Raw genomic sequence first — 57671 nt, 5'->3', positions numbered from 1 at the left:
CGGCAGGAGGAGGGAATCACGCTGACCGTGGATCTTCCAGGGCTGGAGGCGGATGAGCGCAACCTCGCCCATCGTGCGGCAGCTCTCGTTATGAGGGAGTGCGGTCTGCGCGGCGGGGTTCACATAGCGATCACGAAGCGCATCCCTGTTGCTGCAGGGCTTGCGGGAGGGAGTGCCGATGCGGCGGCTGCGCTGCGCGGCATGAACGAACTCTATGCACTCGGACTTTCCGATGACCGGCTCTGCGCGCTCGGTGCGCAGCTTGGCTCGGACATCCCATTTGCCCTGATGGGCGGCACGGTGCTTGCGACGGGGCGCGGCGAGGTCATGCAGACACTTCCGGATTTTCCTATGACTCATGTTGTGCTCGCAAAGCCGCCCGTCGCTGTGTCGACACCGTGGGCGTACCGCAGTTACGACGCGCATCCGCCCGAATTTCATCCGGACAATGCGTCATTTTTGGAGGCACTCGAACGCGGCGATCGCATGCGCTGCGCAGAGCTTGTCTGCAATGTGCTTGAGCCTGTGACCGAGACGGCACATCCCGTGATTGCCGACTATCGTGCGCGGATGCGTGAACACGGTGCACTATGTGCGATGATGTCGGGCAGCGGACCGACCGTGTTCGGACTCTTTGCAGAGGAACGTGCGGCTGCGGAGGCGGCCGAGGCGTTCCGCCTTGAGACGGATGCAGCGGTACACCTGACGTGCACGGCCGGAAAATACGGGGAATAGACAGAGGGAGTCATCATGCAGGGAAAATTATCGCCAGTTGTTGTCAACAGCTACCAGCCGCTTCGTGAAATTGTCTGTGAGGTGCTGCGTGATGCGATTCGCAGCGGGATCTTAAAGCCCGGCGAATGGCTCAAGGAGAACGATCTCGCGGACGAACTGCTCGTCAGCCGTACGCCCGTGCGTGAGGCGATACGCAAGCTCGAGCAGGAGGGCTATGTCGTCACCGTGCCGCGGCGCGGTGCGTATGTAGCGAGCGTATCCATTCGCGACATCAATGAGATCTTTGAGATTCGCGCTGCACTCGAGGCACTTGCCTGTGAACTTGCGGCGGAGCGGATCACCGATGAGGAGCAGGAGCGTTTGGAGCGACTCCTCGTCGGTATCGGACGCGCCATCGAGGAGCACGATATGGAGCGTATTGTGCGCACGGATATCGAGTTCCACGAGCTTCTGTATCAGGCAGCGCGCAACGAGCGTCTGCTTGCGATCATTGGGAATCTGCGCGAGCAGCTCACGCGGTTCCGTACGATTTCGATGTCGTACCCGGGGCGACTCAAGGCAACCCTTGAGGAACATCGTGCGATCGTGGATGCGATCGGCTCGGGCGACGCGCGCCATGCACGCAAGGTCGGTGCGAGACACATGGAAAATTCGGAGAAGACCCTGCTTTACGCCATTGAGGAGCAGGAAAAAAAGACAGGTACCACCTTGGTGAGACGCAAGGGGAAAAAGAGTCAGGAAGACGCCGAGTAGGTGCTTCCGGAGAACGGGAGGAGCATAATGTTGGATTTTATAACGGTTATCCTGGCAGCGGGTAAGGGGACGCGCATGAAGTCAAAGCTGCCGAAAGTCCTGCACCGTGCGGCAGGAAAATCCATGCTGCAGCACGTCATTGACGCGGCGGATGCAGCGGGGGCACGGCGCAATATCGTGGTCACGGGCTTTGGCGGCGATGTGGTGCGCGAGAGCATCGGTGACAGTGTGGAGTATGTGGAGCAGCGCGAACAGCTGGGGACGGGGCATGCCGTTCTGCAGACGAAGGATCTGCTTGCGGGCGAGCATGGGACGATCATGGTGCTCTGCGGCGATACCCCGCTTTTGACGGCGGAGCTTTTGGCGCGCTTCCATGAGGAACATGTGCAGGCGGGCGCGAAGGCGACCGTACTCACGGCAATCATGCCGAATGCAAAGGGGTATGGACGCATCGTCCGCCGCGATAATGGTGAGGTGCTGAAGATTGTCGAGCACAAGGATGCAACGCCGGAGGAACGTGAGATTCACGAGGTTAATGCGGGGATTTACTGCTTTGACGGCCAGGCGCTCTTTGCAGCGCTTTCAAAGGTGACGAATGACAATGCACAGGGTGAGTACTATCTCCCCGATGTCCTCAGCATTCTGCGTGATGCGGGGGAGAAGATCTGGGCGGTTGTCGCGGACAACTACGAGAGCACGCTCGGCATCAATTCGCGCAGTCAGCTCGCCGTGGCGGAGCGCATCCTGCGCCGCCGGAAGGTCGAGGAGCTGATGGCGGACGGCGTCACGATCGTCGACCCGCATACGACGTTCATCGACGCGGAGGTGCGCGTCGGCATGGACACGGTCATCTATCCGTTCACCTTCCTCGAGGGGCTCACGGTGATCGGTGAGGACTGCGTGATCGGGCCGAATGTGCGCTTCCAGAACACGGTCGTTGGAGACAATGTCAAGGCACACTATGTCTATGCGCATGATGCTGAGATTGAGAGCGGCGTGGATCTTGGTCAGTTCAACCACATTCGTCCGGACAGCCACATCGGCGCGGGCGTGAAGATTGGCAATTTCGTCGAGGTCAAGAACTCGAACATCGGCGAGGGCTCGAAGCTGCCCCATCTTTCCTACATCGGCGACTGCGACATGGGCGCGCACGTCAACATGGGGTGCGGCACGATTACGGTCAACTACGACGGGAAGCAGAAGTTCCGTACCAATATCGGCGACAATGCCTTTGTTGGCTGCAACTCGAACCTTGTTGCACCGGTCACGGTCGGTGAGGGCGCCTATGTTGCCGCCGGCTCGACCATCACGCGCGACGTACCCACAGGTACACTCTCCGTGGCGCGCGCGCGTCAGAAGGAGATCGAGGGCTGGATTGACAAACGAAAATGAGACTCGTATATGATTCCCCCGAATGGCTCACAGCACTGTGAAAAAGACAGGGGACGCTCTTCCAAAAAACTAGCGTGCGTGTTATACTATAGATAGTTATTGTGTATTTTATTTATAGTGACGCATCTGGTTTTTAGGAGGAACATAGAGATGAGTTTTCCGACCGACAACGTGTGCATCCTGACGGGGAATGCCAATCCACAGTTGGCAAAGGATATTGCGGAACGTATCGGCATACCGCTCTGCGAGGCTTTCGTCGGGCAGTTCAACAACGGCGAGATCCAGGTGATGATCGAGGAGAGCATTCGCGGCAAGGATATCTTCATCATCCAGTCGACGAGCTTTCCCGTCAACGACAACCTCATGGAGCTGCTGATTCTCACAGATGCGTGCAAGCGTGCATCTGCACACAGCATTACGGCGGTTGTCCCGTACTATGCCTATGCGCGTCAGGATCGCAAGACGCGCGGGCGTGAGCCAATCTCGGCAAAGCTCGTTGCAAATCTCATGACGACAGCGGGGGTGACCCGTGTTGTGACGGTCGACCTCCATGCGGGGCAGATTCAGGGGTTCTTTGATATTCCCGTGGATCATCTTGCTGCAGCACCTGTGCTGGCGAGCTACTTCCGTGAGCAGGCAATCGAGGATCTGGTTGTCGTCTCGCCAGACCTTGGCGGTGTCACGCGTGCGCGCATCATGGCGGACTTCCTCCATGCGCCGATCGCCATCATCGAGAAGCGCCGCCCCTGTCCGGGCTGTGCAGAGGTCATGAACCTCATCGGTGAGGTCGAGGGGAAGACAGCACTCCTCATCGACGATATTGTCGATACGGCAGGTTCTCTCTGCGAGGGAGCAAAGGCACTCAAGGAGCGCGGTGCAAAGCGCGTGCTGGCGGCCTGCTCCCATGCGATCCTCAGCGATCCTGCGGTTGAGCGGCTCAATGCCTCTGTGATTGACCAGCTTGTCATCACGGATTCGATCCCGCTTCCGCCGGAGAAGCAGTCCGATAAACTCGTCACACTTTCGCTCGCACAGTCCCTTGCGGATGTCATTGTGCGTATCCAAAGCCATCGTTCGGTGAGCCTGCTCTTCAATCATCACTAAGCAAGTTCCCACAGACAGAGAAAGAGACGTCTAAGGAGCGTCTCTTTTTTCATAGGAGTAAGTCATGCACGTCATCATCATCGGTTCCGGTCCTGCGGGTATATCTGCCGCCCTCTATGCGCGGCGCGGCGGTGCGGATGTGACCGTCATCACGAAGGGGACGGGCGGGCTCGCTGCTGCGGAGTGGGTTGAGAACTACTACGGCTTTGCTGAGCCGATCTCCGGCGCAGAGCTAGAGCAGCGTGGAATTGCGGGAGCAAAGCGTCTTGGTGTCCGCTTTGAGACGGATGAGGTGCTTGCGATCCTGCCTGCGGACGGGGGGAAGGGCTTTTGCCTTGAGACGGTTCGCGCTGCGTACGACGCGGATGCTGTGATCCTTGCAGCAGGTGTTCCGCGCAAGACACTCTCCATCCTGGGACTCAGAGAGTTCGAGGGTCGCGGTGTCAGCTACTGCGCGATCTGTGATGCCTTCTTTTATCGCGGCAAACGCGTTGCTGTGATCGGCGCGGGGGACTATGCCCTACATGAGGCGGAGATCCTGCGACCTCATGCTGCACAGCTTTCCCTGCTGACCAATGGGGAGGAACCATCCGTTGTGGTTCCGGACGGAATTTCCGTACGTACGCAGAAGATTGTACGCATCGAGGGGGTACGCCGCGTGCAGCGCATCGTCTTCGATGATGATACGGACATGGATGTGGATGGCATTTTCATGGCGATTGGGACGGCGGGGAGCATGGAGCTGGCGCGCAAACTTGGCGTCGTGCTCAGTGACGGGAAAATTGTTGTGGGCGAGCATATGGAGACGAATGTCCCCGGCGTCTATGCGGCGGGAGATTGTACGGGCGGCCTCCTGCAAATTGCAAAGGCGGTCTATGAGGGCGCTGAGGCGGGGCTTGCCGCCGTGCGGTATCTGCGTAAGGGATAGAGGCTTACTGGGAGAGAAGAAAAAAGGGGGGACGGATATGAAGGCGCATATTGTGGAAGACCGTCATTTTCGGGATTATATCGATCAATTTGATCTCTGGAATGGGCTTACTGCTGCGCAGCGGGATAAGCTGATCTCGGATACGCGTTTCGTCCGCTATAAAAAGGGGGCGTCTGTTCATCGCGGCGCGCTTGAACGCGCGGGAACCCTGCATATCATATCCGGTACGCTGCGCGTCTACATCCTCTCGGAGGAGGGGCGCGAGTTCACGCTCTACTTTCTGCGTGACGGAGATGTTGCCCTTCTTGCAAGTACGTCCTTTCTGGGAACCATTTCTTACGACATCGCTATTGATGCGACCAAGAATACGGAGCTCTTTGTCTCGGATACAGAGACCGTGCGGGAAATTCTCTGTGCAAATGTCGAAGTGCGTGCGCATGCCTATGAGCGCGCCGTTGTGCGCCTGTCCGAAATGCTGTGGAAATTCCGGCAGATGCTCTTCACTTCGGCTGAGCGGCGGCTTGCTAAATTCCTGCTCACAGAGTCGGCGCGTACGGCGGGCGATGAGATCCGCCTGACCCATGAGGAGACGGCGCAGTATCTCGGTACGGCTCGTGAGGTCGTCAGTCGCCTCATGCGCGATTTCAGTCAGGAGGGCTTGGTGCAGACCTCCAGAGGCTGCATCCACATCTTGAACCGTGCGGCACTTAAGGAGCGTGCAGGCGCCTGACTCATGTTTGATCGGAGGAGTTCATGCTGATCTATATCTTGGTGATCCTTGTCATCCTGCTGCTCATCATTCTGTTTCGCTATCTGCCGCGGAGGGTCTTTCTGATCTTTGTTACCCTGCTCATCGTACTGGGCGGCATTGTCTTTCGCATACAGACAGCAGAGCGTACACCGGAGCCGCTGACGCTCGAGGAACGCGCTGCCATTGCGCGGGAGCAGGAGCTTTTCACGCCATGGTGGGGTACATATCAGAAACAGATCGCAGAACTTGACCGCAACTGGATGCGCTATCATCAGATCCTCTCCGATGCGAAGGAGGGAGAGACGGATCTCGAGATTACCTACGTGCGCCTTGTGGATCTCGAGCGGGACACGCAGGAGCTGCGCGCGCGCATCGAGCAGAATGCGCCGCCGACGGAGCTCTCGAACCGCGTCTATGATCCTCTTGCCGTTATTCTGGCAAAGACGAATGACTATGCCGCAGCCGAGCAGAAGGCGATTACGCTCACACGAGCTGCAGCCGATCCTGCGGCGATGAAGGAGCGGAATCCCGCCGAGCAGGCGCGCCTTTTGGAGTTGGTCATGCTCCGTGAGTCTCCTGTCGCTCTCTTTATCAGCGATGAGGTTGGGCTCATCCGCCGCTACTTTGCCCCTGTTTCTTCGTCACATGAGGAGGCAGGAGAGCGCGGCGGAGAGCAGGAGGACGATGAAAAACTGCTCGACAAATAATTTGTTTTCAGTTATAATGCAAAGTGCCTTGCGCTCGTAGTCCAGTGGATAGGACGTTAGCCTCCGGAGCTGAAAGCGTGGGTTCGACTCCCGCCGAGCGCACCATATGTAAATCTGTCCTGTGGAATTTCCGCAGGACTTTTTTATTAGGAAAAACTGAAAAAGGATTTTGATGGACTGTGAAGAATATTTACAGGAAGGGAATTTTATTTTTTCGTTAGGAGATGAATGAATGGCGCGAAAAGAGGTGCAGGCAGCGGTACGCCCGGTGCTCATGCGCAGCTTACATTTGAAAAAAGATGCGTTCCGGCAGTTTTTCTATGAGAGTTCGCTTCGTTTCGGGCAGCAGATCGGTAGGGATATTGCGGAGCTGAAGGATGAGACGGCATCCATCGTCAACAAGAAGTATATGTTCTCGCTCGCGACAGAGAAGAGCGGCGCACAGAGTTTCCTGAAGTGGATTGCAGATGAATTCAACGCAGAGGATGTCTCGCATGAGCAGGAGGAGCGCCTGCGCCGCCTCGTTGCGGAGTATCCGAAGATTCGCTCCTACATCCGCATTGAGGAGGATCAGCTCCTCTTCGATCATAATCGCTTTGCCGAGGATGTTGTGGCCGGTCGGTTCAAAGAGACGATCTTCGGCATCACCTTCGATATTCAGAGTGTGATCGAAACGGCGATCAATACGGGTTCGGTGGCACTTGACTTCTCCATTGAGCCGTTTAAAAAGGCACTCCTGTATACGGATCATGTGCGCGCAAACATTCAGCCCTATGCGGAGCGTCTCCTGACGGATATGAGCCTCGGGCATTGGGATCTCTATGAAGAACTGACGGAAGAGGGGCGTGAGGACAGTGTCTGCCTGCGTCTGCCGTCGACGGATTTCCTCGTGGCGCGCCCGCCGCAGATGGATGTCATCATGAACGGCACCTGCGCTATTGACTTCGGTACGCGCAGCACAGTTGTCGTCTGTCGTGACCGCGAGGCACGCCTTCTGCGCATTGGCAAGGGTGACTACGAGAACGAGCCGACGATTCAGGACTATGAGAACCCGACGGCAATCGAGCTGATCGATATCGAGAAGTTTAAGCAGCTCTATCGCGCGCGCGAGGGACGTCCCTATACGGAGTGGGCACAGGTGACGGCGTCCCATCAGGCGGCGGATGCAATCTTTGAGCGCCAGTCCACGGAAGGCATCGCCGTCTACTACTCCGTGTTCAGCGAACTCAAGCGCTGGACGCGTGACACGGCGAACTCACCGATCCTCAAGGACAGGCGCGGCTACATCCAGGAGGTCAAGCCGTATGCGGAGACGCAGCCGCTCGATGCGGGCGGGTTTGACCCGATTGAGATCTATGCCTACTATCTTGGTCTCTATATCAACAATATGCACCGCAACATCTATCTCGACTACATCCTCTCCTTCCCTGTGGGGTATGAGAAGAGCGTACGTGAGCATATCCGCATGAGCTTCGAGCGCGGTCTCAGAAAGACACTGCCGAAGGCTCTGCTGGACGATCCCGAGATGATGCGGCGCTTCCGTGTCTACGACGGCGCGAATGAGCCGGCGGCATATGCGATCAGCGCACTCGAGGCATACGGGCTCGAGCCGAAGCGCGTGGGAGAGGAAGTCGCGTACGGCGTCTTCGACTTCGGTGGCGGCACAACCGACTTTGACTTTGGCGTGGAGTATGTGCCCGAGAACGGGCGGCGCAAATTCGTCATCGAGCAGTTTGGTTTCGGCAGCGACATGTATCTCGGCGGCGAGAACATCCTCGAGCTGCTCGCCTACGAGGTGTTCAAGGACAATCTCGCGGAGATGCGTCAGCACAAGATCACCTTTGCCCTGCCGCCCGAGAGCGAGACTTTTGCAGGGGCGGAGGCGCTCGTGCGTGAGACCCGTGACGCGGCCTCGCATCTCAACAACAAGATCCTCGCCGAGCGCCTGCGTCCCTTCTGGGAGCGGCGTGAGGGCTATGAGGAGTTTGCAGCGGGGGACAGCTTCGATACGAAGATCACGCTGTTCTCCTCAGAGAAGACGGGAAACGCGGGGAACCGCGCAGAGATCAGTCTGCATATTGACGTGCGCAAACTGGAGCGGACACTTGAGGATCGCATTCGCCGTGGTGTTGAGAATTTCTTCCAGGCGATGGCGGCGGCCTTCAAGGGGCGCGATGTGCGCCAGATCCACATCTTCCTCGCTGGCAACTCCTGCAAGGCGCCGATGGTGCGCAAGCTCTTCGATGAGTACATCGCACGTCAGATTAAGGCACTGCATCAACTGACGCCCGATCATCCCGCCGACAAGACGGATGCGGCGGGCAAGAAGCCGGAGGCAAATGCCAAGGCGTTTCCCACACAGAGCAAGGATGCACCCTTCCGTCTCTATCTGCCGCTTGGCATGGAGGATGAGGAGAAGGAGAAAAAGCTTCTTCACGACGGCTTTGACCGTCTACGCACGGGCAAGACGGGTGTTGCGTTTGGACTCCTGCGCTGCCGCAAGGGCGGAAAGGATGTCAAGATCATCAACAAGAATGTGGACGAGCACGATGAACTCCTCTTCCCGTATTTCCTCGGCAGCCTGAACGAGCGCGGCTGCTTCAAGGTGGACATCGATGCGCGCGTCGACTACGGCGTGTGGACGTACTTCACCTACGCGGATGAGGATGAATTCGAGCTCTACTATACGCAGGAGCCACGCGCACTGAAGGGGCATATGAAGGCTGCAGAGGTGCGCATGGTGCGCTGCATGATCGACGATGCGGACGTGAGTGACGATGATGAGGTCGGCGTCTACATCCGCAAGAAGTCTCCGAATACGATCGAATACACCGTTGCCACGGAGAAATCTCTGGCGGCAAAGACCTACAAGGGTACGATCTACACAGTCCGTCTTGGTTGACCCTCTTCTCAACGGAAAGGAGATCCGTGATGCAGCACTTGCCGTTTAAGAACTATATGGAGGATGCCGTTGCATATATGCTGAATCGCCTGGCACCACAGTATCCCGAAATCTGCATGTGTGATCGCTGTCGTACGGATATGATGATGATTGCGCTGAACAACCTCCCGCCGCGCTACGTCTCCACCCATAAGGGCGATGTCCTGCAGCGCGTTGAGGGCATGGAACTCCAGTATGAGGTGGAGGTGCTGACCGAGACCATGCGCGCAATGCAGATTGTCGGCGGTCAGCCGCATCACGGACGAAACGAAGAGGGACTGCGGCAATAGCAGTTCCTATATGAAAAAACACGCGCAGATAAAATTTGTCAAGCGCGTGTTTTTTTGCTAAAATAAGGAAGAAATCAAAGGCGATCTGCGCGTCGGCGTCTCTGAAGAGGCGCGGGCGCATTTCTTTTGCTGTGTGTCTGTTGTTTCGGGAGTGAGGAAGCTGTTATGTTCGCGAGGATAAAGCGTGATATCCGCGTTGTCTTTGAGCGCGACCCTGCGGCGCGCAGTACGATTGAGGTGCTGCTCTGTTACGGCGGGCTGCACGCCATCTGGCTGCACCGCATTGCGCATGCGCTCTATAAACGCGGCTGGGTGCTCATCCCTCGACTGATCTCCAATTTCGGTCGTCTCCTGACGGGCATTGAGATCCATCCGGGCGCGACGATTGGCGAAGGCCTCTTCATCGACCACGGTACGGGCATCGTTATCGGCGAGACGGCGGAGCTCGGCAGGAATGTCACGCTCTATCAAGGCGTGACGCTTGGCGGTACGGGCAAGGAGAAGGGCAAGCGTCACCCGACGCTCGGCAATAATGTCGTCGTCGCCTCGGGCGCAAAGGTGCTCGGCTCGTTCACCGTCGGCGATCATGCGAAGATCGGCGCCGGCTCCGTTGTGCTGAGACCCGTGCCCGCGCACGCAACCGTCGTCGGCATTCCGGGGCGCATCGTTGTCATGAATGGGCAGCGCGTGCGCACGGAGGCGGAGTTCCACCGTGCGCGCGAACTATCACTCGAATGTGAGGAGAGTGCGGAGGAGCTTGCGAGCGAGCTGGATGTCGACCTCGATCACGATATGCTGCCCGATCCAGAGGCAGAGATGATCGAGCAGATGCGGCAGGAGATTGAGGCGCTGAAGTCACGCCTCTCGGAACTGGAACAACGGAAATAGGGGGAGTATCATGCTTACCGTTTACAATACAATGACGCGAAAAAAGGAAGAATTTCACCCACTGCGTGCGAGCGAGGTCAGCATCTACTGCTGCGGCGTGACGCCATACAACGATCCGCATATCGGGAACGCACGTCCCTTCGTCACATGGGATGTCATCCGCCGCTATCTGGTGCGCAAAGGCTATGCGGTGCGCTACATCCAGAACTTCACGGATGTGGACGATAAGATCATCAATGCCGCGAACCGCGAGGGCGTGACGTGGAAGGAGATCTCCGACCGCTATATTGCCGCCTATTTCAAGGCGATGGATGCGCTCAACGTGCGCCGCGCCGATGTGTTCCCACGCGTCTCCGAGACGATGGAGGACATCATCCGCATGATCGAGACGCTGATTGCGCGCGGCTATGCGTACGTGACAGAGGCGGGCGATGTCTACTACCGCGTGGAGGCGTTCGCGCACTATGGCCGCCTCAGCGGGCGCAGCCTCGACGATATGGAGGCGGGTGCACGCGTCGAGGTCAACGAGACGAAGGAGCACCCGATGGACTTTGCGCTCTGGAAGGCGGCAAAGCCGGGCGAGCCCTCGTGGGAGAGTCCGTGGGGCGCGGGGCGTCCCGGCTGGCACATCGAGTGCTCGGCGATGTCCGTGAAATACCTCGGCGAGGTGTTTGACTTCCACGGCGGCGGTAACGACCTCATCTTCCCGCATCACGAGAACGAGATTGCACAGGCGGAGCCGTGCATTGACGGCGACGAGAAGTTTGCACGCTACTGGCTGCACAACGGCTTTATCACGATTGACAACGAGAAGATGTCAAAGTCGAAGAACAATTTCTTCACGGTCAAGGACATCCTCAAGGAGTTCCCAGGCGAGGTCATCCGCTTCTTCATCTTGCAGACGCATTACCGCAGCCCGCTCGATTTCAGTGACGAGCGCCTGCGTGAGGCGCAGACGGCGCTCGAGCGTCTGCGCAATGCAAATGCAGTGATTGCGGATCTCTCCGCTCGCGAGGGCGCATCGGATACGGCGGCGGAGCTTGCGGCACAGGCGGAGACATTCCTGCGCGACTTCGATGCGGCGATGGACGACGACTTCAATACAGCGCTTGCCATCAGTCAGATGTTCGGCCTTGCAAAGGAGATCAACCGCTACCATCAGGAGGTGGAGCGCGGTGCAGCATACGATGCGGCAAACTTCAAGAAGGCAGCGGACGCCTATCATGCGATGGCGGAGATCATCGGGATCTTCGAGCAGGAGGAGGCGGCTGCGGACGATGGGCTTGCCGACGCACTGATGGAGCTCATCATTGGCATTCGACAGGAGGCGCGCGCAGCAAAGAATTGGGCAGTTGCGGACAAAATCCGCGATGGGCTCAAGGAGGCGGGTGTTGTACTTGAGGATACGCCGACGGGCGTGCGCTGGAAGAGAGCGTAGTGCGTGAAGTTTGAACGGTTTCAGCATCTTGTGCGCATGATGTTCCTGCCCGATGAGGCGGGGAATATCCGCACACGCTACGAGGATGTGGATGCCGCGAGCGTGCATCCACTCGTCCTCGCCTATGTGGGCGATGCCTATTTTCACCTCTACGTGCGTATGCGGCTCCTCTCGTACGAACAGGCACAGGTGCAGGCACTCCACGCGTTCAGCGCCCAGATTGTCTCTGCACTCTGGCAGGCACGCGCCTATCGCGGCATTTCGGAGATGCTCACGGAGGAGGAGCAGACGATCTACCGTCGCGCGCGCAACACGAAGAGCCACGCACCGCGCAGTGCGTCCGTAGCCGATTATCACACGAGCACGGGCTTTGAGGCGCTGCTCGGCAGCCTCTACATTCGCGGAGAGCGGGAGAGGCTCGAGGAGATTACGGAGGCGGCATTTCAGATCATCGCAAAAGAGATGATGGAGAATATTCAGCGGGAGCAACATGATGGAAATTAAACTGATCTCAAAGACACCGAACTACCTCAAAACCTGCTGGACGGCGGCGCGGACGTGCTATAGCGCGGATTCGCCGATCGAACTGCTCGCCGAGGAGAAGACCGAGGAGGAGATGCTGCGCCTCCTTGAACGCATCATGACGAGCAAGCATCTCTCGGTTGTGGAACACTGCTCCATGACGTTTGCCGTCAAGGACGTGTCACGCACCCTGCTCGCGCAGTACAGCCGCCATCGCATCGGCGTGTCTCTCAGCGTGCAGAGTCAGCGCTATGTCTCCGAGCAGTCCGCAAAGCAGGCGGACGGGCTGTTTGGTCATGTCATCCCGGAGACCATCGCCGCAAATGAGGAGGCATATGCGCGCTATATGGCGTGTATGCGCGAGATTCAGACGGCGTACGACGATCTGCTCGCGCTTGGCGTTGCAAAGCAGGATGCGCGCTTCGTTTTGCCGGGCGGGGCGTGCACGAATTTCGTCACGACGCTTAACCTGCGCTCCTTTATGGACGTGTATGAAAAGCGTGTGCTGACGCCTGGCGCACAGTGGGAGATCAAGGAGATGATGCTCTGTATGCGCGATCTGATCGTTGCAGAGGAGCCGTGGCTCACGCGATTCATCCCGCGCGGCTGAGAGTGAGGGAGCACATATGAAACGGACAGAGCATCGCGCTGAGGAGCACGTGGACGAGCGCCCCTCGAACATCCTTGCCGGTCGCCACGCCATCACAGAGGCGATCAAGGCGGGGCGCGGCATCAACCGCATCCTGCTCGCAGATGGGCTGCATGGAAACTCTGTGCGCGAGCTGCGCGATCTCGCGCGTGAGCACGGCATCACACTGGACATCGTGAACCGCTCCAAGTTGGATGCTGCCGTGCCCGAAGGTGTGCGCCATCAGGGGGCACTCGCCTACGTCGCACCCGTTGCCTACGTCGCAGTCGAGGAGATCATCGCATCGGCGCGAGAGAGAGGAGAGGATCCGCTCCTGCTCCTGCTCGATGGTATCGAGGATCCGCAGAACCTCGGTGCACTCCTGCGCACAGCGGATGCAGCGGGGGTGCACGGCATCCTCCTGCCGCGCCGTCACAGCGTCCCGCTCACGGAGACGGTAGCGCGCGTTTCGGCGGGCGCACTCGAGTATGTCCCCGTTGCGCGCATCGGCAACATCGCGCAGACCATGCGCGCACTGAAGGAGCAGGGTTTCTGGATTGCGGGCGCGGATATGTCAGGTGAGGAGACCTATGACCGCGCGAACCTCACGGGCGCGCTCGTACTTGTCATCGGCAGCGAGGGGCGGGGGATGAGCCGCCTCACGCGTGATCTCTGCGACTTTACCGTGCGTCTGCCGATGTGCGGCAAGATCAACTCGCTCAACGCTTCGGTTGCGGGCGCGATCCTGATGTACGAAGCATTGCGTCAGCGCATGGCGAAGGCGGCACAGCATGGCTAGGCAGCGGGAGTCCGAGTACTACCTCATCGACGGCTACAACGTCATCAACGCATGGCCGGAGCTGATCCGTCTGCGCGGCAACCTCGATGAGGCGCGCGATGTCCTCGTGCACATCCTCACGGAGTACGGTGCGTTTGAAAACTACGAGATGACCATTGTCTTCGACGCCTTCTTTACCGAGGACGAGGAACACGAGCTGCAGGTCACCGATCGCATGAAGGTGATCTATACGGGGGCAGGTGAGACAGCGGACAGTTGCATCGAGCGCCTTGCCTACACGGCGGTGCGCGCGGGACGCGAGGTACACGTCGTCACCTCGGACGGCGCGGAGCAGAGCGTCATCCTCGGTGCGGGCGCCTACCGCATCACCTCACCGGAGCTGCGCCGCTCTGTGAAGAAGGCAAAGAAGCTGATGAAAACGGAATACATCGGCGCGCATATGCAGCCCCTCGGGCGGATTGAAGTTCATGAGCGGCTTGACCGTGATACACTCGCACGGCTCGAAGAAATGAGACGAAAAAAATAACGGGATTGCTGCACGAAGTCGCTTTGACTCGTGGAACAGTCCCGTTTTTGTGTGCGCCGATCTCACCACCGCTTCGTTTTGCGCCAGAAGGAAGGGCGCAGGAGGATGAGCAGGGTGAAGATTTCGAGGCGGCCGAGGAGCATGGAGAGGCAGAGAATCGCCTTTACGAAGTCCGAGAGTGGTGCATAGGTCGAGGTCGCACTCACGATGCCAAAGGCGGGGCCGATGTTGCCGAGCGTTGTGATGGCGACGGCGACCGCGTCGAACGGCAGCAGCCCATCCATCGTGAGGAGGAATGCCGTGACGAAGATGATTGCGAGGTAGAGAAAGAAGAATGTTCCCACGCGCAGGAGCATGGCGCTGTCCACGTGCGTGCCGCCCAGTGAGATGTCGATGACGCGGTGCGGGTTCAGCTTTTGCAGGATGACGGCGCGCGCATTCCGTACGAGGAGGATGATGCGCGCGACCTTGATGCCGCTCGCAGTCGAGCCGGCGCAGCCGCCGATGAGCATGAGGAGGAGCAGCAGGAGCTTCGAGAACGTCGGCCACGTTTCAAAATCTGCCGAGACAAAGCCTGTCGTCGAGAGCGATGTCGACTGAAAGACAGCGGCGCGCGCAGCCATGTCCGTATCCATTCCCATCTCGATGATGAGGTTGAGGGCGATGAGCAGGATCGCGATGAGAATCATCGAGAGATAGGTGCGAAACTCCGTATTGCGCAGGATGACGGACGGCCCTTTGACCCACGCACGATAGTAGAGCGAAAAGCTGCCGCCTGCGAGGAACATGAAGAGGGCAGTCCACAGCTCGAATGCGAGGCTGTGAAAGTGCATCGTGCTGTCGTCATAGGTCGAGAAGCCGCAGGTTCCTATGGTAGACATTGCGTGCGTGATTGCAACGGAGAAATCCACGCCGCAAAGCATGAAGATGCCCGTCGTCACCGCCGTAAACACGAGGTAGATCTTGAAAAGTGCCATCGTCATATCGCGCAGGCGCGGCATCACGCGGTCTGTCGTCGGCCCCGCGCCCTCGGCGTTGTACATATAAATCGTGCTCGCACCCGACTGCGGCAGGAGCGCGATGAAGATGACGATGATGCCGAGACCGCCGATCCACGCCGTCATCATGCGCCAGAAGAGGATGCTGTACGGGAGACTGCCGAGCGAAGCAAATACGGTTGCGCCTGTCCCTGTAAAGCCCGAGATGCATTCAAATAGCGCGTCAAGAAAGCCAAGATAATTGCCGAGCAGATAGGGGAGCATTCCGAGAAATGTGCCCGTGAACCATCCAAATGCCGTGATGGCAATGCCCTCGCGTGCCGTCAGCTCCTCGGCACGACGTCCGTAGCGGCGGAAGCCGACGCCTGCGAATGCGCTGACGAGGACGGAGAGCATGAACGCCTCTCGGCTCGGCTCATCACCTGCAATGGCAAGGACGAGCGGGATTACGAGCGCACCCGCCATCGCAAACGAGAGGCGCGAGAGTATATAGTTGACCGTATAGATGTTCATCGTTTTCTACCACCTGTGCCCTTTGTCCTCGAATAGTCCGCCGAGGAGGAGGAAAAACGCAAAGATCTCGATGCGTCCGAGGATCATGAGCAGGGCGCAGACAACCTTTGTCCAGACGGGCAGCGCGGCGAGTGTGTCGAGATGTGCGAGCGAGGCGACGCCGCCTGTCGTCGTCAGGCAGGCGACCGTCAGCGTGATCGTCTCGATGGGACTCAGTCCCGCAAGTGCAATGAGGAGACTGCTGACGGAGAAGACGGCGGCAAAGAAGAAGGCAAGCACGAGAATCCGTCCCGCAGAGTGCAGGGGCACGACCTCGCCGCCCTGCCGGACGGCGAGCACCATGCGCGGGTGCAGGGTGCGCAGCAGCTCCGACCACGCAAGCGAGATGAGGACGAGAACGCGCGATATGCGAAAGCCGCCCGCTGCAGAGCCCATGCAGCCGCCGATGATGGCGAGCAGGATGAGCAGCAGTGCTGCACTCGTGTGAAAGGGGGCTGCCTCCTGCAACATGAGTCCGTTCGTCGAGAGAAAGGAAATCGCGTAGAAAAAGCTGTAGCCGAGCGCCTCTGCGATCGGTCGCGCGCCGTGCAGCACAGAGGGGATGGAGAGCAGCACGCCCGCAGCGAGAAAGAGCAGGAAGAACGCGCGCAGCTCCATATGCCGTGTGAGTATCGTGCCGGATCTGCGATGGATGAGCTGCCAAAGCGTGAGGAGTGGCAGTGCCGAGAGCAGCGCGACGAGTCCCGCGCCGAGCATGAGATCGGGACTCGGAGGGACACCTCCCGTCATAGGACCTGCGCCCGAGGCAATCGTAAAGAGTGCGAGAATCAGTGCGGTGAAAATATCATCGCCCGCCATCAGATAGATGCCGACCGAAAGAGCGGTGATGGCGATGTAGAGCAGCGTCATCTCGCGCATGGGGCGCGTCATGCGGTTCCAGAGCGGGCTGAACAAGCGCGCCTGCCGCACGTTGAAATCCACGCCGAAACATCCGCTGACGACGGGAAGCACCGTCACGAGAATCACGATAAAGAGCAGCCCGCCGAACCAGCTCATAAGAGCTCTCCATAGCAGGAGGGAGGGCGGCAGAGCGTCGCCGAACGCTGTCATGCCAGTCGTTGTGAGCGCCGAGATGCACTCGAAGAATGTATCTGCGGGCGAGAGATGCAGCCCCGCGAGATGAAACGGCAGCATCCCAAGCACGGCGAGCAGGAACCAGACGGCAAGGAGGAAGAGTGTGCCCTCCTGCACTGAGAGCTGGCGCATATGGCTGCGCCCCATATTGCCGAATACCATGCCGAGGATCGCCGCGAGCACGCCGAGCGCGAGAAATGATCCCGCCAATGAATCGCCGTAGGCAAAGCCGTAGGCGAACGGGATGAGGTACAGCGGAGCAAAGACGTATGCCGTGCGCCCCATGAGCACCCAGAACAGATCGAAACGCATCAGTCATCTCCAAAATAGGCGAGTGCTTTTTTCGCAAAGCTTTTGAGCACAAAGAGAATCACGCGGTCGCCCGGCAGCAGCTCCGTCATGCCGTTCGGGATCGCCGCCTCCTCGTTGCGCACATAGGCGCAGACGAGGCATTCGCGCGGGAGATTTGCGTTCATCAGCTTCTTTCCCACAACCGGCGCGCCGCTGCTGACGATCACCTCGAGCGCCTCCGCACGCGCGCCCTCGAGCAGGGTCACGCGCGTCACGTCGCCGCCGCGCGCGTAGGCAAGCACCTCGCTCGCCGAGAGCAGGCGCGCCGAGAGGGCGATGTTGACACCAACCTTCTCCATGAGGTCGATGTATTCGTTGCGGTCGACGCGCACGACCGTCTTGATTTTATTGTTTGACAGGTGTCGTGCGAGGAGTGCGAGCATCAGGTTCAGCTTGTCGTCCTCCGTCAGGCAGACGATGACATCCGCCTCCGCGACGCCCTCCTCCGTCAGCAGGTCGATGTCCGTTCCGTCGCCGCAGATCGCAAGCCCCGCCGTCAGCTTTTCTGCGAGCATCTCACAGCGCTCGCGGTCTCGGTCGATCACCTTTACCTGCACGCCCTGCCGTTCGAGCATGAGCGCGAGCGCACGCCCTGTGCGTCCCGCGCCGATGATCGCCGCACGCGTCAGTTTGTGCGTGTCGCTCTGCATGAGGCTCTGGCTGAACTCCTCAATGCGGTCGGGCAGCCCGATGAAGTAGGCGTTGTCGCCCGGCAGGAATACGTCGTCGCCGTGCGGGATAACCATGCGGTGATCGCGGAAGATCAGCCCTGCGAGGACGCCGTGCGGCAGCTTCAGACTTTTCAGCGGCGTGCGCGCAATGGCGGAGCGGCGGCGGATGCGCGTCTCGAAAAGGCGCACCTTGCCCTGTGCGAAATCCTCCACATTGAGCGCGGCGGGCGTCATGAGGATGCGATTGATTTCGTTTGCCGTAATGAGTTCGGGATTGAGCACGAGGTCAATGTCAAAATTTTCCTTGAGATAGCGCCCCGCCTCTACGGTGAAATTCATGTCACGGATGCGTGCGATCGTGTGCGTAATGCCGTGCTTCTTTGCGAGTACGCAGGCGACAATGTTCACCTCGTCGCTCTCCGTCACAGCGATGAGGATGTCCGCACTCTTGATGTCGGGGTCGTTCATCGTGAGCGGGCTTGCGATATTCGCCTCGATCGTCAGCACGTCGAGCGTCGTCTTTGCCGCCTCAAGCTGGCTCTCCTCGCCGTCCACCACGACGACATCCATGCCCTCCTCCGAGAGCAGCGCCGCAATACTGTAGCCCAGCCTCCCCGCACCTGCGATTACGATCCGCACAATGAGTCCCTCCTGCGTATACTGAATGAAATATAAAGAAGTATACCATAGATTCGCGGTAAGTTAAACTTATACGTGAGGAACAATGCGCTTTCTTTTGTCGCAGCGGCAATTTTGTGTTAGACTATCCCTATGGAAAATTATGAAGGGGGAGATCACTTGCTGTGCTTTTCGGGGGTGTCCGTGGATTACGGGACAGGGACGGATGCTGTGCACGCGATTGCGGACACGAGCCTCTGCGTGGAGCGGGGGACAGTGCTCGCGCTGATCGGTGCGTCCGGCTGCGGCAAGTCCACGCTCCTGCGCGTGGGGGCGGGACTTGTGCGCCCGACTGCGGGGACAATCACGTCAGATGGCGTGCCCATTGACCCGCGCACGCTGCGCATTGGCTTCCTGCCGCAGAACTACGGTCTGCTCGCATGGAAGACAGTGCGCGAGAATATCCTGCTCGGCGCACAGATCAAGGGGGAGTGGAGCACCGAGCGGGTGTCGGCATTTGATGAACTCGTCGCAGATCTTGGACTCTCCGACCTCTTGGAGCGCTATCCGCGTGAACTCTCGGGGGGACAGCAACAGCGCGTGGGGCTTGCGCGCGTCTTTCTGCTCGCCCCCGATCTCCTGCTGATGGATGAGCCGTTCTCCGCGCTCGATGCGATTACGCGCGAGTCCATGCAGGAGGTATTCCTCTCGCTGTGGAAAAAGCAAGCTGTGACGACCCTGCTCGTGACGCATTATGTCGAGGAGGCACTGACGCTCGCAGGGCGGATTGCAGTCATGCGCGGGACGCCGGGGCGCGTTGCCGAGATCATGGACAATCCCTATGCGGGCGACCTCGCGCACCGTTCCTCTCAGACGTTCTTTGCGATGGGGCAGGAGCTGCGCGCAAAGATCGAGGGAGGCGTATGATGGCGAAGATTTCACTGCGGATGTTCGTGCTTGGCATCATCTTCTCGCTTGCTCTTTGGGCGGTTGTTGCACATCTTCTCGCGATGCCCGTGATCCCGCCGCCAGAGCAAGTGCTACTGCGTCTCGCACAGAAATTTACAGACGTGATTGCCGTTCATGCGGGCTACAGCCTGATGCGCATTGTGCTCGGTCTCGCTGCTGCCGTTGCCGTGGGCTATCCCGTCGGCGTTCTGATGGGATATTTCCCGCGCGTGAACCGTCTGCTCGCACCGCTCCTCTACCTGACCTATCCCGTGCCGAAGATTGCGCTGCTGCCCGTGGTCATGCTGCTCTTCGGAGTGGGGGAGACAAGCAAGCTGCTGCTTGTCTTCCTCATCATCGTCTTTCAGGTTGTCGTTGCCGTGCGCGACGCCGTTGCCGTGATTCCCGCCGAGACCTATGCGCCGCTGCGCGTGCTCGGTGCGTCCTTTGCGCAGATTGTACGGCACATCATCGTGCCCGCCTCACTGCCGAAGTTCATCACGGCTGTGCGCGTGGCGATGGCAACGGCGATCTCCGTGCTGTTCTTCACGGAGACGTTCGGCACGCAGTACGGCATTGGCTACTATATTATGGACGCGTGGCTGCGTGTGAACTACCTTGATATGTATGCGGGCATCGTTGTTCTCAGTACGATGGGGCTGCTGCTCTTTGCCCTGCTCGACTGGGCGGAGCGGCGCCTATGTGCGTGGAATCGATCGTAAATGAAAAGAGCGGCTGATCGTGCAGTCGCTCTTTTCGTGTCTAGCGCATCAATGCGAATCCATTTGTATCGAAGTAATTGATCCCGCCGTCCGCCGCGCGGGTGAAATAGATCGCATCAAAGTGGAGGCGATAGTCTCCTGCCTCGTACTCCTGCAATTCCTTTGGAAGAGAGAAGGTATTGTGCTCCTCCGCGTACGCTGTCACTCGGTCGATATAGGGGGCGAGGTCGATGAGCTCCTCGGTTCCGTCTGCCCGCCTGATGGTAAGCAAGCCTTCGGGGGTTATATCTTCTCTGCTGAATCGGCGGAGCGTTTGATATCCCGAAATATCCATTGCTTCGCGGGCGTCAAATGAAATATCATAGATCTTTGTTTGTCTGAGCCCTTTGACGCCGTAACTTTCGCTGATAATATTGGCGGCGAGCGGGGAGCTCTCCTCTCCAATGTAGAAGGCGATGTCCCTGATCTCCTCGATCAGTTCGGGCGGCGTATCATCTCTTATGATGAACTGCCCGTTCTGCACAAGATCGTTCTCCGTGAGGATGCGGCTCAGCCGCACCTCCTGACTGTGCTGCGGCACGTCGATAATGTTGAGCGGGGTGAGGGTAAAGATGAGCGCGAGGATGGCGGCGCACAGGTAGATCTGCTGCGGTTTCTTCCTCAAAAATGCGACGATAAGAGCATAGATACCGCAGATGGTGCAGATCATCGAGGCGTAGCGTGCCGTCGTCAGCCCATACGCCTCATAGCGCAGATACACGCCGTAGAGCTGGATGGCGAGGATGGGGAGGAAGAGGAGAAGCCCCCATTTCAGAAAGCGTGTGAAAAGCGAGAGACGATTTTGCTCCGCGAGCGTGCCGAAGAAGAATGTGAAGGCAAGGAGAGCGAACGAGGCGTACCAGTTCATTGTGCCGACGGGCATCTCACCTGCCAGAATAATTTTGCCCACGTAGAGGTAGAGCACGAGGAGGAGCAGGGCGTAGACGGGGAAGAGGAGATAGAGCAGGACTTTTTGCGCGGCGGCAGGGAAGGAATAGCGAGCGCCCGCTTGTGGCAGTGTGCCGAGAAATGCGCCCGCGCCCCACAGCCCATACGCTGTCAACCCGATGAAGAGATAGACCGTCTCTGCCGTCCATGAGGCGGCGTCGGTTACAACGAGTGCCCAGAATGCGGCGGCGCAGGTCATGAGTCCGAGGAAGAGCAGGATGCTCGTCCCAAGTGAAAAGGCAGCTGCAAAGGTGAGGGCGGGCAGTCCCGTCGCATTGTTTGCGCGTTCAAGGAAAAAGAGCGCGAGGAAGGAGAGTGCGAGCAAAACGCCGCCCGTTCCGATCAGCAAATGCCTGCTCGGTGTTTCCACGCCATACCACAGGGCGGCAAGCACGATGAACAGCGCGATGGAAACCGCTGCGCCGATCAGGATCGGCCGTTTCTGCGGAAAGGCATCTGTGAGCAGCTGACATGCAGCCGCTGCCAGCCATGCGGCAAAGAGCGCGGGCATGAGGCGGATGAGATGATCGAACAGCTCAGTACCCGCAGTGCCGAACGGCGATGTGCTCTCAGGGCGCAGCAGGATGATCGCTGCGGCGACAAGAAATCCGACGACCTGCCAGCAGACGGCGACGGGAAAGCGGCGGACAAGCGCGTGCGCCTGCCCCTTCAGATGCAGAATCCTCATGGAAATATTCAATGTGCTCCCCTCCTTAAGAAATTGCTGATAAAATGAAGTCCATGCCGACATTCTATCGTTCTGGTAATTTTCCGTCAATGCACATAGGATTAACCTCGTGAATACATCCCATAGATACCTTTACAATCCCCTCCGAAAAATGGTAAGATGGGCGCGTGGATTTTTCCGTGCGGACAGGGAATCTGTTCGGCTTTCTTTTAGGAAAAGGATGGTACGCAATATGAACGAGCTTCTCTATAAAATTCCTGCCAATACGCCGCGCGAGGAGGTCATTCGTCAGCTCAAGGCACATCCCGAGGTGCGCTTCGTCTCGCTCGTGGGGATCGATATGGCGGGCAACGATACAGATGAGAAGATCCCCGTGCGGATTTTTATTGAGGACATTGAGAAATTCTACAACGGAACAGCCGTGCAGACGGACGGCTCCTCTGTCGTCCTGCCGAAGATTGCAACGATCAATAACGCGAAGGTGGATCTTCCGATCGATCCTGCGGTCAACTGGTTCGTGGACTACGATCCCGAGAGTTCGGACGAGGAGATGGGGCTGCCCATCGGGACGCTGCGGATCCCATCCTTTATCATTCACGAGGAAAAGCGCGTCGACTCGCGTGCCGCGCTTGTGGATACACTCGCCTATGTCAAGCAGGAGCTGCTCGATTTCTTCCACGCAAATCCGGAGATCTCGGGATCGCCGAGCCTGAACGGGAAGGACATCGTGGACATTGCGTTCACGTCGGCGACGGAGCTCGAGTTCTGGGTCAAGACGCCGCTTGATGACAATGCGTCCATCGAGGAGATGTCCGCCTCGCAGGTGATGAACGAGCAGTATTGGGAGCGCACGCATGGCGCTGTGCGCACGGCGCTCGAGGACTGCCTCATCCAGCTCGATAAATATGGCTTCCACATGGAGATGGGGCACAAGGAGGTCGGCGGACTCAAGGCGCAGATCGACGAGAATGGCCGCATGACGCACGTCTGCGAGCAGATCGAGATCGACTGGCAGTTTGACAACGCCGTGCAGGCGGCGGACAACGAGCTCTTTGTCCGCACCTTCGTCCGCGAGATCTTCCGCCTCTACGGGCTCGAGGTCAACTTCAAGGCGAAGCCGCTCATCGGGCTTGCGGGCAACGGTGAGCACACGCATCTCAGCCTCGCGGCGATCACGAAGGACGGTAAGCGGCACAGCCTCTTTGCCGCCGATGATCAGAACGCGGACTATATGAATGCCGTCGGCTACGGTGCGCTTATGGGGCTCCTCAAGAACTACGAGGCGATCAATCCGTTCGTCTCTGCGACGAATGATGCATTCAACCGTCTGAAGCCGGGCTTTGAGGCGCCTGTCTGCGTCGTCACCTCGTTCGGCACGACGCCCGCAATCCCGTCGCGCAACCGCACGGTGCTCGTGAGCCTCATCCGCGACCTCAAGAACCCGCTCGCAACGCGCTTCGAGCTGCGCGCAACGAATCCGTACTCCAACACCTATCTCGTCATCGCCGCAGCCTACCTTGCGATTCTCGACGGCATTCGCCATACGGCGGGACACACGACGGCACAGCTTCTCGGTGAGCTCTCGAAGCAGCCGGGCGAGAAGGGCTTCTACCTCGAGACCGACCGCGCCTATCGGAGCGAGGAGGATGTCTTCGAGTACTATACGGCGGAAGAGCGAGACGCACGCTTTGGCAAGCCGCCCGCGACCGTCTGGGAGAACATGCTCGGCTTCGACCTCTACCCCGAGAAGGTGGCGGTGCTCACGGCGGGCAATACGCTCCGCCCGCAGATCATCGACTCGTTCCGCACGGGCGCGCTCCTGCGCTGGAAGATCGAGCTCATCAGCCGCATCATCCCCGAGAACCGCAAGCTCGTGCGCCGCATGACGGAGATCAAGAGCGATTTCGTCACCGATCAGGATGCCTATATGTGGAACAAGATCCACGATCTTCGTATCTACCTCGCAAAGGACACGATCGACGACAAGGCACTCTTCACCCTGCTCATCAAGGCACTGAATGAGGGCGACTACCCAACGGCATCCGCGCTGCAGCTTGAGATGTATGCGAAGATGGAGGAGCTCAAGGGGCTCTACGAATGCTATAAAAAGAATATGATCTGACCGTAAGAGGCTCTGTCGAAAATTCGGCGGAGCTTCTTTTGAAAAATAAAAGTCAAAAAATCAAAAATTATATTTGACTTTTTGACCTTATCTGTTATAATGGAGACATAAACATGAAATAAATTGTGGAGGACATGGATATGGAACAGGATAAATACACAGCGCGGACGCTTGCTGCGCTGCAATCGGCACAGCAGATTGCTGCAATGCGCTATCATCAGGAAATCACGTCGGCGCACGTGCTGCTCGCGCTCGCAAAGGAGCCGGAGGGGCTGCTCGCAACGATCTTCGAGGTCTGCAACGTCGACCTGCCGATGCTCAAGGCACGGCTTGAGAAGGAGCTTGCAACTATCCCGAGTGTGCGCGGTACGAACCGTCTCGGCATGGGGATGGATATGGTGCGCGTGCTTGGCCGAGCCGAGGAACTGGCGAAGTCGATGAAGGACGAGTATGTCTCGACGGAGCATCTCCTGCTCGCACTCGTCACGGACGGGAGCGACGAGGTGCAGGCGATTGCGCGTGAGTTCCGGCTGACGAAGAGTGCGGTGCAGGATGCGATCCAGAAACATCGCAAGCAGAATGTCACGAGCGACAACCCCGAGGAGGGGTATCAGTCGCTCGAGAAATACGGGCGCGATCTGACAGCGGCGGCACGTGCGAACAAGCTCGACCCCGTGATCGGACGCGACGAGGAGATCCGCCGCTCGATCGAGATTCTCTCGCGCCGTACGAAGAACAACCCGGTGCTCATCGGTGAGCCGGGCGTCGGCAAGACAGCGATTGTCGAGGGGCTTGCCCGCCGCATCGTGGCGGGGGATGTGCCAGAGTCGCTGAAGAACAAGACACTCTACTCGCTCGACATGGGCGCACTGGTCGCGGGTGCGAAGTTCCGCGGCGAGTTCGAGGAACGTCTCAAGGCGGTACTCAATGAGATTGCAAAGTCTGAGGGGCAGATCCTGCTCTTCATCGACGAGGTACATACGGTCGTCGGCGCGGGCGCGGCCGAGGGTGCGATGGATGCGGGCAATCTGCTGAAACCGCTCCTCGCGCGCGGTGAGCTGCGCTGCATTGGTGCGACGACGCTGAACGAGTACCGCAAGTATATCGAGAAGGACACGGCGCTCGAGCGCCGCTTCCAGCCCGTCATGGTCGGCGAGCCGAGCGTGGAGGACACGATCTCGATTCTGCGCGGACTCAAGGATCGCTACGAGGTGCATCACGGCGTCCGCATCCGCGACGCGGCACTCGTTGCAGCGGCAACGCTCTCGGATCGCTACATCTCCGACCGATTCCTGCCGGATAAGGCAATCGACCTCGTCGATGAGGCCGCGGCAAAGCTGCGCACGGAGATCGAGTCCATGCCCGCACCGCTTGACGAGATTCGGCGCAAGATCCTCCAACTCGACATCGAGGAGGAGGCTCTGAAAAAGGAGACGGACGAGGCATCGAAAGAAAAGCTCGCCGCTCTTGTTGCCGAGAAGGAAGAACTTCACACCGAGGAGCAGAAGCTCCAGGAGAAGTGGGAAGGCGAGACGCAGGCGATCCTGCGCGTGCGCGCCATCAAGAAGGAGATGGACGAACTGCGCGGCGAGATGGAGGCTGCGGAGCGCGCCCAAAACCTTGCGCGTGCCTCGGAGCTGAAATACGGCAAGATGCCCGAGCTCGAGAAGAAGCTCGCGGACGAGGAGGCGGCGATTGCCGCGCAGTCCGAGGGCGAGCGTATGCTCAAGGAGGAGGTCGGCGAGGAGGACATCGCGCGCGTTGTCAGCCGTTGGACGGGCATACCCGTCACGAAGATGATGACGGGCGAGCGCGAGAAGCTGCTCCACCTCGAAGAGGTGCTACATGAGCGCGTCGTCGGTCAGGACGAGGCGGTAACGGCAGTCAGCGAGGCAATCCTGCGCGCACGTGCGGGCATCAAGGATCCGAACCGTCCGATTGGCTCCTTCATCTTCCTCGGCCCCACGGGCGTGGGCAAGACCGAGCTTGCAAAGACGCTCGCCGAGTCCCTCTTTGACGACGAGCGGAGCATGATCCGCATCGACATGAGCGAGTATATGGAGAAGCACAGCGTCTCGCGTCTCATCGGTGCGCCTCCGGGCTATGTCGGCTACGATGAGGGCGGCCAGCTGACGGAGGCGGTGCGCCGCCGTCCGTACAGCGTCATCCTGCTCGACGAGATCGAGAAGGCGCATCGCGACGTGTTCAACGTGCTGCTGCAGATTCTCGACGACGGGCGTCTGACGGACGGCAAGGGGCGCGTCGTGAACTTCAAGAACACCGTCATCATCATGACGAGCAACCTCGGCTCGCATGAGATCCTGAGCAAGGACTACGCAGAGGCGGAGACGGCGGTGCGCGCCCTGCTGCGGGAGTATTTCCGCCCCGAGTTCCTGAACCGCGTGGACGATACGATTGTGTTCAAGGCTCTTACAAAGGACGATGTGAAGCGCATCGCGGCAATCATGCTTGCGGCACTCAGCAAGCGTCTTGAGCGTCAGGCGGACATCCAGCTCACATGGGATGATGCGGCGCTTGCGGCACTCGCGGAGGAAGGCTTCGACCCCGACTTCGGTGCGCGTCCGCTCCGTCGTCTGCTCACGCACACGGTCGAGACCGCCCTCTCGAAGAAGATCATCGCGGGTGATGTGCGCGGCGGTGATGTCGTGGAGCTTGGCTATGACGGGACGGAGTTTACGTTTAAGACCCTCTGAATATCTTGAGACTGCTCTTTTCGGGGCAGTCTTTTTCTTTGTTTCGTACCAAAGGTTACAGCCTTTCTTCACCGACCTGCGTTATAATCATCACACAGAGATGACAAAGAGCATTTGATATATAAAGGAGCTTTGACGATGGAGAAGATACTGGATCTGAAAAAGACGGTCGCCGAATTGGTGGAGGAGAATCCCGAAGTCAGTGAGATTATGGCGGAGATCGGCTTTAAGGAGATTACAAACCCCGTTGCGCTGAACGTGATGGGGCGCATCATGACGATTCCGCGCGGCGCGGCGGTGAAGGGCATCGACCTCGCGAAGGTGATTGCGGCATTTGAGGAGCGCGGATATCAGGTGATCAGCGATGATGCACAGTCGCGGCAGGGACGCATTCGGAACTTCATCGAACGCCTGTCGAGCGGCGAGGATCTCGACTCCGTTCGTGCGGACTTCGTACAGGAGTTCAGCCACGTTGACGCGCAGGAAATCATGACGGCAGAGCAGACCCTCATCAAGGAAGGAATGCCCGTCAGTGAGGTGCAGCGCCTCTGTGACGTGCATTCGGCGCTCTTTCACGGCGTGGCGAGCGAGCCGCCGCCGGGTGCGCTCTCACATGATGAGATACATGCGCAGGCAGCATCGGTGAACCCTGATGATATTGACGCACTGCCCGAGGCACATCCGCTTACGATCCTGCGCGCGGAGAATGCGGCACTCGAGACTCTGCTCGACACGATTGAGGCTGAGCTGGACGGCGCAAAGCGGACGGATGTCATGTTCCAACACATTCTTGCGCTCGGCGATGTGCGCTCCCACTACATCAAGAAGGAAGAGCTGCTGATGCCGCTTCTCTACGATTACGGTGTCACAGGACCCTCGCAGGTCATGTGGGGCATCGACGATGAGATGAAGCGCGAGCTCGCCATGATTATCAAGGCGCTCAAGGCGGATGAAGAGACGCTGCCCATGTATGAGGCGCGGATCCGTGCACTCACGCAGCGCATCCGCGAGATGATCTTCAAGGAAGAGAAGATTCTCTTCCCACTCAGCCTGCGCTATTTCACGCAGATGGAATGGTATCGCTGCTATCACGATCTGCCGGACATGGGTATCTCGTTCGGCGTTCCCATCCCTGCGTGGGCAGAGGCGCAGCCGTGGCTCGATCAGGAGGCAGCGCGTCTCGCACAGTCTCAGGTGGGAGGGAAGCTCCAGTTCCCGACGGGCGAGCTGTCGATGGAGCAGCTGACGACGATCCTTCAGCTGCTGCCCGTGGACATCACGTTCATCGACAAGGATGATGTCGTCCGCTTCTTCACAAACGAGGGGCAGGTGTTCACACGTCCGCTGTCCGCACTCGGGCGCGACGTGATGAACTGCCACCCGCCCGAGATCATCCCCGTCGTGCGGAATCTAATTGCGGACTTCAAGGCGAAGAAGCGCACGCAGATGATCGTGCACCGCTACATCCGCGAGCGTCCGATTCGCGTGCACTATCAGGCAATGTACGATAAGTCGGGCGAGTATATCGGCACAGTCGAGTTTGTGACCGACCACGCAGAGCCGCTGGAAAAATTCCGTCGCTAAGAGATAAAACGAAAAGCCTGTCAAGAAAAATACTTGACAGGCTTTTCGTTTGCCGTTATAATCGCAGAAGTGTTTAGAAACAGGTGATGTGCATGGAGCGACTTTACGAGCTCGCACGGCTGTATGACCTCTATGGAGGACTTCTTACGGGAAAGCAGCGTGAGTGTCTGCGTCTGCACATTGCAGAGGACTTTTCCCTCGCTGAGATCGGCGAGGAGCTGGGCATCACGCGGCAGGCGGCGCATGACAATATCCGCCGCGCAGAGCGTGCGCTCACGGAGATGGAGGAGACACTCGGACTCCTCGCGCGTCAACAGGCGCAGGAGCACGCACTTACTGCGATCTGTGCGGAGCTGCGTGCACTCAGAGAACCGATTGCGTGCGTTGATGTGCGGCGCATCGCGGACGAACTGGAACAATACACATCACAGGATGATACGAGGGAGGTGGGAGAATGATCTTTGAAAATCTGTCCGATCGTTTGCAGGGGATCTTCAAGAAGCTGCGCGGACATGGCAAGCTGACCGAGGACGATGTGAGCGATGCCATGCGCGAGGTGCGGATGGCGCTCCTCGAAGCAGACGTGAACTTCAAGGTCGTCAAGGACTTCGTCAAACGCGTGAAGGAGCGTGCCGTCGGGCAGGAGGTGCTCGACACACTCACGGCGGCACAGGCGGTCATCAAGATCGTTGACGAGGAACTGACCGCGCTGATGGGCGGGACGGAGAGCCGTCTCAACATCAGTCCGAACCCGCCGACCGTCATCATGCTCGTCGGCCTCCAAGGCTCGGGTAAGACCACATCGGCAGGCAAGCTCGCGCTCATGCTCAAGAAGCAGGGCAAGCGCCCGCTGCTCGTCGCGGACGACATCTATCGTCCCGCTGCGATCAAGCAGCTCGAAGTCATCGGTGAAAAGGTCGAAGTGTCCGTGTTCTCGCAGGGGCAGGAGGATGCCGTCGCCATTGCACGCGCCGCGATCGGTCATTCGGCATCGCACGCGAACGATGTCGTCATCATCGACACTGCGGGACGTTTGCAGATCGACGAAACGCTCATGCAGGAGCTGCGCGATATCAAGGCTGCGGTAAAGCCGCATGAGATCCTGCTCGTTGTGGATGCCATGACGGGACAGGAAGCCGTCAACGTCGCGCAGTCTTTTGACGAGTCGCTCGGGCTGGATGGCGTCATCATGACGAAGCTCGACGGCGACGCACGCGGCGGTGCCGCACTTTCGATCAAGGCGGTCACGGGCTGTCCCGTGAAGTTCGTCGGCATGGGCGAGAAGCTCGAACCGCTCGAGGTGTTCCACCCCGACCGCATGGCATCGCGCATCCTCGGCATGGGCGATGTGCTCTCCCTCGTGGAGAAGGCACAGGAGAACTTCGACCTCGAAAACGCGAAGAAGATGGAGGCGAAGCTCCGCAAGAACGACTTCACGCTCGACGACTTCCTCGATCAGCTGCAGCAGGTGAAGAAGCTCGGATCGCTGAATAGCATCCTCGGCATGATTCCGGGGATGGGCAACCTCAAGAAGAAGCTCGGCGATCAGGAGTTTGACCTCGACGGCAAGGAGATGCGTCAGCTTGAGGCAATCATCCGTGCGATGACACCGAAGGAGCGTGCGGACATCACAATCATCAACGGCAGCCGTCGCAAGCGCATCGCTGCGGGCAGCGGAACACGCGTGCAGGATGTCAATAAGCTGCTCAAGCAGTTTGGCGAGATGCGCAAGATGATGAAGAAAATGAAGAAGATGAAGGGCAAGGGCGGAATGCCCTCCATGCCGTCACTCGGCGGCATGGGGCTTCCGAAGATGCCATTCTTCAAATAAATACACAGTAAATAACACACAACGAAAGGTGGTGAAATTATGGCAGTCAAGATTCGTTTGAACCGCATGGGTGCGAAGAAGAATCCCTTTTATCGCATTGTGGTCGCCGACTCGCGTGCACCGCGTGACGGTCGATTCATCGAGATCCTTGGAAACTACGATCCGTCGAAGCAGCCCGCTGTCGTCAGCATTGACGAGGAGAAGGCAATCGACTGGATGAAGAAGGGCGCACAGCCGACCGACACGGTCAGGAACCTCCTGAGCAAGAACGGTACGATGGCGAAATTCGCCGAGGCAAAGCGTCAGAAGGACTGACAAATACAGTGCGTGCGCGGGGGACTTCACCATCTCGGTGAACTCTCGCGGCGTGCGTATTGCGATGAGGAGAGACGACCGGCGTGAAAGAGATAGTCGAGGTTATCGCAAAATCCTTGGTCGATCATCCGGAAGCTGTCGTCGTTGACGAAACGCAGGATGATCAGGAGATCATATTGAGACTTCGTGTGGCAGAGGATGACATGGGTAAGGTCATCGGCAAGCAGGGGCGCATCGCAAAAGCGCTGCGCAGTGTTGTCAAGGCTGCCGCGACGAAGGAGAATAAGAGGGCAACGGTCGAGATCGGCTGATGTGCAAACGGCGTGCGTCTCGGACGGTCGCCGTTTTTGCATATTTGTTGCAATAGGAGAAATACAGAGTGGATACAATCACAATGAAGGTGCCTGTCACCGTCAAGGCAAAGCTGACGGAGAAGCTACGTGCGAAGATGCTCAAGGAGATGGAGGAAGGTCTCAGCCGTGCGGAGCTCGAGGTGCAGCAGCTTGGCATCCAGGAGAAGCGCGTCATGCAGGAGGCGGAGCAGGGCGAGCTGACGCCGCAGGCGATTCAGCACATCAACGCGATCCGTCAGGAGCGTCAGCGTCGTCTCGACTACATCGAGGAGACGACGGCACATCGCGAAGAGCTGCAAAAGTTCGTCGAGGGTGCGGAAATCGTGCAGGGGACGCTTGAGCGTCTGGTCAAGGCGAAGGTCGGCGACGATATGCGCGAGCTGATGAACGTCGAGATTCTGGTGGAGGATGACAAGATTGTCGCCATCCGTTCCTGATACGAACAATGAGCGCATCGTCATCGGGCGCGTCGGCGCACCGCACGGCATTCGCGGCGATCTGCGCATCATTCCGCTCACGGATTTTCCAGAGCGGTTCGCTGCGCTGCGCGAGGTTATGGTCGGCGATGAGCTGCTGCACATCGAGAGCGTCAAGCCGCAGGGGAAGAACTTTCTCATGCGGTTCCGTGAGTACGCTGTCCGCGAGGACGCGCAGAAACTTACGGGGCGGCTGCTCACGGTTGCGCGAGCAGAGGCGGCACCGCTCGATGAGGGCGAGTATTACGTCTTTGATATCGTGGGGCTGACGGTGTACGATGAGGAAGGGCGTGTTCTCGGCACGGTCGAGAATGTTCTCCGTACGGGCAGCAACGATGTCTATGCCGTGCGCAGTGAGGACGGGCGCGAAATTCTCATCCCTGCACTGCGTTCGGTTGTACGAGAGATCGATGTGCCGGGTGGACGCATGACAGTACGATTTCCACAGTAAGCGGACGGGGAGAACATCTCTCCGCTCCGCTTTTTCTTTGCGGAAAATCGCGTCTCATGTTATAATGTATCAAAAGTTTCTATTTCTTTTATTCATAAGGGGTCAGAATATGCTCACCTGTATCACGCACTCTCCCGAAGAGACTGCGCATTTAGCGGGAACAATCGGTAAAATCATCCGCGAGGGGACGGTGATCTGCCTCGATGGAGAACTTGGGGTGGGCAAGACGCTCTTTGTGCGTGCGCTTGCGCGGACGCTCGGGGTGGAGAGCGACGTGACGAGCCCGACGTTCAACCTCATGAACATCTATGAGGCGGCATGTCCCATTGTGCATTTTGACCTCTATCGAATCGAATCCGAGGAGGAACTGGAAGGCATCGGCTTCTATGAGTACGTTGAGGCGACGGAGGGCATTGTTCTGATCGAGTGGGCGGAGAAATTTCCCGATGCGATGCCTGAGGATCGCGTGCAGGTAAACATCGCGGCACTGGACGGGGAGGAGCGGCAGTTCACCTTTGCCGCCGAAGGGGAGCTGAGCACGGCTCTCTTGGAGGAGTTGAGCGATATTGTCAATCCTGAGCATTGATACCTCCTCGCAGGTCTCGAGCGTTGCCGTTCTGTCGGCGGAGCGCGTTGCGGCAGAGATCAGCATGCAGGGAGCACTGACGCACTCGGAGACGTTGATGCCGCACATCGAGACGGCACTCCGTATGGCGCGTGTGGAAAAATCTGAACTCGAGGGAATCGCCGTCAGCATCGGTCCCGGCTCGTTCACGGGGCTGCGCATCGGACTTGCGTCGGCAAAGATGATGGCGTATGCCCTGCACATTCCCCTCATCGCAGTACCGACACTCGAGGCGCTTGCCCATCACTATATCTGTGAGGGTGTGCGCCTCGTTCCCATGATGGACGCGCAGAAAGGAAATGTCTATGCGCAGGAATTCATGTGGGAGGCGGGGCTGGATGGATTACACCTAAGGGAAAAGCATGCACTCTCCATCCTTCCTCTGACGGAGGTCATCGTGGGATTGGAGAACGCAGAGCAGCCTGTGATTCTGCTCGGCGATGCCATGCAGAAGAAAACGACGCTCGCACTTCCGGCAAATGTGCGCCTTGCTCCGATTCATGCGCGGATGCCGCGTGCGGCATGTGTGGGTCTCGCGGCACTCACGCGGCTTGCACGCGGGGAGATGGACGATCCCGTGACTGCTGCACCGCTCTACCTGCGCCGCAGTGAGGCGGAGGTGCTGTGGGAGAAGCGGCACGGTACGGAGGCAGCACAGTGATTCACTTTCGTACACTGTTGCCGGAGGACGCAGAGGCCGTGGCTGCCATCGAGCGTGAGAGCTTCCCGACACCGTGGTCGCGTGAGGATTTCTGGCGCGAAGCATCGAATGACTTTGCCTGCTATATCGTTGTGCTCGAGGATGCGGAGATCATCGGCTTTTGCGGCTGCTGGATCTCGTTCGAGGAGGCGCAGGTGACGAATATCGCGCTGACCTCCGCGCAGCGGGGCAGAGGGGTTGGTAAAGATCTCATGACGCGGCTGATGTGTGCGGCGGCAGCACGCGGCGCAGAGCGCATGACACTCGAGGTGCGCCCGTCGAATATGCCCGCGCTGCGTCTCTATGAGGGGCTCGGCTTTGCAGCAATCGGCGTGCGCAAGAAATACTATCAGGACAATGACGAGGACGCGATCCTGATGTGGCATACGAAATTGAAGGAATTTGCAAATGAAAGATGTGCAGGAGAAACTGACGCTCGGGATTGAGACGAGCTGCGACGAGACCTCGGCGGCGGTGCTGCGCGGGACGCGTGAACTCCTCTCGTGTGTGATCGCGACGCAGATTCCGATTCATCAGAAATACGGCGGTGTCGTGCCCGAGATCGCGTCGCGCAACCACATTTTGAGCATCCTGCCCGTCATCGAGCAGGCACTGGCGGAGGCGGGGACGGAGCTCGCAGAGATCGACCAGATCTCCGTCACCTATGGACCGGGGCTGGTCGGTGCTCTTCTCGTCGGTGTATCGGCGGCGAAATCGCTCGCGTTCTCCCTCGGTGTGCCGCTCATTGGGGTCAATCATCTCGAAGGGCACATTTTTGCGAACTTCCTTGCGTCCGAGGATCTCAGACCGCCCTTTATGTCGCTCGTCGTCTCGGGTGGGCATACGGCACTCGTCGATGTCGCGGACTACGAGACGTTCCGCCAGATGGGCAGGACGCGCGACGATGCGGCGGGCGAGGCATTTGACAAGGTGGCGCGTGTGATGGGGCTGCCGTATCCGGGCGGCCCCGAGATCGACAAGCTCGCTCGTGAGGGTGATCCCACCGCGATCGACTTCCCGCGTGCACTTGCACGGGAGGGAAACTACGAATTTAGCTTCAGCGGGCTGAAATCCGCCGTGTTGAACTACATCAACAGCGAGCAGATGAAGGGGCATGAACTGAACAAGGCGGACATCGCCGCCTCGTTCCAGTCCGCCGTCGTCGAGGTGCTTGTGCACAAGGCGTTTGAGGCGATTCACGAAGCGGGGCGCGATACCCTTGTCCTCGCGGGCGGTGTTGCGGCGAATAAGTCCCTTGAGACACGTCTGCGCGAGACGGCAGCGGCGGAGGGTATCCGCTATCTTTATCCGCCGCCGCGCCTCTGCACGGACAACGCTGCCATGATTGCCTGTCGCGGCGCGTATCAGGCGGCGGCAGGGAAGTACAGTGACCTCTATCTGAACGCTGTAGCCGGGACTGGATTTTCAGTAAAACAATATTGGGCTGATGTGTGATGCATCGGCTCTTTTTATTTGTCCATAAGTCCTCATGACAAAGGGCAAGGTCTTTTCGTTGCATATATGAATCCCGTTCGTTATAATGAATCCTGTAAGCGGTCGAAAGGAGGCGCGCAGATGGAGCTGACGGCACGTATGCGGGCGATTCTGTCCGCTCTCCTCGCAGCAGACGGCTATGTACCCGCCGAGCGTATCGCCTCTGCCCTCGATGTCAGTGCACGCACCATTACGCGTGAGATGCACGGGCTCGAGATGGCACTGATGCCGTACGGCATCACACTTCTCAGGCGCACGGGCGCGGGCTTTATGCTGACGGGGGATAAGGCGGATCTGACGCGGCTAAGGACGCAGATCTCCAAGGTAAATGTACGCGGGGAGTTGACCCCCGATCAGCGGCGTTCGATTCTCGTGACGCGTCTCCTCATGGCAGACGAGCCGATCAAACTCTTTGCATTGGCACGCATTCTGGACGTGACGGACAGCACCGTCAGTCACGACCTCGATCGGCTTCAGCCGTTTCTGGCAGAGCAGGGAATTACGCTCGTACGCCGTCCCGGACTCGGGGTTTACGTCGAGGGGGCGGAGCGGGACATCCGCAGTGCACTCGTCCGCATCATTCACGACTGTATGGATGAAAAGGAGCTGCTCGCACTCGTCGCCGACGACGGTGTGGAGGGAGCGGCATCAGCAGCGGACCGGGCTCTGCTCGGTCTCGTTGACGGGGCACAGATACGGACGATTGATGATATCGTTGCCGAGGAGACGCAGGGGCGGGATATCCCTGATACCGCGCGTGTCGGGCTGGTCGTACATCTCGCGCTTGCCGTGCGGCGCATGCAGCAGCACGATGCGATTGTGATGGATGCGGGGACGCTCGGAGAGCTGCGCCGCACGGAGGAATTCGCGGCAGCGCGCATGATTGCGGCACAGTTGGGCAAAGTATTTTCCCTCTCCGTCCCCGAGGCAGAGATCGGCTACATCACGATGCACCTCCTCGGTGCGCGCGGTACGGCTCTTCCTGCAGGGGCAGGGCGGGTGGATAACTTCCGCCTCGTACAGATTGCGCAGTCGATTATGCGTCTCGCCTCCGAAAAGAGCGGTGCGCCACTCATCAGAAGCCGTACACTGCTCTCGGGTCTGGTGAATCACCTCGCCCCGGCACTGCATCGGCTGAAACTCCACATGGATATTCGCAATCCTCTGCTCGCAGAGGTGGAGGCGGAGCATCCGGAACTCATGGAGCTCGCGCGATACTCCACGCGTATGATGGAGGAGGAGGTCGGGGCACCGCTTCCCGCCGATGAGATTGCGTACATTGCCATTCATATCGGCGCAGCACTGACGGAGGCGGGCGGGGATCACCCCGTTGTGCGCGTGCTCGTCGCGTGCCCTACGGGACTTGGGACGAGCCGTCTGCTCGCAAGCCGCATCCGCCGCGCCTACGAGCGCATCCGCGTGGTAGGGGAGCTCTCCTCCCTCGCGCTCACGGCGCAGGAGATCACACGCCGCGCCGTGGACTTCGTTGTATCGACCGTTCCGCTCCCGCCGCTCCCCGTGCCCGTCGTCGTCGCAAGTGCGTTTCTGACAGCATCCGATCGGGCACGGATCGACGCTGTACTTGCTTCCTGTGTGCCGCAGTTTGCCATTGAGACGCAGGAAAAGCCGCAGTTCAGCGAGGCGATGGCAGAGATTCATTGCCTGAGCGGTGCGATTTATGAGCTGCTTAAGGGATTTCGACTGCGTGTGGATATACGGGTGCAGACACTACCGCAGCTGGCAGATGCGGCGGCGCAGCTCCTTGTATCGGAGGGGGCGGCTGATATTGCAGCGGCACTTCTCCGACGTGAGGAAATTGCGCCCACATGGGTCGCGCCGCAGATGATTTTGCTTCACACAGAGGCAGCTGCGCTGCGCATGCCTCTGTTCGGCGTTCTTCGTCTCGCGCAGCCGCTTCCCTACGGTGCGGACGCAGTACGTACGGCACTCGTCATGCTTGCTCCGACAGAGACGGCAGCGGCAAAGCAGCTCCTTGGGACGATCTCGGCGCAGACTGCGGAGCGGCCGAGCTTCAAAGATATCCTCGCGTATGGGGACGCAGATGAGATACGCCGTGCACTGGAATACGTTTTTGAAGAGCATTTCCATGAAAGATTGGAAGAGCTCTTGTAGATAATTTTTAGAGGTCTCTTTTAGAAGGGGGATTATGATGGGTAAACAAGGTGGAGGTGCACAGGAGGCCATGCAGAAGTTTGGCCGCTTCCTGTCCGGAATGGTGATGCCGAACATCGGGGCATTTATTGCATGGGGCTTTCTGACGGCACTCTTTATCCCGACGGGGTGGATGCCGAACGAATACCTCGCGCAGGTCGGCGGTCCGATGAGCAAGTGGCTGATTCCTCTGCTCATTGGCTACAGTGGCGGCGCAGCGATCTACGGACATCGCGGTGGTGTCATGGCGGCGATTGCCACATCGGGCATCATCGCAGGCTCGGACATCCCGATGTTCCTCGGTGCGATGATTATGGGACCTCTGGGCGGGTATATCATCAAGAAGTTTGACGATGCCGTCCGCGACAGCATTCCGGGCGGCTTTGAGATGTTGGTCAACAACTTCTCACTCGGTATTCTCGGCGGCCTCCTCGCGATGATTGCCTACGCCGTTGTCGGCCCCGTGGTCGGCGGTGCGAACGACATCCTGCGCAGCGGCGTGGAGGGAATCGTTGCGATGGGGCTTCTGCCGCTCGCGTCCATCATTATCGAGCCGGCAAAGGTGCTCTTCCTCAACAACGCGCTCAACCACGGTGTACTCAGCCCGCTCGGCATTCAGCAGGCGCAGGAATACGGCAAGTCCATGTTCTTCCTGCTCGAGGCGAACCCGGGCCCTGGTTTCGGTATTCTGCTTGCTTACTGGCTCTTTGGTAAGGGCATGGCGAAGTCGTCCTCGCCGGGCGCAATGATCATCCACGTTCTCGGCGGTATTCACGAAATCTATTTCCCGTACATCCTCATGAAGCCCGTGCTCATCATCGCTGCGATTGCGGGCGGTATGTCCGGGGTCTTCACGCTTGGTCTCCTCGGCGGCGGTCTGATTGCACCATCCTCACCGGGTTCGATCTTTGCGATCATCGCCATGACGCCGAACGGCTCGGCGCTCTTTGCGAACCTCTCGGCGTTTGCCGTTGCAACGGCGGTATCCTGCGCGGTTGCATCTGTCTTTATCAAGATGTCGAAGGATGTCGAGGATGAGTCGCTCGAATCCGCACGCGAGAGCATGAGCGACATGAAGAATCGCGGCAAGGATCTCCACGCAGAGAAGAAGGTTGCGGGCAAGGATCTGAAGGTCATCGTCTACGCCTGCGATGCGGGCATGGGCTCTTCCGCGCTCGGCGCGGCGGCGCTGCGCAAAAAACTGAAGAAGGATGGCTATACGGACATCTCTGTCACGAACTGCGCGATCGGCGCAATCCCGTCCGAGGCACAGCTCGTCATCTCGCATGAGAAACTCGCGGAGCGTGCGCTTGCAGACTCCCCGCAGGCGGAGCATATCTGGGTGCGTGACTTCACGCAGAACAATGTCTATGAGATCGTCACCATGCGTCTCAAGGAGGCGGCTGTGGAGGCAGGCGCGCCCGCATCTGATTCAGAGGCGGAGGCGACCGAGACGGTCGGCGCAGGTGTCCTGCTGAAGGAAAATGTCAAGGTCGGACTTGCCACAGTCAGCCGCGAGGAGGCAATCACAACGGCGGGCAAGATGCTTGTTGCAAGCGGCTACGTCGATGAGGGTTATGTGCAGGGCATGCTCAACCGCGAGCAGGATCTCTCCACCTACATCGGCAAGGGCATTGCCATCCCGCACGGTGAGAACGCCGTCAAGGACACGATCAAGAAGACGGGCATTGTCGTCTGCCAGTACCCCGAGGGTGTAAAGTTCGGCGATGAGACGGCACATCTCGTCATCGGCATCGCGGGTGTCGGCAACGATCACCTCGCCATCCTCGCGAACATTGCGACCATGGTCGGCGACTACACGGACGAGCAGCTCGAAGAACTGTTCAAGACGAAGAGCGCCGATGAACTCTATGAAGTCTTCACGAAGGCGGATTGAAAGGAACTTGTCATGAAACAGGCAATTCATTTCGGCGGCGGCAATATCGGACGCGGCTTCATCGGCGAGCTGCTTGTGCGCTCGGGCTACGAGGTCACGTTCGTCGATGTTGCAGAGGCGCTCGTCGATGAGATCAATGCGCGCCATGCCTATGACATCGAGGTCGTAGGCAATGAGCCGAAGACCATCCATGTGGAGCATGTCAAGGCGATCAACAGCAACATGAACCTTGAGGAGCTGCTGGATGCATTTGTCACGGCAGATATCGTGACCACGGCGATCGGCCCGAACATCCTCAAATTCATTGCGCCGAACATCGCGAAGGGACTAGCGCGCCGCGTCGAGAAGAACGAAGCGCCGCTGAATATCATCGCGTGTGAGAACATGGTCGGCGGATCGACCGTTCTCAAGAACTTTGTCTACGAGCATCTCGCGGACGATGTGAAGGCAAAGGTTGACCGCTGCATCGGTTTCCCCGACGCTGCCGTTGACCGCATCGTGCCGATTCAGCACAATGAGGATCCCCTGCTCGTGAAGGTCGAGCCGTTCTGCGAATGGGATGTCGACCGCACGGGTGTGGTTGGCGCAGAGCCGCAGATCGAGGGGCTGACGTGGGTGGACAACCTCGAAGCCTACATCGAGCGCAAGCTCTTCTCCGTCAACACGGGGCATGCCTCCATCGCTTACATGGCGTATTTAAAGGGCATCGAGGACATTGCCGCCGCGATGCAGGACGAGGAGATTGTCTCCTTCGTCCGGCGTGTCTGGGCGGAGACGAGCGAACTGCTCATCGAGAAATACGGCTTTGACCGCGAAAAGCACGCGGCATACATCCGCACGGCGGAGGAGCGGTTCAAGAATCCGCACCTCTCCGATGCCGTGACGCGCGTCGCACGCGGCCCGAAGCGCAAGCTCGGCGCAAAGGATCGCCTCGTCTCTCCTGCATCGCAGCTCATCGAGCGCGGCAAAAAGCCCGAGGCGCTGGCAACGGTCATCGCTGCTGCCCTCCGCTTCGACTACGCCGACGATCCCGAGGCGGTCGAGGTGCAGAACTACGTGAAGGAACATGGGCTTGAGAAAGCAATTACGCACTTTACGGAGATTCATGCGGGCACGGAGCTCTTCGATCTTATTCTCGCGAAGAATGCGGAACTGAAGAAGTAAATAGAACAGCATTTCAAAGGAATGGCGGTACATTGTGTGCCGTCATTCTTTTTATGATATAATCAGATGAAGGACTTGCATATGTTTTCTCGACAGACAGAGGGAGGATTTATATGAACTACCGTAAACTTGGAGACCTCACAGTTTCGTCCATCGGGCTCGGGTGCATGGGAATGAGCCACGCCTACGGCGCGCCGGGGGATAAGGTGGAGATGCGGGAGCTGATTGCCGCCGCCGTGGATATGGGTATCACACATTTCGATACGGCGGAGGTGTACGGCACGCCTGACGATCCACACGATAACGAAAAGCTTGTGGGCGCAGCGCTCGCGCCGTATCGGGACAAGGTCGTCCTTGCGACAAAGTTCGGCATTCACTTCGATATGAGCCTCCTAAAGGAGGGCAAAAGCCCGATTGTCCCCGATGCGCGCCCTGAGACGATCCGCCGCTCGGTGGACGCATCTCTCCAACGGCTTCGGACGGACTACATTGACCTCTACTATCAGCACCGTGTCGACCCGCAGATTCCCGCCGAGGAGGTCGCGGGCGTGATGGCAGATCTCATGCAGGCAGGAAAGATTCGCCACTGGGGCATCTCCGAGGCGACGGAGGAGGACATTCGCCGTGCACACGCCGTCTGTCCGCTCACGGCAGTGCAGAACCGCTACTCCATGATGGCGCGTGCATATGAATCGCTCTTTCCTGTGCTTGAAGAACGGAACATTGGCTTTGTCGCGTTCTCTCCGTTTGCGAACGGCGTACTTACGGGTGCATATGACAAAAATTCTGTGTTTGCGGCTGGAGATATGCGTGCGCGGATGCCCCAGTTCAGTGCGGAGGCAATGGAGGAGAACGGTCAGCTGCTCGCACTTCTCCAAGACATCGCAGAGGAGAGGGGGGCGATCTGCGGGCAGATTGCGCTCGCGTGGATGCTCTGCAAGAAGCCGTACATCGTGCCGATTCCAGGGACACGAAAACGCGCTCGCCTCATAGAGAATGCGGGGGCTGCGGACATCGCACTCACGTCTGAGGAAGTTGCTGCGATTGATGCACGTTTGGAGTCGATTCCAATGTCGGCTGTTTTTGGTGTCATATAAACCAAACTGTGACAAATATCACTGAATAGTGATAAATTTTATATATGATGAAAAAATAATAAAGAAGCGGTCGGAATCTCACGATGAAGTTCCGACCGCTTCACTTATTTCCCAAATATCAAGAGATATGAAGCTTGTTCATTTTTGAAATAGCCTACAGCTATAGAAAATGTTAATACAAAATATGTATTTCATTTTTCTTTCATACCTGTGTTAAAATAAACCAAAGTTATGGAAGGGATAGCATATGGTTGAAATACGTTTGAACGATGTCAGTCAAATGTTTGAAGGGCGTGAAGTCCTGCATCAACTGACACATTCCTTTCATGGCGGCTGCGTAACAGCGATTGCGGGCGCGAATGGCAGCGGGAAATCGACGCTTCTGCGCCTTGCGGCACGGCTCATGATTCCGACATCTGGGACTGTTGGTACATTTCTGGATGGTGCTCCTGTGAGCGGAGCGGCTTATCGCAGCCTACTCGCGATGGCGACGCCGGAGATGGAGCTGTATACGCGCCTGACGGTGCGGGAGAATCTCAGTTTTCTGCTCTCCGCACGCGGGGTTTCATGTGAGGAGGCATATTTGCAGGAGCTTCTCGCGCGTGTCGGACTGCCCGCAGAGCTTCTGCCACGTATGACGGGGCAGCTCTCGACGGGGATGCGCCAGCGCGTACGACTCGCCGTCGTTCTCGGCACAGATGCCGAGGTGTGGCTGCTCGATGAGCCGGGGCTTGCTCTCGATGAACAGGGGCGTGCGCTGCTCCTCAATGAAGCGCGTGCAGCGGCGAAGAGGGGGCGGCTCATCCTGTGGGCGACGAATGAACCGGAGGAAAGGAAGGCGGCGGATGTGTGCTTCGATCTTACGGGCGACACTCAATGTCGCCCGTAAAGAACTCCTCGACGGCATCCGTCTCCGCGCCGGCTATGTGACGATGGGGATGTTCGCACTGACGGTGATTGCCTTTCTGAGTATGTCGCTCGCGTGGGGGACGATGGATGTCCGCCTTGCGTCGGCACTCCTCTGGATCGTGATCTTCTTTGCGGCAACATTGCAGGGCGAGCGGCTCTTTGCGGAGGAAGCTGCAGCGGGGACGCTGCTCTTTCTGTGGATCTACGTTCCGGCACAGGCGGTTCTCTTCGGCAAGATGGCGGCGCATTTCATTACGCTTGTCGTGCTTTCCGCATTCGTTCTTCCGCTCGTTATCATTCTGATGGATGCGCCGTTTGTTCCCGATGCTGTGTTTATTGCAACACTCTTTCTTGGGCTATGGGGTATGGCAGCGGCGGATACGCTGCTCGCGGCGGTTGCTGCAAATGCGAGTGTACGCGGGGGGCTTGTTCCCATCCTGCTGCTTCCGTCCATGCTGCCGATTCTCCTGCCTGCGATCGCGCTTACGGCGGGGGAGGGAGATCCTACCCTCCTCGGCGGCATGATGATCTATGATATGGCACTCACCGTGGGTGCGTCGATGTTGTTTGATTCTCTCTGGATGGAGAGTTAGAGATGGGGGTTTCATGCTTGCCGGGGTGATTGCCGCTCTGACATTGGCTGTGCTCTACGCCGTGTTCTTTGTCGTCCCTCCTGCTGAGGGGCTGGGAGACTACGTTCGCATTGCTTTCTTCCACATCCCATGTGCTTGGGTTTCGGTCATCGCGTTCTTCTGCGCTGCATACTGGGGCGCGCGCTATCTTGGGACACGTCAGCTGCATTTCGATGCAAAAAGCGCACGCTCGGCGGTGCTCGGACTCGTATTCACCCTCCTTGCAACGGGGAGCGGGGCGGTTTTCTCAAAGCTCACATGGGGCGCATACTGGAACTGGGATCCGCGCCAGACGACGATCTTCGTCCTGCTCCTGATCTATGGTGCGTACCTGACGCTCCGCATGACGATGCGGGACGAGCGTGCACGCGCCTCGTCGTCGGCGGTCTACGCACTCTTTTCCTTTATCGCGGTTCCGTTCCTCGTCTTTATCCTGCCGCGCATGTTTTTCTCGCTGCATCCGTCGCCCGTGCTCAACGGGGCGGGGCGGCTCGATATGGATGCGGTGATGCTCGGAACGCTCATATTATCGCTTGTCGATGTGACACTTATGTATGTTTGGCTGATGAAACGGGGGGATCGTCATGCGTAAATACTTCTTCGTTGTACTGATTCTTGGATTTATCGGATATGCGGGGTACTTCTTTGCAGACTCCGTGACCCCCTACGTCAGTGTTGCAGAGGCGCGTACCTCCGAACGGAATGTGCAGGTCAAGGGGCTGCCCGACGACACTGTCGAGCCGCACATGGAGAACAATATGTTCGTGTTCTCCATCTCCGATGAGGAGACGGGCGAGACGATGCTCGTCCGATACAAGGGTGTAAAGCCCGATAACTTTGATGAAGCGTACCACGTTGTCGCGATTGGGAAATATACGGGCGATGCGTTCGCAGCGGACAAGCTGCTCATCAAATGCCCGTCGAAATATGAGGCGGAAAAAGGAAAGGTTCAGGTATGATCGGAACGTTATTCTTGGGTGCGGTTCTGTTCTTTGCCCTCGCCGCAGTGTTCTGTGAGACGCAGGGAAAAACAACCGAAGGACGGATCTGTGCAGCCCTAGCGGGGCTTGCATCGCTCGGTGCAGCGGCGTTCCTCTTCGTCATTATTCTGAACGATGATTTCAGCTACACCTACGTTATCAGTTACTCCTCCATCAGTCTGCCGCTGCTCTACAAGCTCTCCGCATTCTGGGCGGGGCAGCAGGGCTCATTTCTCCTCTGGCTCGTGATTCACGCCGTTGTCGGTGTTCTGATTGCACGCGAGGGGCGGATGACAGCGACGGGGCGCACGATCTACCACGCACTCACCGCGATGCTCGTCCTCCTCGTCCTCTTTAAGAGCCCCTTTGCTCCCGCAGAGACTGTTGCCATGGACGGGCACGGGATGAATCCGCTGCTCATGGATCCGTGGATGGCGGTGCATCCGCCGATCATCTTTGTGGGCTATGCACTGCTTGCAGTTCCGTTTGTCTATTCTCTTGAGAGCATGATAAAGGCACCGATGGACGGCAGTTTCCTCGCTCCGATGCGCCGCTGGACGCTGATCGCGTGGGCATTCCTCGGTGCAGGTATTTTCATCGGCGGTTACTGGGCGTACAAGGTACTCGGATGGGGCGGCTACTGGGGCTGGGATCCCGTGGAGAACTCCTCGCTTGTCCCGTGGCTGCTCGCCTGTGTTCTGCTTCATCTGATCTCTGTTGCGCGTGGGCGGCGCGGGGCATTTTACCTCGTTCATCTCGCGGCGACCTTCTCCTACGCATTCGTCCTTTACGGGACATTCCTCACGCGCAGCGGTATTCTCGGTGATTTCTCCGTGCACTCATTTGCAGGCTCGGACATCGGCCTCTACATCGCCCTTGCCAATGCGGCTGTTCTGCTCTTCGGGCTTGGCGTTCTGATTGTTCGGATTGAACGTCTGCCGAAGGGGGCTGTCTACGAGCAGCACCGCAGCCGAGACTTCCTCGTGCTGCTCGGGATGCTTCTCATCGTATTCATTGTCGCTATCGTATTTTTCGGAATGTCCATGCCGCTCATCTCGGGACTGCTCGGAGAGAGTGCGGCGGTCGATACGAGCTACTATGTACGCACGTCGCTTCCCATCGCGATCCCCTTTGCCCTGCTGATGGCGCTCGGTGTTCTCATGCCGCACAGCGGCGGAAAGACGGCAAGACCCGTTTGGATCTTTGTCCTCTCCGTGGGCGGCGGGGTGCTCGCGGGGCTGGTCGGGGTGACCGATGTCATGTCCGTTCTGCTCGCGACATTCGCGCTGCTTGCCGCAGCCGCTGCCATCGCGGGCTATCGCTTCCGTCAGATCGGCTTCGGCGGGATGATCGCGCACATCGGGGCGGGGCTTGCCCTCCTCGCATTCATTCTCTCGGGGACGGGCAGTCAGACCACGACGGTCACACTCATCCCTGACGAGCCGCAGGAGGTCTATGGACATACGATCATCTACCGTGGACAGTCCTTTGCCGAGAGTGGCAGCGAGAAGTCCTACCGCTATGAGGTGGACGGAAGTCTGTGCGAAGCAGTGACAAAGCTGCGCGCAAACGGTGAGGATGCGGCACGTGAGCCTGCGATTGCAAGAAGCCTTGTGGGCGATCTCTATATCGCACCGTCGCCGACTTCGGCGGAGCGTGACGAGTTGATCCTTCATCGCGGCAAGACCGTTATGGGGATCAACGACTATGCTTACCGCTACGAATCCATCGCATTTGAGCCGCAGGGCGGCGGCAAGACCCTCGTCACGGCGCAGATCGCGCTGACGGACGGCGAGGAGGTCGATGATGCCGCACCCACGATCCTTGCGACGGAGACGGGCGGGACATCCCAGCCGATCGAGGTGATGAATGGCAAGTTCCGCATTCGTCTCACGGGTGTCTCGGCGGATGAACGCGACATACGGATCGAGATCCTGCCCTCTGTGGCAGAGGAGGCGGCACTTCCCGTTCCCGCCTCGGTCAGTACGAAGCCCGGCATCTCCATCCTTTGGCTTGCCTGTGTTCTCGTTACTGTCGGCGGCCTCTTGGCAGCAGCACAGGCGGAAAATCGGGGCAAAGGAGGTGGCTCGGAAGTCTAGGTTTGCAGAAATTATAGAAGGGAGGAAGGACACATGAATTTGAAGCAGTATGCAAAGGAGCATACGCTGCGCTGTATCATCGGTGCGTTTTTCGTGGGACTGTTCGCCGTCGGCGGCGGTATGCTCATGGACAAGGCATCGGCATCGCCGAAGTTCTGCGGTATGTGCCATGCCATGCAGCATGAGGCAAAGACACATGCCATGTCCACACATGCGGACATCGCCTGCGTGGAGTGCCATCTGCCGCACGACAATATTGCCGTTTACTATTTTGAAAAGGGCAAGACAGGCATGCATGACACGCTCCATCAGGTGCTGAACGATTATCCCGTACACATCAAGATCTCCGATCACGGACGGGATATTGTGAATGCCAACTGTCTGCGCTGCCATACATCGACCATGGGGTCGGTATGTCTGGACAGGGGCAAGGACGGAAATGCAAACTGTACGAAGTGTCACAGTGGTATGCCGCATGGTTCCAATCCTTTAGAAGGGGGGATAAGAGTTGAGTAACAGAAAGAAAATCATCGCGGGTGTTGCCGGCGTCTGTGCCCTGTTCTTTGGATTCGTCGCTGTTCGCATCGGCGCACACCCGAACGATGACAGCATCAAACGCGTGCAGATCCAGGGCGATACCGCTGCCAAGATCGGCAAAGAGGCGTACAAGGATGCTTACCCGCTCCAGTACAACTCATTCATGAAAAACAATGAGGAATCTCCGTCGCCCACAGGCTACGGCGGCAGCATGGAGGGCAACAGTCATCTGGAGCACCAGCCCGAGATGCTTGAGAACTTTAAGGGCTATAAGTTCGCCATTCAGTATGACGACGACCGAGGGCATACGTATGCGGGCTACGATCTCCTGCATACGAAGAGGCTTCCGGGACAGAAGGGGAGTTGTCTACAGTGCAAGGGTTCGTATGTTTATGATGTGTACTTCAAAGAAGGTGGATGGGCGTATGCATCGAAGCCGTTTGATGAAGTTGCGGCTCCCATCACGATGGATGAGTGGTTTGGCTGCTCGACCTGCCACGATCCTGAGACGATGGAGCTGCGCGTTTATCAGCAGGGCTTCATTGAGTCGATGGCAAAGCGCGGTGTGGACGTAAATGCGGCGACGCATAACGAGATGCGTGCCTATGTGTGCTCGCAGTGCCATACAGAGTATTACTTCACCGCCGAGGATGGTCGTGTCGCACATCCATACGAGAACGGTCTGGATGCCGAGTCCGAGTACCAGTACTATCAGTCCGGACAGGCGGGCGGCTTCAAGGGCGACTGGGAGCATCCCGACTCCAAGACTATGATGCTCAAGGCACAGCATCCGGAGTTCGAGACATGGGCGACGAGCGTTCATGCGGACGCGGGTGTCACCTGCGTGGACTGCCACATGCCCTATATGCGTGACGGCGGCAAGAAGTACACCTCGCACTGGATGACGAGTCCGCTGAAGACCACGCAGCAGTCCTGTCTGAAGTGTCATGATGAGAGCGAGGAGACCCTCGTTGCACGCGTCAAGACCATCCATGACAACACGTTCAAACTGCAGCGCATCGCGGGACAGACGGTTGCACGCGCACATCGCACGGTCAAGGCCGCGATGGATGCGGGCGTACCCGATGCAGCACTCGACGATGCACGCGCGAAGATCCGCGAAGCGCAGTGGTATTGGGATTGGGTCGCTGCCGAGAACGGCATGGGCTTCCACAACCCTGACAAGATCATGCGTACCCTTGGACTTGCGATTGACCTTGCACATCAGGCAATTGAGTCCGCTGAGGGCGCACGCCACGGCTTCCAGCCGCTCTAATCGGAGTACAAAGAGACTAAAAAAGAATCGCCTCATAATGGGGCGATTCTTTTTACGTTTGGTTTGTGTCTTATAGCATTCCGCTCATCCAGATGAGACGAACGCCAAGCGCGAACATGGCGAGAGAGAGAAGGACGAGGATGACCTTGGATTTCGTCTTCTGTGAGATGACAGCGCCGATCTGGGCACCAATCGCGGCGCCGATGGAGATGCAGATGGCAGGTGTCCAGATGATGTGATTGAGCAGGAAGTGACTGACGACACCGAACGCCGCCGAGCAGGCAAGGACGAAATGCGAGGTCGCCGTCGCCATGTGTACGGGGAAGCCGAGCAGGTAGACCATGAGCGGCACATGAATGACACCGCCGCCGATACCGAAGATGCTCGAGATGAAGCCGACACCCGCGCTCGAACCAATGCCAAGCGAGCGGTTGAACGTAAAATTCGCGGGGAGTGTGTGAACATCCGTGTGCTTTTTGTGCGTCGCGTTCCAATACATAAGCGACGCCATCACCAGAAGGAACGTGCCATAGGATACGTAGAGCATCGGCCCCGTAAAGTCGTCGACGATATACGAGCCGAGGAATGCGCCCGGCAGGGTTGCGAGCGCAAATGGTACGGCGGCGGGGAAGTAGACGCGCTGCTGACGGATGTAGGCGAGTGTCCCCGAGAGAGCGTTTGCAAACACAATGACAAGCGAAGTGCCTGTGATCTGTGCCGCCGTGTGGAAATACGGATAGATGCCTCCGTCGGACAGGAAGAAGATGAAGATCGGCACGCAGATCAGCCCGCCGCCGATGCCGACGAGTGTTCCGAATGTGCCGACAAACAGTCCGAGCACAAGAAAGAGCAGAATATCAAGTCCCATAAATCATGCCTCCATAGTGATCAATGTATTGCCCATTATAGCACACAGGAAGTATTAGACAAGAGGGCGGTATTTATGATATGATGAGCGCAAAGAAGCCCATTTCTTATTTTAGGGACTTATTTAGGGGAGCTTCTTTGACTGCTCATAGGAAAGGAGGGCAGGGAACGGGGAGCCGGAATTTCCGGTCAGTAATTTACATACGAAAAGAAAGAAGTGACGACGAATGGTTACATTTCTTGGTGCGCTCGCAACGCTCATCGTGGGCTACATTGTTTATGGGGCAATTGTAGACCGAGCGTTTGGACGTACAGGGGAGGTTGCCCCTGCGATTCGGCTCGAGGATGGAGTGGACTACATCCCCCTGCCGACGTGGAAGGTATTCCTCATCCAGCTGCTCAACATTGCTGGTCTTGGGCCGATTTTTGGAGCGCTCGCAGGTGCGCTCTGGGGACCGAGCGTCTACCTCTGGATTGTCTTCGGTACGATCTTTGCGGGCGGTGTGCATGACTATCTCTCGGGCATGATTTCCTTCCGTGAGGACGGCAAGAGTCTCTCCGAGATCGTTGGCAAGAATCTGGGCAATATCATGCTTCAGATCATGCGTATCTTCTCGATCGTCCTGCTCGTCCTCGTCGGCGTCGTCTTTATGACGGGGCCTGCAATGCTGCTTTCAAAACTCACGGGCATGGAAGTGCTCTTGTGGCTCGGCGTGATCTTCATCTACTACACGATGGCGACATTGCTGCCGATTGACAAGATCATCGCACGGTTCTATCCGGTGTTCGGCATCTGCCTTATCGTCATGGCACTCGGCATCATGGGCGGCATGCTCTTCGGTGTCGGCGGGCATGTCATGCCCGAGATGACGCTCGAGAATCTGCATCCGAAACAGCTGCCGATCTGGCCACTGCTCTTCATCACGGTCGCCTGCGGCGCAGTCTCGGGGTTCCATGCAACGCAGTCCCCGATCATGTCGCGCTGCCTCAAGGATGAGCGTATGGGACGCCCTGTCTTCTACGGCGCGATGGTTGCCGAGGGCATCATCGCGCTCTGCTGGGCGGCTGCGGGTGCAACATTCTACGATGGGACGGCAGGACTCGGAGCTGCGCTCAAGGAGGCGGGCCCCGGCGGTGTTGTCTATGAGATCTGCAACGGCTTCATGGGCGTCATCGGAATCGGCGGTGTCAGCATTGGCGCAATTCTCGCTATGCTCGGTGTCATTGCCTGCCCAATCACCTCGGGCGATACGGCGTTCCGCTCTGCACGTCTGACGCTTGCGGACTGGCTGAACATCCCGCAGAAGGAGGCACCGAAGCGCCTCATCATCGCGATACCGATGCTCGGCATTGGCCTCATCCTCTCACAGATGGACTTCTCTATCATCTGGCGTTACTTCTCGTGGGCGAACCAGACACTCGCGATGATTACGCTCTGGATGGGCACGGCATACCTCTACCTGCATAAGCCGGGCTCCTATGCCTACATCGTCGCACTCGTGCCCGCGATTTTTATGTCGGCGGTTACGACGACCTACCTCCTGCAGGCGCCCGAGGGCTTTGGCCTGCCGACCAATATCACCTACCCAGCAGGCATTGGCTTTGCGATTCTCTTCACCGCACTCTTTGTCCGTGCATACATTCTGCGCAAGAGAACGCTTTGAGCAAACAACGACTTTTAGACCGCCGTGCAGCCGCGCGGCGGTTTTTCTTGCAAATATTTTAATTTATGGTAAAATGGTACTAATCAGAAACGGAATGATAGCCGTTCGCATATAATGAGGGAGGAATTATACACATGGCAAAGTCCGAAGAGAAAGAAGTCAAGGAAGTAAAGGAATCGGCAGCGAAGCCCTCCGAGGAGGAAAAGCTGAGAGAGCTGATCGGAGGGGCAAGGGACGAAAAGAAGGCCGCAATGGCAGAAGAAGCAGTTGCATCGGAGACTGCCACGAAGGCGGAGCGTTTCCAGTCATTCATCAAGGAGAATGACATCAGCTACTTCGATGAGCCGCAGGCGCTTGATGACCAGTTCCATACGACGATCTTCCGTTCGCGTATCGAGGCGAAGGGACAGGTCATGCCGATGGCGATCTTCATCGACGACAGCTTCTTCACGATCATCCGCACGCAGATTGCGACGGGCATCAACGAGAAGAACGTCGATCGCATCAAGGGCTATCTCAACACGCTGAATGCGGAGTACAAGATGTTCAAGTACTACTTGCGCGAGGACGGCACCATCTTCCTCGATGTTTGTATCCCGTTCGCCGATGAGACCTTCGATCCCATCATGATCCATACGCTCCTTCCGATTCTCGTGAAGCAGCTCGAGACTGTCTACGAGGATCTCATGGCTGAGGTTTGGTCGAAGGACTAAGGTACACGAAAAAGATTGGGACTGTTTCCGTTTTGGAGGCAGTCCCTTTTTTGTGTCTTGATTTTCATTTCAAATCTGGGTACAATAAAGCACAGTGACGATGGAGCAGAGTGAAAGGGAGGGATGGCATGGATCTGAAGAAGCTGATTGGCGGGCGACAGTTTTGGTCGCTGATCGCCGTCCTGCTCATCCTGTTTGGTGTACTGCTGATCGTTGGACATCCGAAGGAGGAGGCTTCGCCCGCGCCGCTGCCTCCGCCCGAGGACGATGTGAAGGTTCTCGTGCTCAACTATCACATGGTGAACTCCATGTTCATATCTCTGGCGATTGAGCCCGGGGACTTCGACTGGCAGATGAAATATCTCGTGGATCACGGATACCATAGTATCAGTCCTGATGAACTATATGACTTTCTTGCGGGGAAGGGGACACTGCCCGATCGCCCTGTGCTCATTACATTTGACGACGGATATGAGGACAATTATACGAATGCCTATCCGATCCTCAAAAAATACAATCTCAAGGCGACGATCTTCGTCGTGACGGGCTTCCTCAGCAAGCGCAAGGGCTATCTCACGTGGGATCAGCTGCGCGAGATGGAGAAGAACGGCATTACGATTGAGTCCCATACGGTGACACATGCGCGGCTGCCGGAGCTGTCCGATGACCGTATCCGCGAGGAACTCGTCGAGTCGAAGCGGCAGGCGGAGGCGGAGCTCGGACATCCCATTGAGTTCATCGCCTATCCGACGGGCGTACACGATCTCCATATTGTCGGTATCGCGCAGGAGGCGGGGTATAAGGGCGGTTTTACAGTGAAGTACGGCAATGTTGACCGCAGCAGTAATGTCTATGCAATGGAACGTGTGCCCGTCTTTCGCACGGCGGCAACGAATGTGGACTTCGTTGATCGTCTGCGCTATACCTCGAATATCACGCAGTATGGATGGACACGGAACTGAAGAAGTTTCTCACTTATGCGATTTGTTTCAAATAATGACAAAATAAGAGTGTTAAGTCTTTCCAAAATAATTGCAGTGTGCTATAATGTCAAAGGCTGAATATGCGGACGGGATGTTCACGAGGAAACATGGATACTCTGTTCCTCCTGTATGCGGTTCGGCGATTCATTGGATTGTGGGAGATTCCCACAAAGGAGGAAGTAAAATGAAGAAGACAATGGTAGCTGCTCTGGCAGCGGCGCTGACGATCGGCGCAGCATCCACTACGTTTGCAGCGGCAAATCCGTTCTCGGATGTGCCCCGTGACCACTGGGCATACGATGCTGTGACGCAGCTCGCTGCGGACGGTGTTGTCGAGGGCTACGGCGATGGCACGTATCGCGGCGACCGCAACATCACGCGTTACGAGATGGCGCAGATGGTTGCGAAGGCAATGGCAAAGGGCGATATGTCCGCATCGGACAAGGCTCTTGTTGACCGCCTCGCAGCTGAGTTCGCAGACGAGCTCAACAACCTCGGCGTTCGCGTTTCGAACCTCGAGCGCAATGCGGATATGGTGAAGTGGACGGGCTACCTCCGCTACGACTATATCAGCGATCGTCATGACAAGGATCATTCGAAGACGAACACGGATCGCGTTCGCTTCCGTCTCTTCCCATCTGCTGAGGTCAACGATCATTGGAAGGTCAAGGCTCGTCTCGACACGCAGTACTTCATGGACAAGGACGACAGCAGCTCAATGTCCCTTGCACGTGCGTATGCAGATGGCACCTATGGTAATCTGAATATCAAGCTCGGCAAGCAGGATCTTTACTCCGGTGCAGATGACGGTCTGACGATGGATACGGCGATCTCGGGTGCGACGGTGTCGTTTGGCAATGTCGTCAAGGCGAAGATTGCGGCAGGTCGTGTATCTGATAAAAATGTGAAGTCGGCCATGGATGCGGCAGCAAACTATCAGGGCATCGACCTCACTTACGGTATGGGCAAGCTCACGGCGGGTGTCGGCTATCAGCAGATCAACAATGATGTGTTTAAGGCTGCTTCCTACAGCAAGAACGCTGATTCGGACAAGGCTCGTATCTGGTCGGTCGGCGGCAAGTATGTGTTCGATAAGAATGTTGCCCTCAAGGGCTCCTACGCACAGAACACCGAGGCGGACTACTATAAGAAGGCTGGCAGTATTGAGCTCGACTATAAGGGCGCGAAAAACTCCGATATGGGCTCGTGGGGCGCATATATCGCCTATCGTCACCTCGGCAATAATGTTGCATTTGCACCGACCTACAACGTTCTCGGCCGCGATCAGAAGGGCTGGGCTGTCGGAACGAGCTACACGCTCTTCAAGAATGTGATGACGAAGCTCGAGTACTTCAAGGGCAAGGACATCACGGCGGACAAGAATGCAAGCACACTCTTTGCACGCGTTCAGTTCTCGTTCTAAGTTCACTAATTAGCGAATTACCGCATAAAAAGAGCGCTGCAGTTGCAGCGCTCTTTTTGTATGTCCGATTATAATATCTCACGCAGGATCCACGGTACAATCGGCTCTCTGCACGGTGGGGCAATGCGGTCTGCCGCCGCCTTTGCATCGTCCGAAGCGTCCTCTGGGGCGATGCCGATGTCCGCCATACGAAGGAGCTCGACATCGTTCTCATAGTCGCCGCAGGCGATGATACGCCGCCCCGCGTAGGCGGGCATCGCCTTCAGTACTTCTGCCATTGCGCCCTTGCTTGTGCCGGGCGGGACGAATTCGAGGTAGTTTGCCTCGGAGTAGAATGAGTTGGAGCATTTGTCAATGCCAAGCTCCGCTGCCAGACGCTCGACAAAGCTCAGATTGATCGGTGCATCGCAGATAAAGAACTTCAGCCATCGCTCATGTTCGACCGCGCGAAGCTCTGTACGGTTGACGTTGTAGAACTCGTCCATGAGGCGCGGATCATCGTTTGCCTCAGGACTGAGGATATGGCAGTGCTCCTCCGTATAGACCTCGACACAGGCGCGCGGGAACTGGTAGAGGACACGCGCCGCAAACGTGCGCCAGATGTCGCCGTCCAGCGTGCGTGTCACAAGCACCTGATTCTTCGACAGATCCTTGAGCATTGCGCCGTTGAAGAAAATGCTCGGTGTGTTGACTGCGATCCCGTCGAGGTAGGGAAGTGCGGACTCCGGTGTGCGCCCCGTCGCGGCAGCAAACGCACCGCCCGCAGCGGTGAATGCGTTGATGGCGCGGATATTCTCCTCGGCAATCATTTCATAGCGCGGGATCAGCGTGCCGTCGAGATCGCTGATCAGGAGGATATCGTCATATCGTTTTTCACTCATATTGCCTCGATGTCCGTCAGATAATTTTCCATCATTGCACGCCCATCGTGCGTCAGGATAGATTCGGGATGGAACTGGATGCCTTCGATGGGGAGAGTCTTATGACGCACGCCCATGATTGTGCCGTCGCCGAGATCGCTCGTGACTTCGAGCACGTCGGGTAGACTCTCACGCTCGATGATGAGCGAGTGGTAACGTGCGACCTGCGTACCCGCGTGGATATTGCGGTAGATGCCCGTACCGTGGTGGCGGATGGGGGATGCTTTGCCGTGTACAATCTCCTTTGCACGAACGACGCGACCGCCGAACACCTCGCCGATTGCCTGATGTCCGAGACAGATGCCGAGAATCGGTGTTTCCGTACCCAGTTCGCGTATGACATCCTCCGTAATGCCGGCATCCTTCGGCAGCCCGGGGCCGGGGGAGATGACAATGCCCTTGTACTTTTTTGCACGAATCTCGCCGACGGTTGTCACGTCGTTGCGGACGACCTCGACTTCTGCGCCGAGGTTTGTGAGCAGCTGGTACACGTTGTAGGTGAACGAGTCGTAGTTGTCAAGCAAAAGCAGCATTGTTCTCCACCTCCTCTACGACCTCGAAGAGTGCCTTTGCCTTTTGCAGGATCTCGAGGTATTCGCTCTCAGGTACGGAGTCCTTGACGATGCCCGCACCCGCCTGGATGATCGCCGTGTCGTCATTCTCGATGCACATGGTACGGAGCGTGATGCACATGTCCATATTGCCGCGAAAATCCATGTAGCCGACGGTGCCGGCGTAGAAGCCGCGATGCGCCTGCTCCTCTTCGTGGATGATCTCCATGGCACGCAGCTTCGGTGCGCCGCTGACCGTCCCTGCGGGAAAGGTTGCGCGCAGGACATCCATCGGCGCATATGCGGGGGCGATCTCGCCGACGACGCTGCTCACCATATGCGAGACATGGGAGAAGCGCTCGACCTCCATGAGCTTCGGTACGCGTACCGAGCCAGGGACGCTGATGCGGCCGAGGTCGTTGCGTGCGAGGTCGACGAGCATGGCGTGCTCGGCGCATTCCTTCTCATCGGAACGAAGATCCAACGCAAGCAGCGCATCCTCCTCGTCTGTCTTGCCGCGTTTGCGCGTGCCGGCGATGGGGTAGGTGTAGACCGTACTGCTGGAGACCTTAATCAGCATCTCGGGGGAGGCGCCGACGAGCTTGACCTCGCCGAAGTTATAGTAGAACATATAGGGCGAGGGGTTGACCTGCCGCAGCCGTCGATAGAAGAGAAACGCGGGGCGCGTGATCTTCTCGCGAAAGCGGAAGGACGGCACCGCCTGAAAGATGTCGCCGGCGTAGATATGCTCCTTGATCGTGTCGATCGTATGCAGGAATGACGCAGGTGCCTTTCCGTAGCGTGCCATAAAGTCAACGGGTTCCTTGCGCCGTGATTCTGCGGCAGCCGGCGGGGTGAACGGCGCAGCAAGGCGTGCGCGCATGGCGGCAAGACGCTCGGTGACCGCATCGTAGAGTTCGCCTGCATCATCGCCCTCCCGTACGTCTGCGAGGTAGTGGAGGTGTGCACTGTTTTTCAGCGCATCATAGACGACGAGGTAGCGGCACATCATGAACTGGCCGAGCAGCTCCTCCGCGCCAATCTCCACCCCACGCACACGATCGAATGTCGCGGCTGTCTCATAGGTGAAATAGCCCGCAAGTCCGCCGTGGACGAGGGGAAGTGTCTCTTCGTCGGTGACAGCAGGGGTGAAGTGCGCGGCATATGCCTTCATCGTATCGTGCGGTGCGCCCGTAATGCTCTTCATGAGGCCGTTCTCGTTGATGAGCAGCTTGTCTGCAAAGACCTGCACGCGTACGAACGGCTCACCGCCGATGAAGGAGTATCGTCCGAACTGCTGCTGCGTTGTGTCGACGGACTCCATGATATAGCCCTTTTTCTCTCCGACGAGCTTGTAGTAGATCGAGACAGGTGTATCGAGATCCATCGTCAGCTCGGTGGAGACGGTGATAAGGTTCGCCGCCTTTGCCGCTGCGATGAACTCCTCTTTTGTCAGACTCAGCTTCATTGATTGATCTCCATGACAACATCCCGCTCCTTGCGTCCAAGTACCCAGCCGAGTACCTTGAGCTCGGCATAGAGCATCTGCTGTTGCTCGCGGTTGTTCTCACGACTGAATTTGAGCTGCCTATACTGCTGGCGTCCGAGGTTGTAGCGTGCAAGGATCTCCGCCTCGCTACGCATCCTGTGGCGTCCGCCTGCGTGCATGCGCACGAGCTCCTCAACCTCCGCCTCGCCGTACGTGGGGGGCTTCGGTGGTGCCGCCATCTGCCGTACGAGGTCGGTGATCTCGCGATCATTCATGGTCATAGCTGTCTCCTTTACTTACCTGCGGCGACGAAGCCTTTATGATTTTGCGCCGCGTGCTTCCAAATAGCGGATCATTGCGTCTGCAACATGCTTGGAGTCCTTTACTACCTGCACGACGTTCCAAGGCCCGAGCACCACGTCGCCCGCAGAGAAGACCCCGTCGCGCTCCGTCATGCCGTTCTCGTCGACCTTGACGAGTCCTTTCTCGTTGAGGGTAATGCCTGTCGTCGAGCGGACAATCTTGTCCTTTGCCGCCTGACTTGCCGCGATGACCGTGCTGTCAGCAGGGATGAGATAGGGCTCACCCTCGCTGATGAGGTTCTGATCCTCGTCAAAGACCCGGTCGTACAGCATCGGCCCCTCGGGCGTGACGGAGTGGATGCCCTTGCCGTACTGAATCTCACAGCCGTCCATCAGCGCGTATTCGAGCTCGCGCTCACTTGCGGAGATGCCATTTCGCCGTGCGTAGATCGTGACGTAGCGGCTGCCCTTGCGGATCGCCGTGCGTGCCACATCCATTGCAGAGTTGCCCGAGCCGATGACGGCGACGCGGTCGCCGAGATGGTAGACATCCGGGTTCTGGAGGTAGTTGACTGCATAGTGGCAGTTGCCGAGGGTCTCGCCGTGGATGCCAAGGCTCTTCGCGCGCCATGCGCCCGTGCCCATGAAGATTGCCTCGTAGCCGTCGCGGAAGAGATTGTCCACCGTGAGTGCGCCGCCAATCGTCGTGTTCGGGCGGATGTGGATGCCGAGTGTACGCAGCTTTTCGCCGTAGCGGTCAATCGTCGAAGGGGGCAGACGGAAATCGGGGATGCCGTAGCGCAGCATGCCCCCGATCTTCTGCATGCGCTCGAAGATCGTGACCCCATATCCCTCCTGTGCGAGCTTGACCGCGACCACGATGCCCGCAGGCCCCGCGCCGATCACGGCGACGTTGTGGCCGTTGTACGACTTGCGTGAGAGGACGAGCTTGTCGAGGTAGGTGTCCGAGATGTAGTGCTCGATGCTCGAGATCTGGATCGGTGCACCGCGCCGCCCCTGAATGCAGTTGCCCTCGCACTGCGCGTCGTGGTCGCAAACGAGCGAGCAGAAGACACTCATCGGATTGTTGTCGTAGAGCATCGCGCCCGCCTCGTTGATCTTGCCGTCGAGGAAGAGGCGGATCATCTCCGGCACGTTCGTCTGCACGGGGCAGCCCTTGATGCGGCAGAGTGGTTTCTTGCACTGGAGGCAGCGGCGTGCCTCATTGATGACGTGAACAGCCATGATGAATGGTTCCTTTCGTTAGGGAATCACTGATAAAATGAAGTCCGTCAGATT

At 58.1% G+C, this 57671-nt stretch carries 55 protein-coding genes and 1 tRNA gene (1 of these 56 running past the window's edge); 46 read left to right on the top strand and 10 right to left on the bottom strand.

Features of this window, described 5'->3' with window-relative positions; translation table 11 throughout:
• The 16 genes from ispE to HMPREF9163_RS01310 all read left to right on the top strand — a co-directional run.
• Window positions 1-735, top strand: the 3' portion of a protein-coding gene (gene ispE / locus HMPREF9163_RS01385) for a 4-(cytidine 5'-diphospho)-2-C-methyl-D-erythritol kinase (RefSeq protein ID WP_009439831.1). The gene continues 129 nt to the left of window position 1, outside the view; the window shows 735 of its 864 coding nt (coding positions 130-864); the start codon falls outside the window, past its left edge; its stop codon occupies window positions 733-735.
• A 15-nt stretch (window positions 736-750) separates the two neighbouring features.
• On the top strand, window positions 751-1488 hold the full coding sequence (locus tag HMPREF9163_RS01380) for a GntR family transcriptional regulator (protein WP_009439830.1): 738 nt from the start codon (window positions 751-753) through the stop codon (window positions 1486-1488).
• A gap of 27 nt (window positions 1489-1515) precedes the next feature.
• On the top strand, window positions 1516-2880 hold the full coding sequence (gene glmU, locus HMPREF9163_RS01375; RefSeq protein ID WP_037345599.1) for a bifunctional UDP-N-acetylglucosamine diphosphorylase/glucosamine-1-phosphate N-acetyltransferase GlmU: 1365 nt from the start codon (window positions 1516-1518) through the stop codon (window positions 2878-2880).
• Between the two features lie 150 nt (window positions 2881-3030).
• Window positions 3031-3984 carry a ribose-phosphate pyrophosphokinase gene (locus tag HMPREF9163_RS01370; protein WP_009439828.1) on the top strand — a complete coding sequence of 318 codons (954 nt, stop codon included), beginning with the start codon at window positions 3031-3033 and terminating at the stop codon, window positions 3982-3984.
• 64 nt (window positions 3985-4048) lie between these two features.
• Window positions 4049-4912, top strand: coding sequence for an NAD(P)/FAD-dependent oxidoreductase (locus HMPREF9163_RS01365; RefSeq protein WP_009439827.1), 864 nt, complete (start codon window positions 4049-4051; stop codon window positions 4910-4912).
• 37 nt (window positions 4913-4949) lie between these two features.
• Window positions 4950-5642 (top strand): Crp/Fnr family transcriptional regulator, encoded by a 693-nt coding sequence (locus HMPREF9163_RS01360; RefSeq protein WP_009439826.1) that lies wholly within the window; start codon window positions 4950-4952, stop codon window positions 5640-5642.
• A 23-nt stretch (window positions 5643-5665) separates the two neighbouring features.
• On the top strand, window positions 5666-6370 hold the full coding sequence (locus HMPREF9163_RS01355; protein ID WP_009439825.1) for a hypothetical protein: 705 nt from the start codon (window positions 5666-5668) through the stop codon (window positions 6368-6370).
• Window positions 6371-6400: 30 nt separating this feature from the next.
• Window positions 6401-6475, top strand: a tRNA-Arg gene (locus HMPREF9163_RS01350).
• A gap of 127 nt (window positions 6476-6602) precedes the next feature.
• On the top strand, window positions 6603-9272 hold the full coding sequence (locus HMPREF9163_RS01345) for a hypothetical protein (RefSeq protein ID WP_009439824.1): 2670 nt from the start codon (window positions 6603-6605) through the stop codon (window positions 9270-9272).
• 29 nt (window positions 9273-9301) lie between these two features.
• Window positions 9302-9601 (top strand): late competence development ComFB family protein, encoded by a 300-nt coding sequence (locus tag HMPREF9163_RS01340; RefSeq protein ID WP_009439823.1) that lies wholly within the window; start codon window positions 9302-9304, stop codon window positions 9599-9601.
• 165 nt (window positions 9602-9766) lie between these two features.
• Complete coding sequence (gene cysE / locus HMPREF9163_RS01335) at window positions 9767-10489, top strand: serine O-acetyltransferase (RefSeq protein ID WP_009439822.1); 723 nt, start codon at window positions 9767-9769, stop codon at window positions 10487-10489.
• Window positions 10490-10499: 10 nt separating this feature from the next.
• Window positions 10500-11927 (top strand): cysteine--tRNA ligase, encoded by a 1428-nt coding sequence (cysS, locus tag HMPREF9163_RS01330; RefSeq protein ID WP_009439821.1) that lies wholly within the window; start codon window positions 10500-10502, stop codon window positions 11925-11927.
• A 3-nt stretch (window positions 11928-11930) separates the two neighbouring features.
• A complete protein-coding gene (locus HMPREF9163_RS01325; protein ID WP_037345594.1) occupies window positions 11931-12431 on the top strand; it encodes a Mini-ribonuclease 3 in 501 nt (166 codons plus the stop codon).
• On the top strand, window positions 12421-13059 hold the full coding sequence (gene thyX / locus HMPREF9163_RS01320; protein ID WP_037345592.1) for an FAD-dependent thymidylate synthase: 639 nt from the start codon (window positions 12421-12423) through the stop codon (window positions 13057-13059). The genes HMPREF9163_RS01325 and thyX overlap by 11 nt, the downstream gene beginning before the upstream one ends.
• Before the next feature lie 16 nt (window positions 13060-13075).
• Window positions 13076-13876 carry a 23S rRNA (guanosine(2251)-2'-O)-methyltransferase RlmB gene (rlmB, locus tag HMPREF9163_RS01315; protein WP_009439818.1) on the top strand — a complete coding sequence of 267 codons (801 nt, stop codon included), beginning with the start codon at window positions 13076-13078 and terminating at the stop codon, window positions 13874-13876.
• A complete protein-coding gene (locus tag HMPREF9163_RS01310; protein ID WP_009439817.1) occupies window positions 13869-14402 on the top strand; it encodes an NYN domain-containing protein in 534 nt (177 codons plus the stop codon). The genes rlmB and HMPREF9163_RS01310 overlap by 8 nt, the downstream gene beginning before the upstream one ends.
• 62 nt (window positions 14403-14464) lie before the next feature.
• On the opposite strand, the gene HMPREF9163_RS01305 is transcribed toward HMPREF9163_RS01310, so the two are convergent.
• The 3 genes from HMPREF9163_RS01305 to trkA are packed head-to-tail and all read right to left on the bottom strand — an operon-like array spanning window position 14465 to window position 18708.
• Window positions 14465-15913 carry a TrkH family potassium uptake protein gene (locus HMPREF9163_RS01305; protein ID WP_009439816.1) on the bottom strand — a complete coding sequence of 483 codons (1449 nt, stop codon included), beginning with the start codon at window positions 15911-15913 and terminating at the stop codon, window positions 14465-14467.
• 6 nt (window positions 15914-15919) lie between these two features.
• Window positions 15920-17359: a TrkH family potassium uptake protein gene (locus HMPREF9163_RS01300; RefSeq protein WP_009439815.1), complete on the bottom strand. Its 1440-nt coding sequence runs from the start codon at window positions 17357-17359 to the stop codon at window positions 15920-15922.
• Window positions 17359-18708: a Trk system potassium transporter TrkA gene (gene trkA / locus HMPREF9163_RS01295; protein WP_009439814.1), complete on the bottom strand. Its 1350-nt coding sequence runs from the start codon at window positions 18706-18708 to the stop codon at window positions 17359-17361. The genes HMPREF9163_RS01300 and trkA overlap by 1 nt, the downstream gene beginning before the upstream one ends.
• A gap of 132 nt (window positions 18709-18840) precedes the next feature.
• Between trkA and HMPREF9163_RS01290 the strand changes: the two genes are divergently transcribed.
• Window positions 18841-19614 (top strand): ABC transporter ATP-binding protein, encoded by a 774-nt coding sequence (locus tag HMPREF9163_RS01290; RefSeq protein ID WP_009439813.1) that lies wholly within the window; start codon window positions 18841-18843, stop codon window positions 19612-19614.
• Window positions 19611-20357 (top strand): ABC transporter permease, encoded by a 747-nt coding sequence (locus tag HMPREF9163_RS01285; protein WP_009439812.1) that lies wholly within the window; start codon window positions 19611-19613, stop codon window positions 20355-20357. Before HMPREF9163_RS01290 ends, HMPREF9163_RS01285 begins: the two co-directional genes overlap by 4 nt.
• A gap of 40 nt (window positions 20358-20397) precedes the next feature.
• Here the strand turns inward: HMPREF9163_RS01285 and HMPREF9163_RS01280 are convergent, their stop codons facing one another.
• Window positions 20398-22044 (bottom strand): DUF4153 domain-containing protein, encoded by a 1647-nt coding sequence (locus HMPREF9163_RS01280; RefSeq protein ID WP_198142757.1) that lies wholly within the window; start codon window positions 22042-22044, stop codon window positions 20398-20400.
• Window positions 22045-22264: 220 nt separating this feature from the next.
• Between HMPREF9163_RS01280 and HMPREF9163_RS01275 the strand changes: the two genes are divergently transcribed.
• The 24 genes from HMPREF9163_RS01275 to HMPREF9163_RS01160 all read left to right on the top strand — a co-directional run bounded on the left by HMPREF9163_RS01275 (window position 22265) and on the right by HMPREF9163_RS01160 (window position 47460).
• Window positions 22265-24154, top strand: coding sequence for a glutamine synthetase (locus tag HMPREF9163_RS01275; protein WP_037345628.1), 1890 nt, complete (start codon window positions 22265-22267; stop codon window positions 24152-24154).
• A 140-nt stretch (window positions 24155-24294) separates the two neighbouring features.
• Complete coding sequence (clpB, locus tag HMPREF9163_RS01270; RefSeq protein WP_037345588.1) at window positions 24295-26868, top strand: ATP-dependent chaperone ClpB; 2574 nt, start codon at window positions 24295-24297, stop codon at window positions 26866-26868.
• 138 nt (window positions 26869-27006) lie between these two features.
• Window positions 27007-28452 (top strand): DUF438 domain-containing protein, encoded by a 1446-nt coding sequence (locus HMPREF9163_RS01265; protein ID WP_009439808.1) that lies wholly within the window; start codon window positions 27007-27009, stop codon window positions 28450-28452.
• A 92-nt stretch (window positions 28453-28544) separates the two neighbouring features.
• A complete protein-coding gene (gene ylxM, locus HMPREF9163_RS01260; RefSeq protein WP_009439807.1) occupies window positions 28545-28910 on the top strand; it encodes a YlxM family DNA-binding protein in 366 nt (121 codons plus the stop codon).
• Window positions 28907-30283: a signal recognition particle protein gene (gene ffh, locus HMPREF9163_RS01255; RefSeq protein ID WP_009439806.1), complete on the top strand. Its 1377-nt coding sequence runs from the start codon at window positions 28907-28909 to the stop codon at window positions 30281-30283. Before ylxM ends, ffh begins: the two co-directional genes overlap by 4 nt.
• A gap of 39 nt (window positions 30284-30322) precedes the next feature.
• The gene (gene rpsP / locus HMPREF9163_RS01250; RefSeq protein WP_006691519.1) at window positions 30323-30598 is read left to right on the top strand and encodes a 30S ribosomal protein S16; all 276 of its coding nucleotides are present in this window, start codon (window positions 30323-30325) and stop codon (window positions 30596-30598) included.
• A gap of 83 nt (window positions 30599-30681) precedes the next feature.
• Window positions 30682-30909: a KH domain-containing protein gene (locus tag HMPREF9163_RS01245; RefSeq protein ID WP_006306836.1), complete on the top strand. Its 228-nt coding sequence runs from the start codon at window positions 30682-30684 to the stop codon at window positions 30907-30909.
• Between the two features lie 68 nt (window positions 30910-30977).
• Window positions 30978-31388 (top strand): YlqD family protein, encoded by a 411-nt coding sequence (locus tag HMPREF9163_RS01240; protein ID WP_006691520.1) that lies wholly within the window; start codon window positions 30978-30980, stop codon window positions 31386-31388.
• On the top strand, window positions 31360-31878 hold the full coding sequence (gene rimM / locus HMPREF9163_RS01235) for a ribosome maturation factor RimM (protein WP_009439804.1): 519 nt from the start codon (window positions 31360-31362) through the stop codon (window positions 31876-31878). Before HMPREF9163_RS01240 ends, rimM begins: the two co-directional genes overlap by 29 nt.
• A gap of 109 nt (window positions 31879-31987) precedes the next feature.
• Entirely contained in the window at window positions 31988-32464 is a 477-nt protein-coding gene (gene tsaE, locus HMPREF9163_RS01230) for a tRNA (adenosine(37)-N6)-threonylcarbamoyltransferase complex ATPase subunit type 1 TsaE (RefSeq protein WP_037345584.1), read from the top strand.
• Window positions 32445-33164 carry a tRNA (adenosine(37)-N6)-threonylcarbamoyltransferase complex dimerization subunit type 1 TsaB gene (tsaB, locus tag HMPREF9163_RS01225; RefSeq protein ID WP_009439802.1) on the top strand — a complete coding sequence of 240 codons (720 nt, stop codon included), beginning with the start codon at window positions 32445-32447 and terminating at the stop codon, window positions 33162-33164. The genes tsaE and tsaB overlap by 20 nt, the downstream gene beginning before the upstream one ends.
• Window positions 33161-33649, top strand: a complete 489-nt coding sequence (gene rimI, locus HMPREF9163_RS01220) for a ribosomal protein S18-alanine N-acetyltransferase (protein WP_009439801.1) — start codon at window positions 33161-33163, stop codon at window positions 33647-33649. The genes tsaB and rimI overlap by 4 nt, the downstream gene beginning before the upstream one ends.
• Window positions 33612-34658: a tRNA (adenosine(37)-N6)-threonylcarbamoyltransferase complex transferase subunit TsaD gene (gene tsaD, locus HMPREF9163_RS01215; protein WP_009439800.1), complete on the top strand. Its 1047-nt coding sequence runs from the start codon at window positions 33612-33614 to the stop codon at window positions 34656-34658. Before rimI ends, tsaD begins: the two co-directional genes overlap by 38 nt.
• Window positions 34659-34778: 120 nt before the next feature.
• A complete protein-coding gene (locus HMPREF9163_RS01210) occupies window positions 34779-36830 on the top strand; it encodes a BglG family transcription antiterminator (RefSeq protein WP_009439799.1) in 2052 nt (683 codons plus the stop codon).
• Window positions 36831-36867: 37 nt separating this feature from the next.
• Entirely contained in the window at window positions 36868-38766 is a 1899-nt protein-coding gene (locus HMPREF9163_RS01205; protein ID WP_037345580.1) for a PTS mannitol transporter subunit IICBA, read from the top strand.
• A gap of 12 nt (window positions 38767-38778) precedes the next feature.
• A complete protein-coding gene (locus tag HMPREF9163_RS01200) occupies window positions 38779-39930 on the top strand; it encodes a mannitol-1-phosphate 5-dehydrogenase (RefSeq protein ID WP_009439797.1) in 1152 nt (383 codons plus the stop codon).
• 113 nt (window positions 39931-40043) lie between these two features.
• On the top strand, window positions 40044-41027 hold the full coding sequence (locus tag HMPREF9163_RS01195; protein WP_009439796.1) for an aldo/keto reductase: 984 nt from the start codon (window positions 40044-40046) through the stop codon (window positions 41025-41027).
• Between the two features lie 247 nt (window positions 41028-41274).
• A complete protein-coding gene (locus HMPREF9163_RS01190) occupies window positions 41275-41916 on the top strand; it encodes an ATP-binding cassette domain-containing protein (protein WP_009439794.1) in 642 nt (213 codons plus the stop codon).
• On the top strand, window positions 41873-42529 hold the full coding sequence (locus tag HMPREF9163_RS01185) for a heme exporter protein CcmB (protein WP_037345576.1): 657 nt from the start codon (window positions 41873-41875) through the stop codon (window positions 42527-42529). The genes HMPREF9163_RS01190 and HMPREF9163_RS01185 overlap by 44 nt, the downstream gene beginning before the upstream one ends.
• Before the next feature lie 13 nt (window positions 42530-42542).
• A complete protein-coding gene (ccsA, locus tag HMPREF9163_RS01180) occupies window positions 42543-43160 on the top strand; it encodes a cytochrome c biogenesis protein CcsA (RefSeq protein WP_009439792.1) in 618 nt (205 codons plus the stop codon).
• A complete protein-coding gene (locus tag HMPREF9163_RS01175; RefSeq protein WP_006691539.1) occupies window positions 43153-43527 on the top strand; it encodes a cytochrome c maturation protein CcmE in 375 nt (124 codons plus the stop codon). Before ccsA (HMPREF9163_RS01180) ends, HMPREF9163_RS01175 begins: the two co-directional genes overlap by 8 nt.
• A complete protein-coding gene (gene ccsA, locus HMPREF9163_RS01170; protein WP_009439791.1) occupies window positions 43524-45647 on the top strand; it encodes a cytochrome c biogenesis protein CcsA in 2124 nt (707 codons plus the stop codon). The genes HMPREF9163_RS01175 and ccsA (HMPREF9163_RS01170) overlap by 4 nt, the downstream gene beginning before the upstream one ends.
• Window positions 45648-45680: 33 nt before the next feature.
• A complete protein-coding gene (locus HMPREF9163_RS01165) occupies window positions 45681-46163 on the top strand; it encodes a NapC/NirT family cytochrome c (protein WP_009439790.1) in 483 nt (160 codons plus the stop codon).
• A complete protein-coding gene (locus tag HMPREF9163_RS01160) occupies window positions 46156-47460 on the top strand; it encodes an ammonia-forming cytochrome c nitrite reductase subunit c552 (protein WP_009439789.1) in 1305 nt (434 codons plus the stop codon). The genes HMPREF9163_RS01165 and HMPREF9163_RS01160 overlap by 8 nt, the downstream gene beginning before the upstream one ends.
• Window positions 47461-47530: 70 nt before the next feature.
• On the opposite strand, the gene HMPREF9163_RS01155 is transcribed toward HMPREF9163_RS01160, so the two are convergent.
• A complete protein-coding gene (locus HMPREF9163_RS01155) occupies window positions 47531-48328 on the bottom strand; it encodes a sulfite exporter TauE/SafE family protein (protein WP_009439788.1) in 798 nt (265 codons plus the stop codon).
• 226 nt (window positions 48329-48554) lie between these two features.
• Here HMPREF9163_RS01155 and HMPREF9163_RS01150 point away from each other — a divergent pair, with 226 nt between their 5' ends.
• The 4 genes from HMPREF9163_RS01150 to HMPREF9163_RS01135 all read left to right on the top strand — a co-directional run bounded on the left by HMPREF9163_RS01150 (window position 48555) and on the right by HMPREF9163_RS01135 (window position 53110).
• Entirely contained in the window at window positions 48555-49991 is a 1437-nt protein-coding gene (locus HMPREF9163_RS01150) for a carbon starvation protein A (RefSeq protein WP_009439787.1), read from the top strand.
• Between the two features lie 134 nt (window positions 49992-50125).
• The gene (locus HMPREF9163_RS01145) at window positions 50126-50704 is read left to right on the top strand and encodes a hypothetical protein (protein WP_009439786.1); all 579 of its coding nucleotides are present in this window, start codon (window positions 50126-50128) and stop codon (window positions 50702-50704) included.
• 128 nt (window positions 50705-50832) lie between these two features.
• The gene (locus tag HMPREF9163_RS01140; RefSeq protein WP_009439785.1) at window positions 50833-51666 is read left to right on the top strand and encodes a polysaccharide deacetylase family protein; all 834 of its coding nucleotides are present in this window, start codon (window positions 50833-50835) and stop codon (window positions 51664-51666) included.
• Between the two features lie 205 nt (window positions 51667-51871).
• The gene (locus tag HMPREF9163_RS01135; protein WP_009439784.1) at window positions 51872-53110 is read left to right on the top strand and encodes a putative porin; all 1239 of its coding nucleotides are present in this window, start codon (window positions 51872-51874) and stop codon (window positions 53108-53110) included.
• A 68-nt stretch (window positions 53111-53178) separates the two neighbouring features.
• Here the strand turns inward: HMPREF9163_RS01135 and HMPREF9163_RS01130 are convergent, their stop codons facing one another.
• From HMPREF9163_RS01130 to HMPREF9163_RS01110, 5 genes are read right to left on the bottom strand one after another with little or no spacing between them, the layout of a single operon-like run.
• The gene (locus tag HMPREF9163_RS01130) at window positions 53179-53991 is read right to left on the bottom strand and encodes an HAD-IIB family hydrolase (RefSeq protein ID WP_009439783.1); all 813 of its coding nucleotides are present in this window, start codon (window positions 53989-53991) and stop codon (window positions 53179-53181) included.
• Window positions 53988-54563, bottom strand: coding sequence for an aminodeoxychorismate/anthranilate synthase component II (locus HMPREF9163_RS01125; protein ID WP_009439782.1), 576 nt, complete (start codon window positions 54561-54563; stop codon window positions 53988-53990). Before HMPREF9163_RS01125 ends, HMPREF9163_RS01130 begins: the two co-directional genes overlap by 4 nt.
• On the bottom strand, window positions 54547-56049 hold the full coding sequence (locus HMPREF9163_RS01120; RefSeq protein WP_009439781.1) for an anthranilate synthase component I family protein: 1503 nt from the start codon (window positions 56047-56049) through the stop codon (window positions 54547-54549). The genes HMPREF9163_RS01125 and HMPREF9163_RS01120 overlap by 17 nt, the downstream gene beginning before the upstream one ends.
• Window positions 56046-56351, bottom strand: coding sequence for a hypothetical protein (locus HMPREF9163_RS01115; protein ID WP_009439780.1), 306 nt, complete (start codon window positions 56349-56351; stop codon window positions 56046-56048). Before HMPREF9163_RS01115 ends, HMPREF9163_RS01120 begins: the two co-directional genes overlap by 4 nt.
• Window positions 56352-56387: 36 nt before the next feature.
• Window positions 56388-57617, bottom strand: a complete 1230-nt coding sequence (locus tag HMPREF9163_RS01110; RefSeq protein WP_009439779.1) for an FAD-dependent oxidoreductase — start codon at window positions 57615-57617, stop codon at window positions 56388-56390.
• Between the last annotated feature and the right edge of the window lie 54 nt (window positions 57618-57671).

The organism is Selenomonas sp. oral taxon 138 str. F0429, from assembly GCF_000318175.2.
In the GTDB taxonomy this organism is placed as follows: Bacteria; Bacillota; Negativicutes; order Selenomonadales; family Selenomonadaceae; genus Centipeda; species Centipeda timonae.
The sequence above is the reverse complement of the archived record's forward strand: the minus strand, read 5'-3'. Positions and strand labels throughout refer to the sequence as shown.

Coding starts and splice junctions, on each gene's coding strand:
- HMPREF9163_RS01300 (WP_009439815.1), bottom strand. CDS start 17,359: ATGCGTTTCGATCTGTTCTGGGTGCTCATGGGGCGCACGGCATACGTC.
- ylxM (WP_009439807.1), top strand. CDS start 28,545: ATGGAGCGACTTTACGAGCTCGCACGGCTGTATGACCTCTATGGAGGA.
- ffh (WP_009439806.1), top strand. CDS start 28,907: ATGATCTTTGAAAATCTGTCCGATCGTTTGCAGGGGATCTTCAAGAAG.
- HMPREF9163_RS01345 (WP_009439824.1), top strand. CDS start 6,603: ATGGCGCGAAAAGAGGTGCAGGCAGCGGTACGCCCGGTGCTCATGCGC.
- HMPREF9163_RS01285 (WP_009439812.1), top strand. CDS start 19,611: ATGATGGCGAAGATTTCACTGCGGATGTTCGTGCTTGGCATCATCTTC.
- HMPREF9163_RS01305 (WP_009439816.1), bottom strand. CDS start 15,913: ATGAACATCTATACGGTCAACTATATACTCTCGCGCCTCTCGTTTGCG.
- HMPREF9163_RS01115 (WP_009439780.1), bottom strand. CDS start 56,351: ATGACCATGAATGATCGCGAGATCACCGACCTCGTACGGCAGATGGCG.
- rimM (WP_009439804.1), top strand. CDS start 31,360: ATGACAAGATTGTCGCCATCCGTTCCTGATACGAACAATGAGCGCATC.
- HMPREF9163_RS01195 (WP_009439796.1), top strand. CDS start 40,044: ATGAACTACCGTAAACTTGGAGACCTCACAGTTTCGTCCATCGGGCTC.
- HMPREF9163_RS01175 (WP_006691539.1), top strand. CDS start 43,153: ATGCGTAAATACTTCTTCGTTGTACTGATTCTTGGATTTATCGGATAT.
- cysS (WP_009439821.1), top strand. CDS start 10,500: ATGCTTACCGTTTACAATACAATGACGCGAAAAAAGGAAGAATTTCAC.
- HMPREF9163_RS01135 (WP_009439784.1), top strand. CDS start 51,872: ATGAAGAAGACAATGGTAGCTGCTCTGGCAGCGGCGCTGACGATCGGC.
- HMPREF9163_RS01355 (WP_009439825.1), top strand. CDS start 5,666: ATGCTGATCTATATCTTGGTGATCCTTGTCATCCTGCTGCTCATCATT.
- rlmB (WP_009439818.1), top strand. CDS start 13,076: ATGAAACGGACAGAGCATCGCGCTGAGGAGCACGTGGACGAGCGCCCC.
- HMPREF9163_RS01125 (WP_009439782.1), bottom strand. CDS start 54,563: ATGCTGCTTTTGCTTGACAACTACGACTCGTTCACCTACAACGTGTAC.
- HMPREF9163_RS01120 (WP_009439781.1), bottom strand. CDS start 56,049: ATGAAGCTGAGTCTGACAAAAGAGGAGTTCATCGCAGCGGCAAAGGCG.
- cysE (WP_009439822.1), top strand. CDS start 9,767: ATGTTCGCGAGGATAAAGCGTGATATCCGCGTTGTCTTTGAGCGCGAC.
- HMPREF9163_RS01145 (WP_009439786.1), top strand. CDS start 50,126: ATGGCAAAGTCCGAAGAGAAAGAAGTCAAGGAAGTAAAGGAATCGGCA.
- HMPREF9163_RS01210 (WP_009439799.1), top strand. CDS start 34,779: ATGGAGCTGACGGCACGTATGCGGGCGATTCTGTCCGCTCTCCTCGCA.
- HMPREF9163_RS01190 (WP_009439794.1), top strand. CDS start 41,275: ATGGTTGAAATACGTTTGAACGATGTCAGTCAAATGTTTGAAGGGCGT.
- HMPREF9163_RS01380 (WP_009439830.1), top strand. CDS start 751: ATGCAGGGAAAATTATCGCCAGTTGTTGTCAACAGCTACCAGCCGCTT.
- HMPREF9163_RS01200 (WP_009439797.1), top strand. CDS start 38,779: ATGAAACAGGCAATTCATTTCGGCGGCGGCAATATCGGACGCGGCTTC.
- rpsP (WP_006691519.1), top strand. CDS start 30,323: ATGGCAGTCAAGATTCGTTTGAACCGCATGGGTGCGAAGAAGAATCCC.
- HMPREF9163_RS01310 (WP_009439817.1), top strand. CDS start 13,869: ATGGCTAGGCAGCGGGAGTCCGAGTACTACCTCATCGACGGCTACAAC.
- HMPREF9163_RS01165 (WP_009439790.1), top strand. CDS start 45,681: ATGAATTTGAAGCAGTATGCAAAGGAGCATACGCTGCGCTGTATCATC.
- ccsA (WP_009439792.1), top strand. CDS start 42,543: ATGCTTGCCGGGGTGATTGCCGCTCTGACATTGGCTGTGCTCTACGCC.
- tsaD (WP_009439800.1), top strand. CDS start 33,612: ATGAAAGATGTGCAGGAGAAACTGACGCTCGGGATTGAGACGAGCTGC.
- HMPREF9163_RS01110 (WP_009439779.1), bottom strand. CDS start 57,617: ATGGCTGTTCACGTCATCAATGAGGCACGCCGCTGCCTCCAGTGCAAG.
- HMPREF9163_RS01150 (WP_009439787.1), top strand. CDS start 48,555: ATGGTTACATTTCTTGGTGCGCTCGCAACGCTCATCGTGGGCTACATT.
- HMPREF9163_RS01290 (WP_009439813.1), top strand. CDS start 18,841: ATGGAAAATTATGAAGGGGGAGATCACTTGCTGTGCTTTTCGGGGGTG.
- HMPREF9163_RS01265 (WP_009439808.1), top strand. CDS start 27,007: ATGGAGAAGATACTGGATCTGAAAAAGACGGTCGCCGAATTGGTGGAG.
- HMPREF9163_RS01140 (WP_009439785.1), top strand. CDS start 50,833: ATGGATCTGAAGAAGCTGATTGGCGGGCGACAGTTTTGGTCGCTGATC.
- ccsA (WP_009439791.1), top strand. CDS start 43,524: ATGATCGGAACGTTATTCTTGGGTGCGGTTCTGTTCTTTGCCCTCGCC.
- HMPREF9163_RS01155 (WP_009439788.1), bottom strand. CDS start 48,328: ATGGGACTTGATATTCTGCTCTTTCTTGTGCTCGGACTGTTTGTCGGC.
- HMPREF9163_RS01370 (WP_009439828.1), top strand. CDS start 3,031: ATGAGTTTTCCGACCGACAACGTGTGCATCCTGACGGGGAATGCCAAT.
- HMPREF9163_RS01365 (WP_009439827.1), top strand. CDS start 4,049: ATGCACGTCATCATCATCGGTTCCGGTCCTGCGGGTATATCTGCCGCC.
- HMPREF9163_RS01185 (WP_037345576.1), top strand. CDS start 41,873: ATGTGTGCTTCGATCTTACGGGCGACACTCAATGTCGCCCGTAAAGAA.
- HMPREF9163_RS01205 (WP_037345580.1), top strand. CDS start 36,868: ATGGGTAAACAAGGTGGAGGTGCACAGGAGGCCATGCAGAAGTTTGGC.
- HMPREF9163_RS01340 (WP_009439823.1), top strand. CDS start 9,302: ATGCAGCACTTGCCGTTTAAGAACTATATGGAGGATGCCGTTGCATAT.
- thyX (WP_037345592.1), top strand. CDS start 12,421: ATGGAAATTAAACTGATCTCAAAGACACCGAACTACCTCAAAACCTGC.
- clpB (WP_037345588.1), top strand. CDS start 24,295: ATGGAACAGGATAAATACACAGCGCGGACGCTTGCTGCGCTGCAATCG.
- glmU (WP_037345599.1), top strand. CDS start 1,516: ATGTTGGATTTTATAACGGTTATCCTGGCAGCGGGTAAGGGGACGCGC.
- HMPREF9163_RS01130 (WP_009439783.1), bottom strand. CDS start 53,991: ATGAGTGAAAAACGATATGACGATATCCTCCTGATCAGCGATCTCGAC.
- tsaE (WP_037345584.1), top strand. CDS start 31,988: ATGCTCACCTGTATCACGCACTCTCCCGAAGAGACTGCGCATTTAGCG.
- HMPREF9163_RS01360 (WP_009439826.1), top strand. CDS start 4,950: ATGAAGGCGCATATTGTGGAAGACCGTCATTTTCGGGATTATATCGAT.
- HMPREF9163_RS01275 (WP_037345628.1), top strand. CDS start 22,265: ATGAACGAGCTTCTCTATAAAATTCCTGCCAATACGCCGCGCGAGGAG.